Origin of the sequence: Pseudoalteromonas aurantia (assembly GCF_005886875.1) — a bacterium.
GTDB classification, from domain to species: domain Bacteria; phylum Pseudomonadota; class Gammaproteobacteria; order Enterobacterales; family Alteromonadaceae; genus Pseudoalteromonas; species Pseudoalteromonas aurantia_A.
On sequence record NZ_PNBY01000053.1, the window covers coordinates 1 to 57,671 of the forward strand.

Below are 57,671 nucleotides of genomic sequence, written 5' to 3' on the forward strand. Positions count from 1 at the left end.
AAGTCCAGTATCACCCACCACATATCGTTAAATTTCTTATTATATTCATGTACATTCTTAATTTCGCAATAAATCTCCTATCTTGAAACCAAACTATTTCAAAACGCTTGTTAAGCGACTAAACTATTCACAGCATATTTTATTATAAGTTATTCATTTGCATGAGTGTTAAGCCCTTTATCAACACCAAGATTTTAATTGTCGAAGAGCAGCCTTTGGCACTGAGCCATATGAAGCGCTCTTTGGAGCAATTAGACTTTAGGAATTTGAAATTTGCTGAACATGCACAAGCTGCGATTGAGCATTGTCGTATTGAAAAATTTGATTTAGTGATTTGCTCTTTTGATCTTACTAAGCGACAAGACGGTTACCAGCTTTATGAAGAACTAAAAAGTAAACGCCTCGTACGAAATGCGACCTCTTTTATTTTTGTCTCTGCAGAAACCGGTGGAGAGCTCGTTCATAGCGTGATTGAGCTACAGCCCGACGACTTTTTAGTTAAACCTTTTACCATTAAAGAGTTAAAAGGCCGGATTGAGCGCGTATTAAAGCGCAAGCGCTCATTAAAAAAAATATATACTTTTATTGATGATGGTAACGACTCCAAAGCTGTTAAGTTAATTGACATTGAATTAGATAAACGTGGTCATGCGTATAGCCCAATACTACTTAAACTAAAAGGCGAAGCTTTATTGCGGCTCAACCGTGTCAAAGATGCCAAAAATTTTTATAAGTCGGCGCTCAATTTACAAAAGTTCACTTGGGCAAAAATAGGCCTTATTGAAGCATTAATTGCTAACAACGAAGATGCCCTTGCACAACGCATGCTTAAAACTATGCTGGAGCGCTCTGAGACCCGTTTAATCGCCCTAGACCTACTAGGAAAACTGGAAATAAAGCTAAGCCAATTTGAAACAGCTCAGGGCTTTTTAAGCGAAGCATCCAAAATTGCACCACGTAATATTGACCGTCAAAAATCACTCAGTCGTATCGCGCTCATAAACCATGATTATGAACGAAGTTACCATGCGCAAAAAGACATTGCCCAATATGCCAAACATTCCATTCATGACAGTCCAGAGGTGTATTTAAACGCCGTAAGAGCCGGAATTGATTTTGCTTTGAGTACCGACAAAACCGAGCAAGTAAACCGTATAACGCGTCAGACTCAGCAGTATTTAGGGGAATTAAAAAAACAATTTCCAAATGCCGATAATCAAGCTCAAATTGATGTGCTCAATGCGCGAATACATTATTTAAAAGATGAAAGCAGAAATGCACGAAAGCTCATTGAGCAATTAGAAGATGAACCTTCAATACGGTCCTTAGATGCCTCACTAGACAAAGCAAAAGCGTACCATGAACTCGGCTTTCACCACAAAGCACAAGAGCTGTTTACGCAGATAGTCGCCCACTGCGAACGCCACGATAATGTGAGCGACCCAATTACAATGCACTATATTCAGCAGCAACAAAGTGAGCGTCGTGATATTACTATGGGACCTAAAGAATTGAATAACCATGCGGTTAATCAATTTAATCGAGGTCACTTAGATATGGCCCTTGAAGCATTCTCTCAGGCATTTAGGATCATGCCTAAAAATGCAAGCATTGGACTCAACTTGTTACAATGCTTGCTCGATAATACGGGTAAACATGGTCAGACATTCAATTCCACATTAGCGAAAAAATGTGTGTCTGCGCTTAATCAAAGCACGACTTTAGAACCCGAGCAAATAACCCGCCTCGATAAGCTCATGGCACAGCTCAATGAAATGGGGCTGTCCGTTGATTAACCCTATACCTTCACCATTGATAAGGCATTCACACAATAGCGTAAACCACTTGGTTTAGGCCCATCAGGAAACACATGGCCCAAATGGGCATCACATACATTACATACAATTTCAACACGTTGCATTGCATGAGAATTGTCGCCTATATAAGCAATGGCATTTTCTGCAGCTGGCTGTGTAAATGATGGCCAACCCGACCCACTGTCAAACTTTTCATATGCATTAAATAATAAGTTATCACAACACACACACGCATATTTACCAGATTCAAACAATGTGCAACTGCCACTGCTAAACGGCCGTTCAGTGCCTTTGTTGCGCGTAATATTATACACATCATCATCCAGCAGCATTTGCCACTGCTCAGGTGTTTTTTCAACCCGCTTATCGGGAGCTAGATTACCATCGTTAGTCAATCTTAATATATCGCGCCATTTTAGCATATTATTCACCTTTCATTGTTAGAGTGAAAACCAAATTACTGTATTACGTTTATGGCACCCTGTTTGGCTCAATTATGCAAAAGGACAATGCAAGAACTCTGTTCACAAACGCACATCATCATTACCTTATTTTTGTGTCTGAATTATATTAATTATATCCAAGCATTTTTGCATAAAAATCAAGCTTTTTTAGCGCTTTTTTCTGGTTCAGGCCAATCATTAAAAAAATGCTTTAGATAACGACTGCGTACTAAATATAAAATCACCCAAAGCAGCATCACCATCTGCACAGCAAGATATAACGAAAACTGATAGTAACTTTGTGATGCCTGTATAATAAGCCAACTAAGATCCGCCAGTGCAGCCACCAATAAAGGCCAACGCATATAACGCCAGTATTTTGCTAAATACCGTGAACTAGAAGGTCTGCGTAATGAAAAAATAATGGTGGGCACTAACGCGATAGCACCAATGCCTAAAGCAACAAAAAAATGGAGTTTGGTTTGAAAAAATAAAGACATAAAATCTAAATCAGGCCGACGAGCAATGGCAGAAAAGGCCCAAAGAAAATAAGCTCTAAGTAATACTATCAAAGTGAGATTAAACCCTATTGGGGTGCGATACACGCCGTACTTATCCCAATACTCAGGGCCATACTGTTTCATTATACAACTCCACTTATCGGCAAAAAGTTGACTCTCCTTCTTGCCGATAATACTTAACAGTCTTAAATATTATTCATGCTCTGCTAATAACTCAATCAGTGCATTTTCATCTAATATATCGATGCCTAAGTCCTGTGCTTTCGTCAATTTAGAACCGGCTTTCTCTCCCGCGACCAGAGCATGGGTATTTTTAGATACACTGCCCGCTACTTTGGCCCCCAGCGCCTGTAAACGCGCTTTCGCATCATTTCGATTTAGCTGTGTGAGAGTACCTGTTAATACATAAGTTAAGCCATCTAATGGCTGACTTTGTGTCGACTTTTCAGCAATCTCAGGCCAATTCACACCAACGTCAAGGAGTGCACTCACCACTGTTTGATTATGTGGTTCATTGAAAAAGGCATGTAAATGCTGAGCAACAATCACCCCCACATCATTGACCTCTTGAAGACTATCAATAGAGGCGGTTGATACATTTTCAAGGGTTAAATAATGATTCGCCAGATTTTGCGCTGTCGCTTCACCCACTTCTCGAATACCCAATGCATATAAAAACTTCGCCAACGACGTTGTTTTTGCATCTTCTAATGCGGCGACCAAGTTTTTTGCTGACTTAGGTCCCATGCGCTCAAGCGATTCAAAATGACCTTGTTTTAAAATAAATAAATCTGCAGGTGTATGTACAAGTTCTCTATCAACCAATTGTTCGACAATTTTGTCTCCCAACCCATCAATATCAAGCGCTTTACGTGATGAGAAATGTTTAATGGCTTGTTTACGCTGCGCTTGGCATACCAAACCGCCCGTGCAACGAGTTATCGCCTCCCCTTCTACCCGCTCAACGTGCGAGTCACACACAGGGCAAGTGTCTGGAAACGTAATATCACGCACCGTATCAGGGCGACGTTCTAATACCACTTGCGTTACTTGCGGGATCACATCCCCCGCACGGCGCACAATTACCGTGTCCCCAACTTTAACTCCTAACCGCTCTATTTCATCTCTGTTATGCAAGGTCGCATTAGATACCGTCACCCCTCCAACAAATACAGGGTCAAGCCTTGCCACAGGCGTTATTGCACCAGTACGCCCTACTTGAAATTCAACATCGAGTAACTGAGTAATTTCTTCTTGTGCCGGAAATTTAAAAGCAATTGCCCACCTTGGCGCTCGCGCAACAAAACCCAACTGCTGCTGATACGCTTTATTATTTACCTTGATCACCACGCCATCAATTTCATAGGCCAACTCTGAGCGTCGCTGCATAATATCTTGATAATAGGCCAGGGCATTATCCGCGCCTGACACGAGCTTAGTTTCAGGGCACATCGGTAAGCCCCATTCTTTTAACTGCTCTAATTGTCCAAAGTGTGTATCAGGCAATTCAGCCCCTGTGACCACCCCCATGGAATATGCATACATCATTAATGGCCGTTTTGCGGTGATCTTTGAGTCCAGCTGTCTAAGGCTACCTGCTGCAGCATTACGCGGATTAGCAAAGGTTTTTTCATCTTTTGCAGCAGCTGTTTCATTTAAACGGGCAAACCCGGCGTTATTCATAAATACTTCGCCGCGTACTTCCACTTCTTTTGGTATATTGTCACCGCGCAGGCGAAGCGGTATGTTACGAATTGTCTTAACATTCTCCGTAATATTCTCCCCCACTTGTCCATCGCCACGAGTGGCAGCTTGAACAAGCACTCCATCACGGTACAAAATAGAAACCGCTAACCCATCTAATTTGGGCTCACAGCAAAAGTCTAGTTCTTGATTTTCGAGCAACCGCTCTTTGATACGACGGTTAAACGCCGTAAATTCAGCTTCATCAAAAGCATTATCCAATGACAACATAGGGACCTGATGATTCACTTGATCGAACTTACCTAAGGCCTCCCCGCCGACTTTTTGCGAAGGTGAATCAGCCGTTAAATATTCAGGGTTTTCCTGCTCTAGCGACATTAATTCTCGCATGATACGGTCATATTCAGCATCAGGTATCGACGGGTTATCCATGACGTAATATTGATAATTATGCTCTTCTAATTGCTGCTTTAATGACTGGATTTGATTATTGATAGACTCTGACATCTTAACCTCTAAAAAACAAAAACCACGAGTAGGCACGGCTACTCGTGGTTTACAAAAATGGCTCTGACGCCCAACATTTTACTTAAACTGCATACTCACGTACTTTCTCAACGTAGGCACGCACTGCATTGACCGACAAAGGCTCACGACTACTGTCTAACACTGTCGCACCAAATTCATCAGCCAGTTTTTTTGCTGCACCGTGCAACATGTTAAATGCAGCGAGACTGTCACCTTCACACGGTAGGGTCATAAATAGGCTAACCCCTGCGGTACCAAATTGTTCCATATTATCAATGTCAAATGTGCCTGGATTGAACATATTAACTAAACGAAATAATACAGGCCCATTACCTGACGGCTCCACATGACGGTTAAAAAAGCCCTCATCTGAGTATTTAAAGCCTAAACTTAATACTGCTGGCAAGAGCCTTGAACCTGCCATTGTTAACCCTTCTGGCATCGCAATGTGTAATATAATGAAATCAGATGGTTCTGAGTGGGCCTGTGTGCTTGATTCTGCGCCAGAGTCTACCTGCGTATTTTGCTGTGTTTGCACTGTGGCAGTGTCAGCATCTTTCGTCGCAATAGGCTCATCATCTAAGGCAGCGAAGTTCAACTCACCAATGTCTGGTTCATCGTTACTTTGTATTGACGAAGGCTGCTCAACTTGAGGCTCCGCCTCTTGTTCTCGTTGTTGCTCATCAGGTTGATCCTTTTTACGCACCGACCATAAACCATGGATCAGTAATCCACCAATTACTAATGCGCTGATCACGATTAACGCCCATCTCAATTCTGTGGCCATTGCTCACCTTTTTTTATTCTCATGCTTGTGCCATTTGCACTGCTTGTTCTATGTCAACGGCAACCATTCTCGAAACACCAGGTTCCGCCATAGTTACCCCCGTCAGCTTACCAGCCATTTCCATTGCAATTTTGTTATGGCTAATATAAATAAATTGTACCGTTTGAGACATTTCCTCAACTAAACGACAAAAACGTCCGACGTTTGCATCATCTAACGGTGCATCAACCTCATCTAGCATACAAAACGGTGCCGGATTCAGTCTAAATATCGAAAACACCAATGATAATGCGGTCAGCGCTTTTTCTCCACCACTTAACAGATGAATTGTTGAGTTTTTCTTTCCTGGTGGTCTTGCCATGATGCTTACACCACTTTCTAGCAAGTCATCACTGGTTAACTCTAAGTATGCACTACCTCCTCCAAAAACTTTAGGAAATAACTCTTTTAAATCATCATTTATTTGATCAAATGTCGCCTTAAAGCGAATTTTGGTCTCTTTATCTATTTTTCTGATCGCATTCTCTAATGTTTTTAATGCTGAGGTTAAATCATCAAGTTGGCTATCTAGGTAACGCTTCCTTTTGCTCGCTTCATCAAATTCGCTGATTGCCGCTAAATTTACTGCGCCCAAAGCCTGTAATGCGTCCAAAGCTGTATTTAACTGTAATTGTAGCGCGTTAACATTACTATTTTCAGGCAATGTCGCCAAGACGTCATGCACATTTTGCTCTAAACTCTCTAGCGGCTCTAACGCAGCTTGTGCTTTAATCGCCAAACCTTGCTCATCTAATTGATGTTTTTGTAGCAGCTCTCGTAAACGTGCAACCTCACTGGTCGCCCCTTTTAACGCAATTTGCTTTTCTTGTAGCTGTACTTTCGCGTGTTGTAATTGCTGTTGCAAGTCATCTAATATCTTTTGTTGCTTAGACTGACTTGATAGCAATTGCGTGATACTGTCATCGATGTCTTTCATCGGTGTGGTTAATCGTTGCAGCGCCTCATTCACTCTTTGAGACTGCTCAAAAGCGAGAGTATAACCTTTTTCACTGTGTACTACTTTTGATTGAATTAATTGCCAAGCACTTTTAGCTTGCTGCTCTGCGAGCGTCGCTGAATGCAGCTTTTTTAGTCCTAATTCTTTATTAATGAGGGCTTGCTTTTGTTCACTTTTTTTCAGCTCAAATTGCTCTTTTAACTGTAAACATTGAGATTGATGCTGCGACAGCCTTGTTTTGGAATCGGTATAAGCTTGCTCTGCATTATTTAAGTCTATTTGATCATTCGCCAAATGCCCGTTTAATATTTGCAGCTTGTTCTGCAAAGACTCATAACTTTCACGCCACTGGCTACTTTGTTGCTTTAGTATTTCATGGCGAGATTGCAATGCCGCAACCTGCTGAGACAACTGATGTACTTGCTCTTTATTGTCTGCTTGGGCTGACTGGCGGTCCGCTAATTGCGTTTTGAGTGTTAAGACATCTTGCTCTATTAAAGCTAATTTAGCGACGACGTTAGGTAACCTTTCCTCAAGCGTTCTCAACCGTGCATGTTGGCTTAATATGCTGTCTTGCTCGTCATTTTTTATTGTTGCACGCCAATTATCCCCATGTAACCCGCCAGATAAATCAATACCAAAAATCCACTGTTCATGAGTATTAAATGAACCGTTACTTTCTATCAGTTGCACTCTGTTTAACAATGATGGGTAAATATCACTTTCAATGAATTGTGCTACTGAGCCTACTTTAGCTTGTTGCGCAAATGGCCAGACCGCATTATCAGCTGGGCTGTCTGTGACGTTTAACGTACTCAACCCTAACAGAGCACGCTCCACCAGCATCTCAAAACCCGCTGTCACTCTTAAAGTGCTCAGCAAGTTCCGGTGTTCGTCTGTATTTGTTACCGCTAAGACGGTCGCCAATGCATCTATATTAGCGATTAAATGCGTATGCACCTGTTGCTGCTCTTTGAGTGCTTGCTGTGCTCCGTTGTGCTGCTGAGTAAGGGTGTTAATCTGTGAAGTAAGCACGTGTCCAACAGCATGTAATTGAGCAACTTTCTGTGTTTTGTCAACAAGCGCTTGCTGGTCTTGCTTGCTTTTCTCTCGAGGGTCATCAGCAACCAAAGCATTCACTTGATCGGTCAGTTCTTGTTGCTTTTCTTGGTTGTGCTTGTGAGATTGCTGAGCCTGAAGATAGTGCTGTTCTTTTTTAGTATATTCAGCTTGGTATTGTTCAAGTAACCCAATAGACGTCTGCAATTTTATTTCATCAGCTTGGTTTTTTGACAACAACTCATCATGTATGTGTTGATATTCATCTAGCTGCAATTGCGTAATTAACTGACTTTCAATACTCTCTTGTAATTGTTCATGAGATTCAGTTGCTTCAACCTTGAGTGCGGTCAATTGTACCTGAGCGTCAGCTGTGTCTGCTTTATAGATAATCGCCTGCTTTTGCAGCTCGCTATGCTTATCCACTAAATGTATTTTCTGCTGCTCAGCCTTGGTCAAATTAGTATGAATTTGATGAATACTGAGTTGTTGTTCTGCGATCCCGTCATTTAGATGTGTTACTTGCCCTTCCAGTGCAGCAAGCACGTCATGATGACCGCTATGCGCAGTATTTAAAAATGTAATCTCAGATTGTACTTTTGTGATGTGCTGTAATCTTTGTTGCTGCTTTTGATGAAAACTCTGCCACTTTAAAACCGCTAATTGACCTTTGTAAGTCCGTTCTTGTTGCTTCAATGCACGATAATATTGTGCGTCTTTTGCCTGTATCGCTAAACGATCTAGCTGCAATTGTAGCTCTTTGCGTACATCAAGTAATCGTTCTAAGTTCTCTCGAGTATTTTTAATCCTTGTTTGCGTCTCTCTTCGGCGCTCTTTATATTTAGATACGCCCGCAGCCTCTTCAAGAAAAACACGCAACTCTTGGGGTTTACTCTCTATCAGCCGCGAGATCATGCCCTGCTCAATAATTGCGTAACTGCGAGGTCCCAGACCTGTGCCTAAAAAGATATCGGTAATATCTCGCTTTCGGCACTTGCTGCCATTAAGAAAATACAAGGATTGGCCATCGCGCGTCACCAGTCTTTTAATTGATACCGTGTTACGATCGGCTAATGTACCTGGTAAACGGCCTTGGGCATTGTCAAACATCAACTCTACAGATGCCTGTGATATCGGCTTACGGTGTGTTGATCCATTAAAAATGACATCGGTCATCGCATCACCGCGTAAGTTTTTCGCCGAACTTTCACCGAGCACCCACCGCACGGCATCAATGACATTCGATTTGCCACAGCCATTAGGGCCAACAACACACGTCATCTCATCAAGAAAGGGGATTTTTGTTGGCTCAACAAAAGACTTAAAACCCGCAAGTTTAATACTACTTAAGCGCATATGCTAATTAGCTACTCATCAAAATAAAGGGCTATAAATCAAACATAGTTACTTCTGGCGTTTCATATTATCTAAAATAATACCTGTCGCCATAGCCACATTAAGAGACTCTGCAACACCAAACGCTGGAATGGTGATCGGAGTATTTATGTACTTACCGACAGGCTCACGTATACCATGCGATTCGCTTCCCATAACGAGTACACCACGCGCAGAAAAAGCTGTGTTATGTACATTTTCACCATTTAAATATGCGCCATAAATATCACCTGAGTAAGACGCTAAAAACTCAGGAAGGTCACAACGTACAACATCAATACGTACAAAAGAACCCATCGTAGCGCTGATCACTTTGGGGTTTAGGTGGTCAGCACAATCGTCACTGACAATGACCTGATTTAGTCCATACCAATCAGCCAACCGAATAATCGTACCAAGGTTACCTGGATCAGACACGCCATCGAGTGCTAATACGATCCCTGATGTATCAACTTGTGCATTTTCAGGAAATGGGACAATTGCAATCGCAGCGTTATTACTCACTAAAGTGCTGACTTTTGATAAACTGTCACTGTCAGTTTCTGTACAGGTCACGCCAGCTAACTTTACTGAATGCGCAGATAAAAACTCCGTAGTCGCAAAAAGGTGTACTACTTTCAATCCAGCATCAAGAAGCTCCAAGATGTTTTTCTCACCCTGAACTAAATACTGCTGATATTGTTTTCTATATTTTTTTTGTGCTAAAGCACGTAAGAGTTTCGATTGATTTTTAGAGAGCATAGCTACCTCAATGTCCTGAGGGAGAGATTATACCTGAGCAGAGAAATAATGCGAGAAACACCTAGCTTAGTGTTTATTAAAATTAAGCAATCTTTTTGTATGTATCAAACTACCGATACAATAATAACAGCGCCACAAAGGCGCTGTTATTATTTCGAAGTTCTAATTAACGAAAGTTAACCGTCACTTCTTCAGAGCAAACATCAGCAGATACACAGACTTTGTACACATATTGTTCTTGCGTCGCACGACGAATAAAGTCTCTATATAAGCCAGTATTAGCCGTAGTCGATACCTTTTCACCATCACGATACACGTCTACTGTCTCACTCGCTGCACCTTGATACGCCAGCTCTATTCGGGCGAAGCCAAGTCGAGTTTTATTAGCACGCTTTAACTTCAATTCCACAGCCGTCTCAGCAACAGAAACTTCCATAACTTTAGAATCTGTTAAACCCTCAGCATCCGTCACTGTTAACATAACCTGATAAGTACCGGCTGCCGCATACGCATGCATTGGACTTTGCTCCGTCGATGTATTGCCGTCACCAAAGTCCCACGCCCAAGATGCAATATCATTGTTCGCATCACGACTACCATCAGTAAAGTTTACCTGCAACAAATCAGACGTATAAGAAAAGTTTGCTTCTGGTGCTGCAGGAGCAACTTCACCAATGCCAGTTAATGTTACAGCCCACTGATTGACAGTCCCTGTATCTTCAGCATATGTATCAACAACTTTTAACGTCCAATCACCTTGTGCAACTTCACCGTTAAAGGCATTTGATGCAAATGATTTATTAATATCATCAGAACTACCACCAGCTTTGTTGTGCAGTGTTGCAGTAGTACCAGATGGAGAAGTTAATGTAACGACTAAATCGCCAATATAAGTGTGTGTAATATCAATAAACGTTTCTGAACCAAAAACGGTAATTTCGTCTGGTATACTGATAACAGAAGTTACACCAGCCGGATCATTATCAGGGATGTCAACTTTTTCATTATTGCTATATTCAAACTCAGTTAACCCTTGTGGATTAACATAGAGTGACACTTGGCTCTGCTTGGCCAAATCACCACTCGTCGCATCAATTGTGAATGAGTAACTGCCCCACGGCGTATCTGCTTGCGTTGGCGCACTGAGTGTAAATGAGCCACCAGGTTGGACAGTACTTGCTGATAACACCGCTCCATCTAAATCACTGGTTACTGCTAAACTAATATCGCCTGTCCAGCCAGCAATAGCTGAGACTTCAAAGGTGTATGTTACTGTGTCGCCTGCAACAATTTCCTGAGATGCAGGTGTTGCAGATAATCTGAAACCAGGCGTTGGATCCGCTTGCTCTAGCGCTGTCGCAACATTTAAACGTTTACCAGATACCGTTTTCCCAGCTAATGCCGCATTATCGTCACCTGAATTCATAAGCAATGCTTTAAGCTCGGCGGTTGTTAAGTCTGGGTTCACTGATAAAGCAAGTGCCGCCGCACCCGCAACATGCGGCGTTGCCATAGATGTACCTGAGAAGCTATCATAGCCACCACCAGGAACAGTCGATACAATCGCCGAGCCCGGCGCGCCTAAATCAACACTGTTTAAACCCCATTGCGAGAAGCTCGACATAGCATCTGTATGCGTCGTACTTGCTACTGATAAGACTGACTCATGCTCATAGCTTGATGGATAGTGTGGGTTAGAATCATTATCAACTGCACTATTACCAGCCGCTGCGACAAATAAAATTCCCGCTTCTTCAGATGCCGTTAATGCATCAGATAGCGCTTGGCTAAAACCACCACCGCCCCAGCTGTTGTTTGATACTCGAACATCAACACCCGCATTTTTAAGCCCGACTAAATAGTCAATACACTTAATGGCATTAGCAGAAGAGCCACTCCCGTTTGAGTCTAAAAATTTACAGCCAACGATAGACACTTGTTGGTTTACTCCAACCACGCCTACTCCGTCATTACCCACGGCACCAATAGTCCCTGCAACATGAGAACCATGGCCTTGGTCATCCATTGGATCACCTGCATCGGTAATGGCATTTATGCCATGTACGTCATCAATAAAGCCGTTATTGTCATTATCAATACCATCTCCTGCAATTTCATTTGGGTTAACCCACATATTAGCAGCCAGATCTGGGTGCGTATGGTCAACACCGGTGTCAATAACACCCACAATCACATCTCGGCTACCAATCGAAATATCCCATGCCTCTACCGCATCAATATCTGCGTCAGCCGTACCACCCGTTTGACCTGTGTTATGAAGGCCCCACAGTTCGGAAAACTTAGGATCGTCTGGCATCGCTTGGATTGATAATTGATAGTTAGGCTCAACATATTGAACAGCTGCATGAGAGGCAAGCGCCTTTATCGCCGCTTTAGGGTTGGTTTTATCAAGTTTAAATTGAGCTAAGCGACCTTTGAGTACATTTTTATAGCCATCATCAACTTCATCTTTATTTACATCAGTGATTTTTGCATTCACTAATTGGCGTGCAGCTAACCTTTGCGCTTTACTTGCACTTTCTTTAAATACGACGATAACAGAATCGTCAGCCGCGCTCATTCGCTCTGTATTAGTATTCATATTGATCGCAGCCTGTGAAAGGCAAGGTAATAACGCAAGCGTCAAGGCAGATAGTTTTAATTTCATTGTTAGATCCAATATTTTCTCATAACGTTGAATACGACAGGGTCTCGTCTTTGACGTTATTAATTAATTTAAAGTGTTAAATCACACTCGTTTTTAGATCTCTCAATATCAACAAAGCCCTATGTTCCATGTGACTTTTTTGAACGTAGCCTTATATATCAAGCTACAGCAAACAAGACACATTACTAGGTCAGCATTCCTAGTAAAAACATAAGGTATTTAATATAAGCAACGCTATTAGATAACAATAAAAAGATTGAAGCTGCAAGCGTAAAACTGAAAAACAGTAAAAACAGATTAGTCTTATTTATAAATACATAATTTTAACAAAATAGTATGAAGTTAAGCAGTTTTCCCCCACTCTAAAACCCAACCTTTTTTACTGAAAAAGTATAAAAGTCCATAAGAAACAGATAAAACCCTGATTTTAATCAATAAATAAATCAAAAAAATTACCTATATATTATCCATTACGGCTTTATTACAGTGAGCTCAAGTCATTAAAACAGACGCACGAAAAATAAAATGGTTACAATGAGATACAAAAACATAACAAAAAAGAATCAAGCTCTATCACAGAGCTGTTTTACTTCATTGCTATGTACCATACTATCTTGTGTATCGTTAAAAATTAGTGCCAGCGACTATGACTTAAAAGAATCTCCTTTATCAGTCAGCATAAATCCGTCTTTTTTATCTAAAGCACAACACATCCACACCAATGCTTTAGTAAATCAAATCGGTACATTTAATAAAGCAACAATATTTCAATCTAACGACGAATTGAACTCAATTAACGTACAACAGCTTGGTACAGGTAACCTTGCCGACATTACACAATTGGGCTCAAACAATCGCATCAACCTTTTGCAACAAGGCAGTTATAACTCAGCTGTGATAATTCAAGAAGGTCATGCCAACATCGTCAACTTAACGCAATTAGGGCAACAGTCATTCATTATTCATCAGCAGGGTAATGAGATGGTCGTAGATGTCAGCGTTACAAAATAATTCACTATAGAACAGGATATTACTATGCTAAAAAAATCTCTAATTACATGTGCCGTTGCATTGGCGCTAGGTTATGGCAACGTAGCTGTAGCAAATGACTCAAAAGACACGAGCCATTCAATTACGTCTGACTTTATGGCAAATGCACAACAAAACAAAGTGGAGATCTCACAAAAATCGATTAACCCAGCCAATGGTAACAACGCAACGGTAGAGCAAACAGGTAATATTAATGGGGCTCAGTTGGCCGTTGAAGGTGATGACAACCAATTAAGCTCTGTACAAGCCGGTGATAACAACTTACAAACAACCAGCGTGAATGGTAACAGTAACCATATTGCTAATAATCAAAATGGTAGCGATGCTAAAACTCAAATTGAAATCGCTGGTAACGCTAACATGCTTGCTATCACGCAAGAAGGTGCTGCGGGTTTAGGTAATATTGGCAGTCAAGTGATAACCACTATTAATGGTGATGACAACCTTATTAGCATAGAACAAGGTGACGGTGGACACTGGGCATTTATCAGAGACTTACAAGGCAATGAAAATGAAATAAACGTTCTCCAAAATGGCGAGTGGGGTGAAGTTCACCTAAATAGCATCGTAGGCGATGACAACGAAATTGATGTTGAGCAAGATGGCTTTTGGAATATAGCGACGATTGAATCGCTACAGGGCGAAGAAAATGAAATTGACTTCGAACAAGTCGGTGACAGAAACCGCCTTACTATTGAAGCATTATCAGGTGATGATAACGATATCAAAGTTGAGCAAATTGGTAATAGTAATAACATCGCCCTCACCAGTGTGTCGGGCTTAGATCACAGTATTTCTGTAGAACAACGAGGCAATGACAACAAACTAATTAGCAGTGACATCACTGGTAATGAAAATGATATTAGAGCAAGCCAAGTAGGTAACGAAAACATCGTAGAGTTAGCCGCAGGCATAAATGGTAATGAAAATAACGTATTTTTAGAGCAAGACGGCAGTACAAATACGCTTTCCAGCGGGCTTTTTGCAGGAAATGATAACAAAGTATCCGCCGAGCAGACTGGCTTTGCCAATCAACTACAATTCGATATTCAAGGCAATAACAATGAATTGAATGTTACGCAAAGTGGTAACGAAAACACAGCATATTTAGGAGTTGTTGGAGATAACAATACCTTCTCTGCAATTCAAGAAGAGCAAGGTAACAATACACATATCGCTAACTTTAATGGTTCAGACAATAATTTCCAAACTATTCAAGTTGCAGGCACTGGTAATCACGCAACAATTCAAACGTCTTATCCTGATACGTCTTTAGAAACATCGTCTAATAACATTCAACTTTCTCAAACTGGCAGTGACAATGACACGAGTATTACCTTAAGCAGCGTTGTTCCTAGCAATGATAATTCGATTTTGACAAGTCAAGTTGGTAACCTGAATGCATTAGACCTCATGCTTGAAGGTACCGGCAATAGCGTAGACATTGCACAAATTGGTGACATGAACGTTGTGGCTGGTATTGATAATGGCGCTTTCTTGTTAGCCGGTAATGATTTGAGTCTAACAATCAGCCAAACAGGTACTGGTAACTTAGTTGAAGGCGGTATGTCACAACTTAATGGTGATGTATCAGTTACTCAAGTGGGTGATTTCAATACTACAACCATTACACAAAAGTAACTTTAATATGAATGAGCAGTGTGAAAACTTCACACTGCTTTTCTAATAACAAAAGTGGTCATTATGAATGCGGTACTGAAACATTTCTTTTTCATAATATGTATTATCACCAGCCCATTGCATGCCAAGGAGGAAATTGGTGGTTTTTTGCTTGATCAAAGCATCAGCCGATCCGGCTATGAATTTTACACCCAATTAAGTATGCTATGGCAAGACATTCCCAATACGTCCGGTGCAAATGTGGTAATTAAAGAAACTTTAATTCCGCGGGCTGGCACCGTATTAACGATAGAACTCAATAATACCATTGTTTACAAAACATTCATGGGTAGACGACTCAAGCCCATTGATGAACAAGTCGAGCAAGCAGCCATAACACTCGTCAATCTTATTGCCTCAAATAACTTTAGTGAATTTAGCCAAGATATGGCTATCAGTGGTCTTTAACATGAAAAAAATAATAATATTAACGACTCTTTTTTACCCGTCTTTATTGCTGGCCAGCGAGCTTGTTTATACACCCATTAACCCAAGCTTTGGTGGTAGCCCGCTCAACGCAAGCATGCTGCTCAACAAAGCTCAATCACAAAACAAACACAAAGCTCATACGGTAGAAAAGACCTATGCAGAGCGGCTTCAAGAGTCTCTAGAACGTTCATACATAAATAAAATCGTGCGTGAACTTACCGATTTAGCATTTGGTGAAGATCCTACTGATAATGTATTTGGACAAGACTCAACGTTTATCAGTGGCGATTATGAAATTAAAATGATCACCAGCAATTCAGACAGTATTACTGTGCAAATTACCAACCTCATAAATGGTGAAATCACTACCATAGAAGTACCAAGGTTTACACCATGAAAAAGCGGACAATAAAAACAACATTAATTACTTTATTACTAGGAACAACCGTAGGCTGCTCAAGCTTAACTCAGGTCCTTCCCCCTGATATTAAGATTGCTCAAACATTAGAACAAACAGAGACATTTTCAGAATTACAAACATTACCAGCGCCAATGGGCAGTATACCCGTCTCAGTGTATTCATTTAGAGACCAAACGGGGCAATACAAACCCATTGCCAATGTCAGTTCATTTTCAACCGCAGTTACTCAAGGGGCGTCTGCGATCCTAGTACAAGCTTTAAACGAAACAGACTGGTTTATTCCTGTGGAGCGAGAAGGATTACAAAATATCCTTACAGAGCGCAAGATAATTCGAGCTGCACAAGATACAAACAATGGAAAAGCGGATAAACTCCCCCCTCTTAAAACCGCAAAAATTCTTATCGAAGGCGGTATAATCAGCTACGACTCTAATACAAAAACAGGTGGACTTGGCGCGGAGTATTTTGGAATAAGTACCTCAGAGCTATACCGAGAAGATGTTATATCTATTTACATGCGTGCAGTAGATGTCAGAACTGGCGTAGTACTAACATCCGTTGCAACGACAAAAACAGTACTCAGCCATGAAGTGAGGGCCGGGTTTTTCCGCTTTGTCAGTTATAAGCGACTCGCAGAAGCTGAGGCCGGTTATACTAATAATGAGCCTATGCATATTTGTGTCAAACAAGCGATAGAAAAAGCATTGGTGAACTTAATCAAAAGCGGTATCAAAAAAAGGATTTGGTCTCCCAAGGTGACTACCTAGCAAGTCTGAATTAAAAGGTAATGGAGACATTAAGACATATAAAGTCAGACAATGACTAAGAAACACCTCACAGCACAGTCGCTTTATATAATTCGAGACAAAAGCAGTTTCGTAATTGTCTAAAAAAAACTGTGCTGAAATACAGTACTTACATCAATGCCTCTTAATTAGTATGATAGCGAGTTAATGCATCAGGGAAAAACTGCCTAGCCCAATTCAATAGTTCGATGCGATTGCGTGACTTAGTTTTTTTAAAGGCACTATAAAGGTGGGTTTTTACTGTATGATCACTGATGTGTAATTTGTTGGCTATTTCTTTATTTTGAGCCCCTTCAGCAATTAACTTAATAATCGTTTTTTCGCGTTTTGTTAAATTGTACGTTGATTCGTCAATTTCAGCTTGCGGCACAGTACTTTTAGTCTGTATATGCTCACTCAATAATTCTGAGAAAGTGCTGCTAATAATGCTGCGACGAAACCATAGTTCACCGTCGAATATTGCTCTGATACTTTTTAACTGTACATCCGGCTTATCAGTTTCATATATAATACCTTTAATTCCAGCTAACAATGCACTTCTCTCTGATACAGCCCCATCTCTGACATTCATTAAAACGATAGGCCTCTTTTTAGCAAGTGTACTAATATTCTGCGGTATATACTCTGTCCACTTCACTGTTGCCATATCAATAAAAGTAACTTGCTCTGTCGCATCACATCCTACTTGTTCTGCTATTAATTCAAAGTTTTCCAAAAACACATTTTCAACATCTAACATCAGTAAAATACTACGTAAATAATAAAGGTTACTCTGTTCTTTGATTGTTTGCTGTGCTGTGATAATTGTTGCCATTCGCGCAGCTTTTCCCATGTGATTACCTTTTCTTTTTCCACAAATTCACAATGAACTTATTTCTGGTCCGACAAGATTAAAAATACACAAAAAAAACACATATGTAAATATTATGTTTTATTACAAAATAATTTATATAAAGCAATAATTAACCATTACTATAAATTAAAAGCATTCAATTTAAAGTGTTATAAAAATAGAACCCTTAAAAAAGCAAATAAAAATTTCACATTTCTTTACATTCCCTATGAAGAATCATAAATTCAGGTTAAAATACGAGCATTGCACCGCCATTTGTCTATACATCTATGTATAGATATCAATGACTTTTATTGAACTTATAGAGCCTTTCGCTAAAGTTATACTCATTTAGGTCGATACCTTTTTGCATTCTATAATAATTAGTAAAAGGCTTTCGTTGAATGGATATTGAATTAATCGTCGTTACGCTTAATCTTATCGTATTAGTTTTCGCATATGGAGTACTAAACCCTACGTTTTCTGGGCGCAACCTCATTAAAGTGTTAACGCAAGATCTCATCGCTTTAAGCGTTTCGCTCATGGTGGTGGGCTTTTATCTCGCCAATAAACAACTTAGCTTTACTTTACTTATGGTTGACGTGGATTGGTTCTGGTTTACCTTGCTTACTTTTCTAGCTTTAAAAACCCCCTTATTTTTATGGTATGCCAAACGGTGGAATATAGAACTCCCTATTCATCTTAAATCATGAAAAAGGCGCCTTTCGACGCCTTGTTTTTTCTTTAATTTACATTACTTTTGAAAATCAAACTATGTGGCACATTAAAGTCCCCCACTGTCCGAAATAAGTTATATCTCACTGTGATGCCACAGTGAGTCAATAATCTCGCTAAATGTCCCAGCCAATTTTGCTTGGCTTACGGGGCATGCCACCTGCTTAGCTAAACAGATCAAGTCAAAATACCCACGTAGCTTATTACTTGGCTTATCCATAACGAACAAAAATTCATGCCCAGCACTTTGCATAGTTTGTAGAATATCGCCAACATATGAGTGTTCGATCATATGTCGCGGCACTGTATGTAATTGCGCAAGTGGGACCATCACGTGTGAAACCATAAGATCATCACGTTTTAGCCCTAATTTTGCGGCAACTTTTAATACATAACTACTAGAGAGCCTCGCTTTTGAAATGATCCCCTGAAAGACATTACGCTCATTAGCAACCAAGCATGTTCGCATATAGGTTTTATTAAGTATGAGTAATGCATCGTTTAACCCCGTATCACCATCAATGATAACTGGGTGTATCAAATCAAGATTATACATTGCATCACATGCAGGGCTTTCTAACGTTAAGTTTGGCGCATTTTGATGACATAGCGCAGTGATAGGATATTCAGATAGTTTTTCAGTATGTACTGATGTATAAGTAGACATAGTCTCACCTGTTAATAAATTAAGCTTTCGACAAAAAATTGAGTGCGTTTAAAACTTAAATAACAGGTGGAGCTCGAATTATTGCATGGCTGTGGGTGCACTGGATAAATACATCACGATTATCATCGCTAATATCACACTTTGCTTTCAGGCTGACTTTTGACGGCTCTGTCGCCAGGAGATCTTGAGGGTCAAATTCTTGAGGATTAGTATCGTCATACGTAATAGTTTGCTGCTGATACTGGGTTTCAGTAGAGGCGTAACTAGGCTGCGTATTTGTTATCAACAATAACAAAACACTAAGCCAAGATATCATTAGCCACCTATAAAACTGCACGCTTACAACACTCCAAATTCAGACGTATTACCTTAAAAGTTCTTAATCTAGTGTATGGGCACCATAGAAATTAAACAAGACTACATTTATTAAAAATACCAGAGTCAAACAGACTCATGTAACTCACCATAACCACAAAATTAAAAATAAAAACTTTTATATCAATGTTATATATTATTTTTAAATATAAATAGCCATGGAATATTGCAATAGTTTGTTACGTAATAAGGCTTACTTAGTCACATTAGTAAGATATACTACCTCTATAAATAGACCAAACAACATTCATTGAGGTGTCGAGTGCAGTTAGCCCAAGGTATGGAATACTTTTTTTCTGGCTTTTCATTAATCACGCGAAAAGGCTTAAAGCGCTTCGTCTTTATTCCACTGGTTATTAATATTTTACTCTTTGGTAGCTCATTATTTTTCTTATACGATTGGCTCGTACAAGGTTTTGACTACCTAAACACACTTTTACCAGGCTGGTTAAGTTGGCTCGAATGGTTACTGTGGCCAATTGCTGTATTAGTCATCTTATTTAGTTACTCCATGGTATTTACCGTGATCACAAATTTTATTGCAGCCCCATTTAATGGCTTACTCAGCGAAAAGGTAGAGTTATATTTGACGGGCCAATCAATAAACGATGATAGCCTCAGCGATACGTTAAAAGATGTACCTCGCATGTTCGCCCGAGAATGGACAAAGCTTTGTTACTATATTCCTAGGGCACTTGGCTTTTTCATCTTGCTATGGGTATTGCCCATTTTTGGTCAAATTTTATGGATCTTATTCACCTGCTGGATGTATAACGTACAGTATAATGATTACCCTTTTGATAACCACAAAATCCACTTTAAACAGATGAAAGCTGACTTGAAATCGAAACAGGGTTTATCTTATGGCTTTGGCTTTGCTGTATTTATATTAACGTCAATTCCATTTATTAACTTAATTGTTATGCCTGTGGCTGTATGTGGCGCGACCAAGTTGTGGGTCGAAAATTACAGAATAAACTACCGCACGTAAATAGGCCATTCTCAATCAAATCAAGTTGTCACGTGTTTGTCACGTTAAGCCTATAATTTATGTAGATAAACTATAGGCTTAATCTTAAAAGTGAATAGCAATAATGAACACTAAATGCTTTTTGATCCTCGGTACACTCCTTATAAATGGTTGTGCAAGCGACTCTGACCTCATAAAAGATCTCCCTGCAACCCCATACAATAAACACAGCGACTTGACCACAGAGCCAGTCCCGTTACTAAACACAGTGCAGGTTGGTACTCGACCTCAGTTTTTGGTTAACCAGCTTGATGAGGGCGCATTAAAAAACAAGCTTGCGGCATGCCAAAATGGGCCTTTTTATAAAACCGACTTTTCAATTGGCCACCGCGGTGCCCCTATGCAATACCCAGAGCACACTAAAGAGTCATATGTGGCTGCGGCCAAAATGGGTGCTGGTATCCTTGAATGTGATGTTACTTTCACCAAAGATAAAGCCCTTGTTTGCCGCCACTCACAATGTGATTTGCATACCACGACAAATATTTTAAGTATTCCTGAGCTTGCCAATAAGTGTAGCGAGCCCTTTACACCCGCAGATCCTGCACAACAAGTCGCCGCTTCGGCAAAATGTTGTACTTCAGATATTACATTGGCTGAATTTAAACAGCTTAGCGGAAAAATGGACAGTGCCAATCCACAAGCTACAAATGTCATTGATTATCAAAATGGTACCGCCAATTGGCGTACGGACCTTTATGCGTCGCAGGGAACATTATTAACACATAAAGAAAGCATTGCCTTATTTGAATCATTAAATGTAAAAATGACCCCAGAGCTTAAATCTGCTAGCGTACAAATGCCATTCGACGGGATGTCTCAAGCAATGTATGCACAGAAAATGCTGGATGAATATGAAGAAATGGGTATCGCACCAGCTAAGGTTTTCCCTCAATCATTTAACTTAGCCGATGTCAGGTATTGGCTAGACAATGCGCCTTTATTTGCAACGCAAGCAGTCTACCTTGATGGTCGTTATAATATGCCAGGATTCAACCCTCTCAATGAAAAAACTTGGCAACCAAGCATGGCACAGTTAGTCGACGACGGTGTCAAAATCATCGCTCCACCACTGTGGGTACTTGTCACGTTAGATGCTCAAAACCAAATTGTGCCATCACAGTACGCTATCGCGGCAAAACAAGCAGGATTAAAAATTATCACCTGGACTTTAGAACGTTCAGCACCATTGGCCAGTGGTGGCGGTTGGTATTATCACTCTATCACCGATGCAATAAATAGCGATGATGATGCACTGGTTTTACTCGATGTTCTGGCTCAACAAGTTGGCGTGATGGGTGTGTTCAGCGATTGGCCGGCAACGACAACTTATTACGCAAGTTGTATGGAAATGCAAAGAGTTAATTAATCATATAACGCACGCATAAAAAAAGGGCCTATAGCCCTTTTTTTATGCGTTATTTTTTACCTAGCTTTTTGACTTGTATATGGACAGTCACTTCTTCTCTATCATGGTATAAATGCTTAGCTTGCAGACGGTAATCAACGTCATATTCAGCCAACTCTTCATGAATTAAAGTCAAACACTCATACACTGTATCAAAACGCTTTTTCATCGGGAGTTTGAGGTTAAATATAAGCTCTTTGGCATAACCATTAACAATCCAATCCAACATCAGATTTGCAACTTTCAATGGCTTTTCTATCATATCGCAGACTAACCAAGTTACATTCTTCTTTTCAGGTAAGTACTTAAAACCATCAACCGTATGGTGTTTAACTTGGCCAGACTCCATTAATGCTTCATTCATAGGCCCATTATCAATCGCTGTCACAAACATACCACGACGCACTAATTGGTATGTCCAACCACCAGGGCACGCACCCAAATCAACGGCTTTCATACCCGGTTCAATACGCCCTGCTACGTCAGTTTTTCCAATGAATACATTAAATGCCTCGTCTAATTTCAACGTTGAACGACTTGGTGCATCACTGGGCATACGTAAACGCGGGATCCCCATAAAAAATGGCGAATTGTTAGTACTGAAAGAATACCCCACATACGCGGTATCATTCGCTAAAAATAATACGTGTAGCACTGGCTTGGTGGGTTTATGCTCTCGCGTTAACTTATTCTGTTTTTCTAAACTTTTAGACAGAGGCGTTGAGAATTTTTTACAGAACTTAGAAAGCTCTTTTCCCTCATTGGTATCGGGAGTTTCCACTCTTAAATCGCCACAAAGCGGAAAATCACCAACAACAGCTTTGATTTCACTCACACGATCTTCAACGGACATATTATTCAGCAACACCCCAGTAAACCACTGTCTAGCAAATACTAAGCTTTTGAAATCTATTTTCTTTACCAATAACTCTGCCTGTTGTGGATCAAAACATTCAAAGATCACAAAGCCGGTATTGGGTTTCGCTTTTACATAGCCAGCAACAGCTTGCAAAGCAGCATGATGGTTAATTTCTGCAGCGGCATCACTTTCAAACCCACTACGACAATAAATAACGACACTCGACATCTGCGCTCTCTTTAAAATGAATGCTTAGCAATTTTATATAATAAAACAGACCAACCTGCTATCAGACAAACTCCACCAATCGGAGTGATTGGCCCTAGCCATTTCAAACCGGTTAGCGCTAGTAAGTACAAACTACCGCTAAATAATACTATGCCTACAATAAATAACCAACCAGCGGCAGACACATTTATGCCCCAGCGCATCATCACCGCGACGACAATCAACGCCAAACCATGACTCATTTGATATTCTGACGCGGTTTTAAATATACCAATGGCATACTCACTCACATGACGCTTTAATCCATGTGCAGCAAACGCTCCGAGCACCACTGACAACATGCAAAATGCGCTACCCAATAACAAATATAATTTAACCATTCACCACCTCTAATATAAAATCCGCAGCCAGCTGTGCGGCCAGCTGTGCGGCCAGCTGTGCGGCCAGCTGTCTATGTCCAGCTTCTGTGAAACCACTTTTCTTACGGGGTTTTAGTGAATGATCACCATCAACTAACCAACCCAGTTTAATTGACGCATCAAGAGACAAAGACTGCACTTCATGTTTATTACCAAATGTGTCTCGCTCTCCTTGTAATATCAAAAACGGGCAGCTTATTTTATCAAAGTGTTCAGTTCTTAATTTATCGGGTTTACCTGGCGGATGAAAAGGGTAGCCCATCGCTATTACCCCTGACACTGGCTGCTCTGTCTGGGTCACCAACATCGAGGCCATCCTGCCCCCCATTGATTTTCCACCGATAAATAATGGCAACTCTGATTCAACACTCGTGAGGACATATTCATAATAAGCAAGTAATTTAGGCGCCCTATCAGGCGGCCTGCGTTTTTCTAGCTGCTTAGCTAACTGCATATATTCAAAATCAAATAGACCAACTTGAATATTCAGTTCACAGAGCAAGTTAGCCATTCCCTGCATAAAGTCAGAGTCTGAGCCAGCTCCCGCACCATGGGCAAACACAAACTGTGCGATGGGCTGCTTTGGTTTAAACCATGTGATCATGCAAGCTGCTCCTGCTCAACCATACTTAACATCCAATCTTTAAATGACACAATTTTCCCAAGCTCCGATTGCGACTCACGTAATACCAAGTAATACGCATTTTTACTTTCTAAACTGTGGCTAAAAGGAATAATTAACCGTCCAGCATCTATATCAGGTTTAGCCAGCACACTATTGCCCAGCGCAACCCCCTGACCATGTACGGCGGCTTGTAACACCATGGATGAGTGACTAAATATCGGGCCTTGGTTCACTTGAACATTGCGTACTCCCGCAGTTTTGGTCCACGCCTTCCATGCCCTACGTGTCATATCATGTAATAAAGTATGGTGTTCTAAATCACTTGGTTGATCCAACGGTCTTGGGCCACTCAGTAACAGCGGGCTACACAAAGGCACCAAGTACTCTGTATGTAATTTATGTGTTTGCACGCCACTCCAGTGACCTCGGCCATAGTAAATCGCGACATCGACATCATCGGTTAAAGAATTCTCATCGTGATCTTGTGCTTTTATACGCACATCAATTTCAGGATGTAACTCATTAAATTTGCTCAATCTAGGGACTAGCCACTGGATCGCAAAGCTTGGGGTTAAACTAACGGTAATAGAGCCCTTTGCACCTCGTGCTAATAGCTTCTCGGTAGAATCTATCAGTTGTGAGAAAATTTCTTTGATGTCTAAAAAGTAGCCTTGGCCTTCTTCAGTCAGTAGTAATGACCGGTTTTTACGTAAAAATAGTTTCAGACCTAAATGTTCTTCCAATATTTTTATTTGATGGCTGACAGCAGCTTGTGTAACAAATAACTCTTCAGCTGCCTTTGTAAAGCTCAAATGTCGAGCTGCGGCTTCAAAAGCTTTCAGTGCATTTAGCGGGGGGAGTCGTCTCGACATGACTTAGATGCCTTTATTAAATGGCAGCCTTTATAGCTGCCATAGTATTATTATAAATCAGCAGCGCTAGTATCTAGGGCAGAGAAACTTTTGACGAGTTCATCCACTGCCTTCATTTGCTGTAAATAGCCTTCTAATTTAGCTAGCGGAAGTGCACATGGGCCGTCACACTTCGCTTCATTTGGGTTTGGATGGGCCTCAATAAACAATCCAGCAAGTCCCAATGCCATACCACTTCTTGCCAATTCAGCGGCTTGAGCTCTACGACCATCTGCAGAGTCTTCACGTCCACCTGGGCGCTGTAGTGCATGGGTTGCATCAAAAATAACGGGCGCCATCTGCTTCATGTCATCCATTCCCAGCATATCAACCACTAAGTTGTTATAGCCAAAGCTACTTCCACGCTCACATAAAATAACTTTGTTATTACCTGCTTCATTTAGCTTTTTGAGGATATGACGCATTTCATGCGGTGCTAAAAACTGCGGTTTTTTTACATTAATGACCGCATTCGTTTTAGCCATCGCGACAACTAAATCCGTTTGGCGCGCTAAAAACGCCGGTAATTGGATCACATCAACCACTTCCGCAACTGGAGCAGCTTGATGAGGTTCATGAACATCCGTGATCAAAGGGACATTAAACGTACGCTTAATCTCTTCAAATATTTTTAGCCCTTCCTCCATACCAGGTCCACGGTATGAGTTAATTGAAGAGCGGTTCGCTTTATCAAACGACGCCTTAAATACATAAGGTATGTTCAATTTAGTCGTCACTTCAGCATAATGCTCTGCAATTTTCATTGCTAAATCACGTGACTCAAGCACGTTCATACCACCAAATAGTACAAAAGGTTTGTCATTTGCCACTTCGACGTTGGCAACGTTGATTAATTGCGTATTCATATTTATTCCAATTTAATTGCCAATTATGCGTAGTAATTGCCCGCATAACCAAGCCATATAGGTACCAAGTGCGTAACCTAGTACCGCCAGTAAAACACCAACTGGCGCGAGTGCAGGGTGGAAAGCCGAAGCAACAACCGGTGCTGACGCGGCACCTCCGATGTTTGCTTTACTGCCCACCGCGACATAAAAAATAGGTGCTTTAATAATTTTGGCCACCAAGAATAGCAGCCCAATATGTACCGCCATCCACATAACGCCAATCACAACATATTTTGGGGCTTCAACAATTTTGGTAATATCCATATGCAAGCCTATGGTTGCAACCAAAATATATAAAAAACTTGAGCCAATTTTAGATGCCCCAACTGCTTCATATTGACGTACTTTCGTAAGTGATAACGCTAAGCCAATGGTCGTCACGAGTACAATTATCCAAAATAACTTGCTGTGTAATGAAAACTTTTTAAGTCCAGGGTAATGCTCAACAAAAAATGGTACCAATAAATCAGCGGCAAAATGGGCAAGGCCTGTGGCGCCAAATGCAAAGGCAATCAGGAGCATCAAATCTTTTAGCTCTGGCTTACGAGCATGTTCTTGTTCAAATTTTTGAACCTTATCAATGAGTCGGTCAATTGAGGTAGTATCTGCACCTGAGTGTGCATCAATTTCTTTATGACGACCAGCAATGTAAAGCAGAGCAGCCATCCATAGATTAGCCACCACAATGTCAACAGTGACCATAATGGTAAATATTTCCCCACCAGCACCATAGATCTCTTTCATGGCAACCATATTAGCTCCGCCACCGATCCAGCTCCCCGCAAGGGCAGCCATGCCTCGCCAAACGGCCTCTGGGCCTGCACCACCTAATAGCTCAGGCATAGTTACCGACGTGACTAAAAGCGCGATCGGTCCCCCAATTACAACGCCTACGGTCCCCGTCAAGAACATAATGACCGCTTTCCCTCCTAGCTCTGAGATCGCTTTAAGATCGATGCTCAGTGTCAGTAAGACCAAACAAGCCGGTAATAGGAAATATTTAGCAACACTGTAGACGTCATTATTATTGCCATCGACAATGCCAAAGGTATTTAATAATGAAGGTAAGAAGTAACACATCAGTAAAGCAGGTACATACTTGTAAAACTTTGCCCAAAAGCCTTGTTTTAAATTTGAGGTATAAAACACAAATCCTAATATAGCTGCGATCAACCCCAAAATTACGGCGTTATTTGTTACTAAAGCACTTCCTTCTTGCATTGCACCCTCACTGATTTTTTATTATTTAATGCAAAACATGGTTATGGTCTGCAAGTTCAGATATTTGATGTTCTATAATATCGATAGTGGGATCATCTGGGCACTCATCGACAAAGTATTGTAAGTCTACTTTGGCCATTGTAGGGCAATTGATTTGATTCAATAAATAGCCTCGGTCACGACGCTCATATGGATCATCCCCTAACATATTCATTAATAATTCAACGCAACTCAGTGCATGACCAAATTTGTCGGCTGCAATAAACGCCCATTTCTGCTGCGCTAAATACAGCTTAAACGCTTCATCACCCGTTACTATTTCCATGGGTTCTTCTTGTTTTTCTGGCTCATTCTCAGGTATCACATACCATGTTTGCTGACCGCCACAGGGCTCAACAATGTAACCTTCGTCTTCACTGAAGCCAATATGTACCATTACATCACCCTGCTCCATAGCAAGGTTCGCAGCGAACCCCGCCCGCTCGAGTAAATGGCATAATAAAATCGCCAATGACGTTGGTGAGCCACTACGCATACTTAATACATAACATACACTATTAAGTAAATGCTCAGGCTCATTCTGCTCGCTACCACTGAATAGCCATTGCGTATAAAACGCATCCAGTATCTCACTCACGCGCAGATGTAAATCAGCCGTTTTATGACTGATCTGATCAACCAGTAGCTCTAACTCGGCCAATTGACAATAACTCTGCTCCAATTGTGCTTGAGCATCCCAATGCTGTTCTGCACTAATACAGCGTAACAATGTATGTTGCGGTACATAGTCTTGTGTACTTTCTTGTTGTTCAAACCAAGTATCAGTCATAACTACCGAGTGTTCTCATTCTGTTTTTTCAAATCGAAAGGCTAGTTTACCAGTTTTTACAAAAGACCCAAGCACGGAAATAACTTCAAATGCAGTGAGGCTTATTTATTTAAAAGTGGCATTGTGATTATTGAAATAACATGGGTCGTGCACAAACGGCGAAAAACCGTTGAGCACACATGTTTTAAAGCAAAAAACTTGATTTTGAGCCAGCTAAATAGCCGATCGCCAGTAACGACACTATAGCAAGAGATAAAGCGCCTATTTGTGTTGATTTAGTTTGCGCCTTAGCACTCACAACACCCGCGACAATATACATAGCAACCAAAATTATTTTCTCCAACAACCAAGGTTGCTGCATTGGGTTTAAACTAGCAACAACCGCTAACGCAATTGCTGAAACAATTAATAATGTATCAATACTATGGCTGGCAATAAACACCCCTTTATTACCGGCTAATTTACCCGTTCTTAAACGAGACCCCGAACGAACTAAAAACAATAAAATGCTCAGAACAGCAAACATAACGTGAGTATGTTTTAACGCAATATATTCCATAATTTCTCATATTTTTGACGGTACTTTAATCTGGAAAACGCACTAATATCGCTTCAAGATCTTCAACGATGTTATTAAACACATCGACTAATTTCGGGTCAAAATGCAACCCTTTTTGATTACTAATTTCAGTAACAACCCGTTCTACATCCCAAGCCTCCTTGTAACAGCGCTTATGTCGTAACGCATCATATACATCAGCAAGTGCAACAATACGGCCAAAAACATGAATGTCTTCGCCTTTTTTACCTACTGGGTAACCAGTTCCATCCCATTTTTCATGGTGATCTCTTGCAATAATTGCCCCCGTATTGACGATTTCACGCCTAGAGTCTTTTAGTATTTGAAACCCTTTATCGGTATGTGATTGCATCACCTTCCATTCATCATCAGCCAATTTAGCCGGCTTATTTAAAATGGCATCGGGTATGCCAACTTTGCCTACATCGTGCAATGGAGATGCCATTCTAACCAGTTCAGCGTCTCTGTTGCTTAATCCATACCCCTCAGCAAGCGCATGGCATATATAAGCAACCCGTTTAACATGATTGCCCGTTTCAGTCGAGCGTTGCTCTAATGCTTCACTCAGCCGATACACTAACTCTTGCTGGGTATCTTCAATTTCTGCTTGAAGTTGCACATTTTCATAGGCCAACTGCACATTTTGAGTAAATATTTTTATTAAGTGCTTTTGTGTATCGGTTAAAAACTCAGGGATCCCCGAGATAAATAACATCGAGCTATGGTTATATTCACTAGAACAATATGCGAATAAGTAATTATCTTTATAAATGATGCCTTTTTCTTTTAGCGCTTGGTTACATGCATCAAGTTGCTCTGGTTTGAGCACTTCAGAAATGGGTTTACCCTCAGATTCTTCAAACTCACCACGGCCTGTAAACACAATGAGTTGATCTTGCTTCTGATATGGTTCATTGCTGGCAACTAAAGACGTGGCATAAATCGCTTCATCCACAGTGCCTAACAGAGAAGTTAATTGTTGCATCACCCCTTTTATAAAATGCTCTATTGAATGGGTTGCGAATATATCACGTGAAGCACAAATAATTTTTTCAAGGCCCTGACGTGATTGCTCTATCGCCAAAATATCGCGATATGAACGAAGACTCGACATTACCACAGTAAATAACTTCTGTGCAGTCAGTTCTGTTTTTGATTTATAATCGTTAATATCATAATTAACAATTACTTGCCTTTCTGGTGCTTGCCCTGGCTGGCCGGTTCGTAAAATAATTCGAATATGATTATTTTTGGCTGTTTCACGAATGAACTGTGCTACTTGCAGGCCTGCGTCATCGGTTTCCATTACAACATCAAGTAGCACAATGGCCGCATCAGGATGATCAATAATAACTTTGCGTGCCTCTTCCCCAGAATAAGCACTTAAAAATTCCAATCGTTTTTTTTGAAACTCAAAATCACTGAGAGCCAGCTTTGTTACGGCATGCACCTCAGGTTCATCATCAACAATAATGACTTTCCAAGTGCCACTGGCTTCTTGTTCGGCCACTTCGGTTGGCTCATCTGAAAACAAAAAATCATCCATTGTTCGGATCCTTTAAACGTACTATTGTTATTCGTTGAAGGGGATTACTCAGGCCACATTGCTAAAGTAACGCGATCACAGCCTGACATATCTTGTATAGTAAGTATATTGGTATACGCCATTTGTGCAAAATACTGCTGCAATTTAATGGCTTGCTGATACCCATGCTCTATCAATAAATAACCGCCAGGTTTTAAATGCGCGCGCCCTTTATCAATAATATGTTTAATATCAGACATGCCTTCATCTGATGCGACCAAAGCACTTAACGGCTCAAAGCGCACATCACCTTGTAATAAGTGTTCATCATCTTCTTCAATATACGGGGGGTTGCTAACTATCAGATCAAAACACTGTCCAGCAACGGATTGATACCAATCACTTTGCTTAACGGTTACATTGTTAATAGCCAACTTTTCTTGGTTTCTTTGTGCAAGTGCCACTGCGTCAACTGAAAAGTCTAATGCTGTTACTTGCCAGTTAGGCATTTCAGATGCCAACGCCAACGCAATTGCCCCAGTACCTGTGCCCAAATCAAGCACACTGGCAGTCTCTTCTAGCTCAATGCTTAATGCATACTCAACCAAAGTCTCTGTGTCAGGTCTTGGGATCAAAGTGCAGTTGTTTACCTCAAGCGATAAACTCCAAAACTCTCTTTCTTTGATGATATGCGCAATTGGCTCACCATTGACGCGTCGAGAAACACACGTTATAAACTGCGTATACTGTTCATCTAGCAAGTGTGCATCGGGCCAAGCAAATAAATAACTGCGTGGTTTACTTAAGATATGAAGGAGTAAAACCTCAGCATCAAGCTTCGCCGAATCAGAGGTAGCAGAAAATTCAGAAGAGGCCCAAGCAATGGCTTGGGCAACAGTAAAAGAGCTCACTGTTAATCATCACCCATCGCAGCAAGTAAATCTGCTTGGTGTTCTAATAAAAGAGGATCGACAATCGCGCCTAACTCACCCGCTACAATTTCATTCAAGCGATATAATGTCAGGTTAATACGGTGATCAGTAATACGACCCTGTGGGTAATTATACGTACGAATGCGTTCAGAACGGTCTCCACTTCCCACTAAATTCCGGCGTTCGGATGCTTCTGCCGCTTGACGCTTCTCATCTTCAGCTTGTTGCAAGCGCGCACCGAGTACTGACATTGCCTTTGCCCGGTTCTTATGCTGAGAACGTTCATCTTGACATTCAACCACCACCCCCGTCGGAAGGTGAGTAATTCGAATTGCTGAGTCTGTTTTGTTAACGTGCTGACCACCTGCTCCTGAGGCACGGAAAGTATCAACTTTGAGATCCGCACTATTTATTTGAATCGCTTCAGCTTCTGGTACTTCAGCCATCACAGCAACGGTACATGCAGAAGTATGTACGCGGCCTTGAGACTCGGTTTCTGGTACTCGTTGTACGCGGTGTGCTCCAGACTCAAATTTCAATTTACCGTAAACACCGTCACCACTTATATTAGCAATGACTTCACGATAGCCTCCATGCTCCCCTTCATTTACGCTAATAATTTCTATCTTCCATTTCTGTGTTTCTGCGTATCGGCTATACATGCGGAATAAATCGCCGGCAAAAATTGCAGCTTCATCACCACCCGTACCTGCACGGACTTCTAAAAACACATTATTATTGTCTTTAGGATCTTTTGGTAGCATAAGTACTTGAAGATCATCTTCCAACTGCACAATCGACGCTTTTGCTTCTTTATATTCTTCTTGCGCCATTTCACGCATATCAGGATCAGAGTCCTTCAACATCTCTTCCGCTGTTGCAACATCGTCTTGCGCCTGTTGGTATGATGCAAACGTCTTCACAACGTCTTCTAGCTCAGAATATTCTTTTGATAATGCTCTAAAACGATTTTGATCACTAATAATACTTGGATCACTCAGCATCGCTTGAACTTCTTCATAACGTTCTGCCAAGGTCTCTAACTTACGATATACAGACTCTTTCATTAATTTACTATTCCTGCTCAATTCCTAGTGTGTGTTTCAGCTGTGCCAATTGCTCTATATCGCCCTGCTTAGCCGCCTCTTGAATGGCTCGCGTTGGCGCATGCGTTAAACGGTTAGTAAGCTTATTGGCCAACTCAAGCAAGACTTTTTCTGAAGACTTACCCGATTGTAACTGATTGAGTGCTTTTTCAACCAGCTCGTTTTTAACATCTTGTGCATTTTTTCTATATTCACGGATCACATCCACCGACTGCAATGACCGCTGCCACTGAATAAATTCGCGAGTCTTTTCTTCTATAATATTTTGGGCTTGACGCGCAGCTTGCTCTCGACTGGCCATGTTTTCACTGACAATCGTCTGTAAGTCATCTACCGAATACAAATAGGCCGCATCTAATTCACCAACTTGGCTTTCAATGTCTCTAGGGACTGCAATATCAATCAATAACATGGGTTTATGCCGACGCTTCTTGAGCGCTTGCTCCACCACCCCTTTACCAATTATGGGTAGTGTACTGGCGGTAGAACTGATCACAATATCCGACTTATGCAACTCATTGGGCAGTTGTGCAAGTGAGATAACTTCCCCCTCTATGTCTTCTGCAAGCCCTTGCGCACGCTCAATCGTTCTGTTAGCAACCGTGATAGATTTGGGGTGATGCTGATATAAATGTTTAGCAACCAGTTCTATGGTTTCACCTGCACCGATAAGCAGCACCCGTGTTTTGTCTAGTTGACCATAAATATGCTTCGCCAAATTCACTGCGGCATACGCAACCGAAACAGCGCTCGCGCCAATTTCAGTTTCCGTTCTCACCTGCTTTGCAACAGAAAAAGTTTTTTGAAACAGTCGCTCAAATGTGGGCCTAATGCCATTGTGATGCTTAGCGCTATTGTATGCTTGCTTTATTTGCCCCAATATTTGTGGCTCACCCAATACCAATGAATCGAGTCCACATGCCACTCTCATTAAATGATTTATGGCATCATTATTATGGTGAATATAAATATTATCACTCAGCTGAGCTTCATCTATTTTATGAAACGATGCTAACCAACTGAGAAGCGCTTGGGAATTCTCACTCTCAAGGCTACAATAGACCTCGGTACGGTTGCAGGTAGAGACAATAACTGACTCTTTAAACAGCTCACTTTGCGCAAGTTGCGTTAACGCATCTGACAGTTGTTCTGGTGAAAACGCGACTTTTTCGCGTAATTCTACCGATGCGGTTTTGTGATTTATACCAAGTGCGATGATGGTCATAGATGCCAGTATTGCCCGAGCCCAGCTTTAAAGTGGGCGATTTTACCAAAAATCAATCGAATATGGAAAGTAAGGAACTTCATTTGACACAATTTCATTTGATTTTGCTCATGTTTTATTTATTTATTAGTGGATGTGCGCAAAAAATATCACCCGTTAGCTCTGAAAACCCGCAATGGAAAACCCAGTTACAGGGACAAACTGCGTGGCATGCACGGGGTAAATTGGCATTTATTAGCCCTCAAGAGCGTCAATCTGCCAACTTTAATTGGCAATTAAGCAATAATAAACAACATCTCATTTTGACCAGTTTCATCGGCACTCGGTTACTTGAATTAACTGAGCACCAAAATCATAGCGAGCTTATTTATGATGGAACAACCTATAAAGATGATAATAGTAGTGCTTTAATCAAACGTCTAAGTGGGTTTACCTTACCAATGGGTCAAGCGCCTAACTGGCTAACAGCAACCGTAAAAAATGATTCAAATGAATATGACGCCCAACATCGTCTAACGGCAACAAAATGGGTTGACCCTCAAGGCCAAGTTTGGCGTGCAAAGTATCAAAAATATAAATTATATGACCAAATGTGGCTCCCCACACGAATGGTCCTGACACAAAAAGACTTAACCGTAAAACTTCAGCTCAATGAATGGCAATTTTAAAATGACTTCCGTTTCTATTACAGCACCAGCTAAACTTAACCTTTTTCTACATATTAATAATAAACGCGACGATGGGTATCACGAATTAGAAACCCTGTTTACCTTTTTAGATTTTGGTGACGAGCTAACTTTTACACTAACCAATGAAAAAACTATCAGTCTTTGTGATGGCAATTATGGGATCCCCCAACACGACAATTTAATATATAAAGCCGCTTTAGCATTACAATCTTATAAAAAAGTACCTTTAGGCGTTAATATAAAATTAATTAAAAAGCTACCAATGGGCGGCGGAGTTGGAGGCGGTTCATCAGATGCAGCCACCACATTATTAACCCTCAACACACTGTGGAACTGTCAACTTACTATTGCTGAATTGGCAAATATAGGGGTAAAACTCGGGGCGGACGTTCCTGTATTTATCCATGGTAAAACCGCGGTAGCACAAGGGATTGGTGAAAAATTAACACCGATAAAACTCCCTAAAAAGTGGTACTGTGTGGTGTTTCCAAATGTCCATATTAGTACTGCTGAAATATTTACTCACCCTGATTTACCACGCAATACCCCCAAACTATCCGAAGGCTGGAAATTAGCAGAAACGCAGAACGATTGTGAAGCTTTAGTCAAAAAGCTCAACAGCGAGGTTGAAAAGACCCTACTGTGGTTGCTAAAATACGGCCCATCCAGAATGACGGGAACAGGGGCGTGTTGCTTTGTTGAACTTGATTCGCAAATAGCCGCACAGCGTGTGCTCAATTCATTACCGTCATGCTGGCAAGGGTTTGTAGCCCCAAACTCCGCGATTTCTCCTGCACATACACAGTTAGAAGCGCGGTTAAAGTAGAAGTAAAATTGTTTAAGTTAGCCTGTTTTGACTCTGTCATTGCATGTTAGTCCAAAAATTCAGTGCCTGAGGAACCCTACCGTGCCTGACATGAAGCTCTTCGCTGGTAACGCAACACCTGAGTTAGCTCAAAAAGTTGCAAAACGTTTATTCATTGAATTAGGTGATGCTGTAGTTGGTCGTTTTAGTGACGGCGAGATCAGTGTTCAAATCAATGAAAACGTACGCGGATCGGATGTTTTCATTATCCAGTCAACTTGTGCCCCTACTAACGATAACCTTATGGAACTTATCGTTATGGTCGATGCTTTGCGTCGCGCCTCTGCAGGTCGTATTACAGCTGTGATCCCTTACTTTGGTTATGCCCGTCAAGACCGTCGTGTACGTTCTGCCCGTGTACCAATTACTGCTAAGGTTGTTGCTGACTTCCTATCTAGCGTTGGTGTAGACCGTGTGTTAACGGTTGACCTTCACGCAGAACAAATCCAAGGATTCTTCGACGTACCTGTCGACAATGTATTCGGTAGCCCAGTTTTACTTGATGACATGAAAGAACGTGAGTTCGATGATGTTGTTGTGGTGTCTCCTGATATCGGTGGTGTTGTTCGTGCTCGTGCAATCGCTAAGTTATTAGACGACACAGACCTTGCAATCATTGATAAACGCCGTCCACAAGCAAACGTATCACAAGTAATGCATATTATTGGTGATGTAGCTGGTCGTGACTGTATTATTGTTGATGATATGATTGATACTGGCGGTACATTATGTAAAGCAGCTGAAGCACTAAAAGAACACGGTGCTAAGCGTGTCTTTGCGTATGCAACTCACCCCGTTCTTTCAGGCTCTGCAGCAGAGAATTTACGTAACTCCGTCATTGACGAAGTGATTGTAACTGACTCTATTCCTCTTTCAGATGAACTGCGTAGCCTAGATAATATTAAAGTACTCACCCTTGCAGATATGTTAGCCGAAACGATTCGCCGTATCAGTAATGAAGAGTCTATCTCAGCAATGTTCCAACATTAATAAATAATGTGACATCGTATATCAGAGAATAAAAAGCACCCTAAGGGTGCTTTTTTTGTATCTATAGTTTTATTTGCGCTATGGCAATGGTATAGTAGCGCGCCTTTTTTAGGTAGTTGAGGTACTTGGTCGCGAGTATCTTAAAAACATTAATCAAATTATTTTTGGAGACATCATGTCTAACGAATCATATACATTGAATGCCGAAGTACGTGTTGACCTAGGTACGGGTGCGAGCCGCCGTCTACGTCATGCAGACAAAGTTCCAGCTATCCTTTACGGTGCAGATAAAGAAGCGCTAGCGCTTACTCTTGAGCACAACAAAGTGATCAAAGCACAAGAAGATGAAGGTTTCTACAGCCACATCCTTACGCTAAACATCGCTGGTGAGTCTGTTGAAGCAATTCTTAAAGACATTCAACGTCACCCATTTAAGCCTAAAGTAATGCACATGGATTTCCAACGTGTAGATGCTTCTCACAAAATCCACACAAAAGTACCTGTACACTTCCTAAACGAAGATGCAGCAACTAAAGGTGGAAACACTGTAGCGCACCAAGTGACTGAAATCGAAATCACATGTCTTCCAGCTGCACTACCTGAGTTCATCGAAATCGACGTAGCTGCTCTAGCAGTAGGTGTTACTCTTCACCTTTCAGACGTAACTCTTCCAGCTGGTGTTACTTCAGTTGAGCTAGCTAAGGGCGAAGGTCACGACCAAGCGGTTGTTACTCTAAACGCTCCTAAAGGCGCTGCTTCTGAAGAAGCTGAAGAAGCTGCTGAATAATTCAAAGGTGTCAGCACCTTGAATAATATTCAAATGCTAGTGGGCCTGGCTAATCCAGGCCCCGAATATCAAAATACACGTCACAATGCTGGTGCATGGTTCATCGAAGAACTGGCCAGACGCTATAATTGCCAACTCAAACCTGATGCCAAACACCACGGCTTAACAGGCAAAGTACTCATAAAAAATCAAGAATTTAAGCTACTAATCCCCACTACTTTTATGAATTTAAGTGGTAAATCTGTCAGCAGCTTAGCGAATTTTTATAAAATTCCTGTTGAGAATATACTCGTTGCACATGATGAAATGGATTTAGACCCAGGCGTTGCCAAATTAAAGAAAGGCGGCGGACATGGCGGGCATAATGGACTCAAAGACATTATCGCCAAAATGGCTAACAATAAAGACTTTATGCGACTTCGTGTTGGTATCGGTCACCCTGGACACAGAGATAAAGTGACAGGCTGGGTGTTAGGAAAAGCACCTCAAGCGGATCAAGAAGTTATAGATGCAGCCGTTGATGAAGCTGTACGTTGTATGGAAATATTAGCGAAAGATGGTGTGCTAAAAGCACAAAACAGACTACATTCATTTAAGCCGTAAATAACGACACGTTATTGCGGTTTTTTGAGTAACATAAAGGTTCAAAACTATGGGTTTTAAATGTGGCATTGTCGGTTTACCTAATGTAGGTAAATCAACCTTATTTAATGCATTAACCAAAGCCGGCATTGAAGCCGCTAACTTTCCATTTTGTACAATCGAGCCAAACACTGGTGTAGTACCAGTGCCTGACGCTCGTTTAGACCAACTTGCTGAAATTGTTAATCCACAGCGTATTATCCCAACTTCAATGGAGTTTGTAGATATTGCAGGGTTGGTTAAAGGCGCATCAAAAGGTGAAGGCTTAGGTAACCAATTCTTAGCTAATATTCGTGAAACAGATGCAATAGGGCATGTTGTCCGTTGTTTTGAAGATGAAAATATCGTTCACGTATCAGGTACCATTGACCCAGCTGACGATATTGATGTGATCAATACTGAGTTAGTACTTGCTGATATGGATGCAGCTGATCGCGCAGTACAGCGCAATGCAAAAAAAGCCAAAGGTGGTGATAAAGACGCAAAATATCAAAATGATGTTTTGGTCAAAATAAAAGCGCACCTCGATGAAGGTTTAACGTTACGCTCATTAGAGCTTACCAAAGAAGAAAAAGATGCAATAAAAAGCATTAACTTCCTAACGATTAAACCAACCATGTATATTGCCAATGTGACTGAAGATGGTTTTGAAAATAACCCATTCTTAGATAAAGTTCGTGAAATAGCAGCAGCAGAAGACGCAGTCGTTATTCCGGTATGTGCGGCAATTGAGTCTGAGCTTTCTGAACTAGAAGAAGATGACAAACGCGAATTTATGGAAGATCTTGGTCTAGAAGAGCCAGGACTTAACCTTGTGATCCGCGGTGGTTATGAACTTCTTAAGTTGCAAACTTACTTTACTGCTGGTGTAAAAGAAGTCCGTGCTTGGACCGTTCCTGTTGGGGCAACAGCACCACAAGCCGCGGGTAAAATTCATACTGACTTTGAGCGAGGCTTTATTCGTGCTCAAACCATTGCATTTGATGACTACATTGAGTTTCGCGGTGAAAGTGGTTCTAAAGATGCAGGAAAAATGCGCCAAGAAGGTAAAGATTACATCGTTAAAGATGGTGATGTCTTAAACTTCTTGTTCAATGTCTAACTAAACATCGAACCTTACTATAAAGGGCCAACTGTGGCCCTTTTTGCTTTTTAAGTAGCGATACCGCAACACCACACAGCTAAAATATCATCTGTATTAACACGACAACGGCTTCTTCATCGCATCACGTTTTCAATATGCATTGTTTTTAACAAAGCTAATTGCTTATTTAGACCGTTATAGAGACCCAAAACATGATACATGGCAAAGCGCATAACGAAATTTGTCATAGAGTCTTATAAAAGACAGGCAACCCTCACATAAATTTAATCACCACTTTATGCTAGTCGGGGGTTTTCAGTACATTATTTTACCAATACACCAATATTGATGACTTTCCTTGTAAGCAGCCAACACAAAATTTTTCTGACAAATATAGATACACACACACTTTTTGTATAAAATCTCTTCTGTCACTTGTGTTTATTGGGCGAATTCGTTTATTTAATCTGCAAACAAGCCACTGGCAGTGATTTTTTGCAAAAAAGGTGTTGACGAGTTTAGGCCATATCAGCATAATACGCCCCGCACCAGCAACGGTGAGATACAAAAAAGATATGGCTATGTAGCTCAGCTGGTTAGAGCACATCACTCATAATGATGGGGTCCCCTGTTCAAATCAGGGCATAGCCACCACTCTTTTTACTACCAAGATCTCATTATAAATTGCTGACGCTATATGCGGGGGTGGCGGAATTGGTAGACGCGCTGGATTTAGGTTCCAGTATCTTAGGGTGTGAGAGTTCAAGTCTCTCCCTCCGCACCAACTTCTCGATAAGAAGTAAACTTATCAAATAAGTAATTGTTGGAATATCGCCAAGCGGTAAGGCAGCAGGTTTTGATCCTGCCATTCCCAGGTTCAAATCCTGGTATTCCAGCCAATGGCTATGTAGCTCAGCTGGTTAGAGCACATCACTCATAATGATGGGGTCCCCTGTTCAAATCAGGGCATAGCCACCATTTACTTACCTTCTGTGCGGGGGTGGCGGAATTGGTAGACGCGCTGGATTTAGGTTCCAGTATCTTAGGGTGTGAGAGTTCAAGTCTCTCCCTCCGCACCATCTTAATTAGATGTAAAACTAAAAACTAATTGTTGGAATATCGCCAAGCGGTAAGGACAGAATCAGAGGTTTTAATTTCCTCTATTCTTCTCCAGATTGTGTTCACTGGTTCAACGTTTGAATTGAAAGTAATTATTGTTGGAATATCGCCAAGCGGTAAGGCAGCAGGTTTTGATCCTGCCATTCCCAGGTTCAAATCCTGGTATTCCAGCCACTTTCTCTACCAATGAAAGTGTATATAATTAAAGCTTGTAGCTAAACTACAAACCCTGCGGGGGTGGCGGAATTGGTAGACGCGCTGGATTTAGGTTCCAGTATCTTAGGGTGTGAGAGTTCAAGTCTCTCCCTCCGCACCATCTTTTAGATGTAAAACCAGAAAGTAATTATTGTTGGAATATCGCTAAGCGGTAAGGATTGAAACAGAGGTTTTGATACTTCTTCTCGTCTCCAGACTCAAATCACTGGTTCAACGATTGAATTGAAAGTAATTATTGTTGGAATATCGCCAAGCGGTAAGGCAGCAGGTTTTGATCCTGCCATTCCCAGGTTCAAATCCTGGTATTCCAGCCACTTTCTCTACCAATGAAAGTGTATATATAATTAAAGCTTGTAGCTAAACTACAAACCCTGCGGGGGTGGCGGAATTGGTAGACGCGCTGGATTTAGGTTCCAGTATCTTAGGGTGTGAGAGTTCAAGTCTCTCCCTCCGCACCATCTTTTAGATGTAAAATCAGAAAGTAATTATTGTTGGAATATCGCTAAGCGGTAAGGACTGAAACAGAGGTTTTGATACTTCTTATGGTCCCCAGACTCAAATCACTGGTTCAACGATTGAATTGAAAGTAATTATTGTTGGAATATCGCCAAGCGGTAAGGCAGCAGGTTTTGATCCTGCCATTCCCAGGTTCAAATCCTGGTATTCCAGCCACTTTCTTATCACTGATGAAGTGTATTACAATCCTATAGCTGGTAGCTTAACTACTCACCTGCGGGGGTGGCGGAATTGGTAGACGCGCTGGATTTAGGTTCCAGTATCTTAGGGTGTGAGAGTTCAAGTCTCTCCCTCCGCACCATTTATACTCCTACAAGTTAAACTCTTCTAGATACTTTCAATATTGTTCATTTTAATAAAATTCAGCCATTTTTATCTTTATTCACTTTTTCTGCATTATTCACTTACCCTACGTAATTCACTTAACTGATAGCCTTATTCTTTAGCCAATAAAAAACGGACCAAAGCCCGTTATTGATCCGACATGCTTATACTAAAGTGACGTTAAAAAACACCACCCATCGCATGCTTTAAGACTTGCGCCTTCAAAGGCCCAGCATTATTTGCCAGCTTTAAAGCACTATTACGTAAAAACTTTAAAGGTGCTACCTCATTAGAAAAGCCAAAGTAACACGCATCCATCATGCTCATCATGGCTAAATTATCTTTACGTCGCGCTTTTTCATACGCTTTTAATAAGCTAAATGCACCTAAATCAAGTTGATTCTCTAAGCAATGTGCTAGCGCAGCCACATCTTTAAATCCTAAGTTAACTCCCTGCCCTGCCAATGGGTTAATTGTGTGCGCCGCATCACCAATTAGCACTACTCGCCCTTTACTGTAACTGTTAGCATGTTGACGAGTCAGCGGAAACACCGCTTTTTCACAGATACTAAAGTCACCTGGTAACTCAAAAAAATACGCTTCAATTTGCGCTTTAAGTTGAGCGTTGCTCATTTTTGCCAACAAGGCGAGTGTGTCACTGTCTTGATACCAAATTAAATTTGCATAAGGCGCTTGCATAGGTAAAAACGCAATGGGACCTGATGGCTTAAATTGTTGCCACGTTTTTATTTGTTGTTCGGCATCTAACTTTATTAATATCCCCATACAACTTTGTTGATACTGCCAGCCCGTAGTACCAATATTGGCCAATTGACGCACCTGAGAACGCCCACCATCGGCCGCAATTAATAAATCCGCGATATAGCTTTTATCACCATAATGTAAAACCACATCCTCTACGCCGTGTTCTATCTCTGTTGGCTGGCTAGTTACCTGCTCTACACGAATATGCCATTTTTCAAATTGGCGCCATAAACTGGCTTGCACTAAGCTATTTTCAATTAAGTGACCTAAGTGGCTCTCTCCCATATCAGCACAATCGAATAGCAATCGATTTGAGAGGTGCTCATATGCTTCAAGTTGTTGGTAAGGCGCAATTCTGCGCTCGCGTAACAGTGGCATTGCGCCAAGTTCATCTAGTAAAGCTTCTGAGAAACGATTGATGGCTGAGATACGAATATCGACGTTCTCACTGTCAAGCACACTATCAGGCGTTATAGGCTGATGTTCTAAAAGCGTCACATCTGCCCCTTGCATTGCTAATTTCACCGCAGCTGCAGCGCCAACCATGCCACCACCAACAATCACAACCTTGTTTTTCATGCCTTTTGCCTTAATCAAATGAATGCCATTAAATTGTATCGCACCTTATGCGGTTTTGTCCGTTTGTAATGCAGGAAATACGCTTATGTTTGCTCCCAGCTTCTAAAGTTAAAAACTATACTTGGCTAGTTACGCTAGGTCATATAAAATACGCGTCCTTTAAGCTTTGTGGTTACGAAACACTGATCGCTTTGCAAACGTCAAATTGCGCGCTATGTGCTGAAGTCCGAATTGAATACGAGGCAATATTTCAATGAGTAAAAAATTGCATATTAAAACCTGGGGTTGTCAGATGAACGAATATGACTCCCAGAAAATGGCAGATCTGCTAGATGCCACTCATGGCTATCAATATACCGAAGAAGCAGAGCAAGCGGATGTCATCTTACTCAATACCTGTTCAATTCGTGAAAAGGCACAAGAGAAAGTATTTCATCAGCTTGGACGCTGGAAGTTATTAAAAGACGATAACCCTGATTTGGTTATTGGTGTTGGTGGCTGTGTTGCCTCACAAGAAGGCGACACCATTCGCAAGCGTGCACCCTTTGTTGATATCGTATTCGGTCCGCAAACATTGCATCGTTTACCTGAAATGATCAAACAAGTACAAAACAAGCAAGGCTCTGTGGTTGACATTTCTTTCCCTGAAATCGAAAAATTTGACCGCTTACCAGAACCTAAAGCGGAAGGCCCTTCTGCATTTGTTTCGATTATGGAAGGCTGCTCTAAATATTGTACATTCTGTGTTGTGCCATATACACGTGGTGAAGAAGTGAGTCGTCCATTAGATGACGTCTTACTCGAAGTGGCTCAATTAGCTGAGCAGAACGTGCGTGAAGTAAACCTACTAGGACAAAACGTAAATGCTTATCGTGGTGAAACACACGATGGTGAAATCTGTTACTTCTCAGATCTTCTGCGTTATGTGGCAGCCATTGATGGTATTGACCGTATTCGCTATACCACATCTCACCCTGTTGAGTTTACGCCTGACATTATCGACGCATACGAAGACGTACCAGAGCTCGTTGATCACTTACACTTACCCGTACAAAGTGGTTCAGACCGTGTATTGAACTTAATGAAACGTGGTCACACTGCACTTGAGTACAAATCAACAATTCGTAAACTACGTAAAGTACGCCCTAACTTGAGTATGTCGTCAGATTTCATCATCGGCTTCCCAGGTGAATCTACCGCAGACTTTGAAGCAACAATGAACCTAATCAACAGCATTGGCTTTGATATGAGTTTCAGCTTTATTTACTCAGCACGCCCGGGAACGCCTGCGGCCGACTTGCCTGACGATGTGACTGAGCAAGAGAAAAAAGAGCGTCTTTACATTTTACAAAACCGTATCAACCAAATGTCACAAGACATTAGCCGTAAAATGTTTGATACTGAGCAGCGTATTTTAGTTGAAGGCCCTTCAAAGAAAAACCCGATGGAATTACGTGGTCGTACTGAAAACAACCGTGTAGTTAACTTCGAAGGCCCTCATTCTGTGATCGGTCAGTTTGTTGATGTACGTATTACAGAAGCACTGCCTAACTCATTACGTGGCGATTTAATTCGTACCGAAGCAGAAATGAACTTGCGTAAACAGGTGGCACCGTCATCTATTTTAAATCGTGCACCGGCTGAGCCAGAAGCCGATGAGCTAGGTGTAGCGACTTTTACGCCATAACGCTAACTTAAATTACGCCAGCATATGCTGGCGTAATTATTACAGGAATCAATTTTGAGTAGTCCAACAAAAAATATTGAGTTTTATCTAGAGCCATCAGACAACGCACGCCTCTCTTCTTTGTGTGGTCCTTTCGACGAGAATATAAAACAAATCGAACGTCGTATCGGTGTCGAAGTGACTCACCGTGACAATTGGTTCAAAGTCACAGGCCAAGCTGTCCAAGTTAAAGCCGCAATGGATATTTTAAAGACCCTTTATGTTGATACCGCACCGGTACGAGGCGAAATCAAAGAAATTGAACCCGATAATGTTCATTTGGCAATTACTGAGTCAAAGTGTTTAGAGCAAGATACTGCAAACGTATGGGATAAAGAAGTTTACATAAAAACTCGCCGTGGTGTTATTAAGCCTCGCAACCAAAATCAGAGCCAATACGTTGCAAACATTCTGATGCATGACATCTGTTTTGGTGTAGGCCCAGCAGGTACTGGTAAAACCTACTTAGCGGTGGCCGCAGCCGTTGATGCCCTAGAACGCCAAGAAATTCGTCGCATTTTGTTAACTCGCCCAGCGGTTGAAGCTGGTGAAAAACTTGGTTTTTTGCCCGGTGACTTAACCCAAAAAATAGACCCATACCTTCGCCCGCTTTACGATGCGCTTTTTGAGATGCTAGGTTTTGAAAAAGTAGAGCGACTCATAGAAAAAAATGTCATTGAAGTGGCGCCTTTAGCCTATATGCGTGGTCGAACCCTAAATGATGCGTTTATTATTTTAGATGAAAGTCAAAATACCACCGCAGAGCAAATGAAAATGTTCTTAACGCGTATTGGCTTTAATTCAAAAGCCGTCATCACCGGTGATATTACTCAAATTGACTTACCTCGTGGTGCACGTTCAGGCTTACGCCATGCTATCGACGTGCTGGGTGATGTTGACGAAATATCGTTTAACTTTTTCAAATCCCACGATGTTGTTAGGCACCCTGTAGTGGCCCGTATTGTCGAAGCCTATGAGAAAAAAGAAGAAGCTGAGCGTAAAGAAAAAGCCGCAAAAGAATTAGCGCGTCATAACGCAGCAAAGTCGGACTAAGAGTTATTATGAGCATTGAATTAGATTTACAAATTGCCTGTGAGTTCGAGAATTTACCCTCTCACGAGCAATTTGAACTTTGGGCGAGTAAGGCACTACTGCCTTATCATGAAAACCCAGAGTTAACCATTTTAATCGCCGACGAAACACAAAGCCAAGAGCTCAATAGCCAATATCGCGGAAAAGATAAATCGACCAATGTATTATCGTTTCCTTTTGAGGCACCTCCTGGTATAGACTTACCACTTGTTGGTGATTTAATCATTTGTCCTCAAGTGGTTAAACGTGAATCAATTGAACAAGAAAAGTCATTTCACGAACATTTTGCGCATATGGTGATCCACGGGTGCTTGCATTTATTAGGGTTTGACCATATAAATGAACAAGACGCGATAGAAATGGAAAGCCTTGAAAAAGAATTTCTAGCCGAGATAGGGATTTCAGACCCCTATCGCGATGATATTTAAACTACGGAGTAAGACATAGTAATGAGCGACGATAACTCGCATAGTAGCCAGGGTTCTTCTAGTAAAACCTGGTTGGGACGCATCACTCAGATGCTGCAAGGGGAACCCCAAAACAAAGAAGAGTTGGTAGAAGTTATAGCTGATGCTCAGGAGCGTGATTTAATCGATCCTGAAACAAAAGATATGATGGAAGGTGTATTAGGCGTGTCTGAACTTAAAGTTCGTGACATCATGATCCCGCGCTCACAAATGATCACTCTCGATGTTGATGAGTCATTAGAGCAGCAACTACCCAGCATGGTTGAATCTTCACACTCTCGCTTTCCTGTGATATGTGAAGATAAAGACCACGTTGAAGGTATTTTACTTGCCAAAGACTTATTGCCACTTATCTTAAATAAAGATGACGCATTACCTGTTATACGTGAGTATTTGCGCCCTGCAATTGTGGTCCCTGAAAGTAAGCGTGTTGACACGTTACTCAACGAGTTTCGTCAAAAGCGCTACCATATGGCCATCGTCATTGATGAATATGGTGGAGTCTCAGGTTTAGTAACCATCGAAGATATTCTTGAAATCATTGTTGGTGAAATTGAAGACGAGCATGACGACGATGAAGAGCAGCAAGATATTCGCCAGCTTTCAAAGCATGTTTATACTGTACAGGCACTCACGCCGCTTGATGAGTTCAATGAATTCTTTAAAACCGGTTACGACACTCACGAAGCCGACACAATTGGTGGCATCATTTTGCACGCTTTTGGTCATATGCCCAGCCGCGGTGAAACCATTGACATTGAGGGGCTACAGTTCAAAGTAACTAACTCCGATAACCGTCGCATCATTCAACTTCAGGTCAGCGTACCCAAGACCGAGCATGTTGAGCAAGAAACTGAATAAATTTATTACCCTTTGTAAAGATCTACGCGCATGGCTTGCATTATTTGCAGGCCTGTCGCTTACTTTCGCTTATGCCCCCTTTAACCTTTGGCCATTGGTGTTCATTGCCATTGCTCTTGCGTGTTACTGCACCGATGTAAAAAGCACAAAGCAAGTCGCTATATATGGTTTTATTTTTAGCTTTGGCTGGTTTGCTGCAGGTATAAGTTGGGTACACGTATCCATTGCACAATTTGGTGGATTACCGCTACCCGCTTCATTATTACTGATGGCCTTTTTGTGTGGCTATTTAGCCTTGTACCCCACTCTCGCATTTATATGTGCCCATAAATTCAGCCAAACTCCTTGGCAACGCGTATTTCTCCTGATCAGTGGCTTTGCTATTTTTGAGTTTTTACGGGGTAAGTTGCTTACGGGATTCCCTTGGCTCAGTTTTGGCTATACGTTAACAGACAGTCCCTTTAGTATATTGGCGCCAATTATGGGTGAAGTGGGCTTAACACTGTTGTGTGTTATGCTAGGAGCATGTTTATACCTGCTTATTACAGCTCGACAATACGTGTTATCGATTGGCGCTACCACAGCTATCGCGTTGTTATTTTTGTTTAATCATTTTATTCAATCACCCACTTACAATAATAAAGTGATTTCTACCCTACTGGTACAAGGCAATATTCAACAAAGTTTGCGCTGGGAACCTGAGCAGTTTTGGCCAACCATGTCTAAATATCGCGATATGACCCGCCGTCATTGGCAAGATGTTGACTTAGTCGTGTGGCCAGAAGCCGCTATCCCTGAAATTGAAGACATCGCCTATCCCTTTTTAGAAGGGCTAGACAAAGCCGCGGCTTTTAATAATACCGCGGTGATCACGGGGATCCCAGATTATCAATTTAATTCTAAAACCGTTTACAATTCGCTCATTGTGCTCGGTAAACAGCAAGCTCACGACACCGAAGGCCATTATCAGTATTTACACCGAAACCGTTATCAAAAACACCAGTTATTACCTATTGGAGAGTTTGTGCCGTTTGAAGATATACTCAGGCCCATCGCACCACTGTTTAACTTAGCAATGTCGTCGTTCAATCGTGGTGAACGTGTACAAACTAACTTAGTTGCTAACGGATTGCATATTTTACCAGCGATTTGTTATGAGATTACGTTTAGTGAATTAGTAAGAGATAACTTTACCGATGAGTCTGATTTGCTATTCACCGTCAGTAATGATGCTTGGTTTGGTGACTCTCATGGCCCACACCAGCATATGCAAATTGCACGAATGCGCGCTCTTGAGCTGCAACGCCCCTTAATCCGTGTTACAAACAATGGTATTACGGGCGTCTTTGACCCCATATCAAAACAGCAAACTGCCCTGTCACAATTTACTGCTGATACCCTGAAAGTTGACGTAAAATTAATTCAAGGCACGACACTATTTAGCCAATATGGACAAAAACCAGTTTGGCTTTTCGTCAGTATACTGCTGCTATATATCATAGTAGTGAGAATAAAAGCCTCCCTAATGACGAAAGTTGCAAGGAATTTTTTATAGTCATCATTGTCCTTTAGTCTCGCTGTAATACAGCGCCTATCAACCTGGACTCTACCGTGAATTATACCTGCCATCTTTATTGGTCAGCCTTTATATAGAAAGACGCACTGGCATGACAGAAGGTTAATATTACAGCCTAACTTCCTTACATCACACTCATCATTACCTTCATTTATATAGCTGATGATCTATTTAATAGGCATTTTAATAAACAGTGACCTAACATAAATAAATGTGAAAACTCAATAGGTCTTCACATTTATAAGCTTGCCCTCTCGATTAAATTAACCTGCAGATCCTAATACCATCTTCGTCGAATATAAAAACAACTTATGAGTAAAGTCAGTAAAACCATCAATGCACCGCCTGATTTACTCGCCTCTTTAACAGGCTTGACAATCGCTTTGACGGGCACTGGCTTATCCTTCACTTCGACGCTAATTTCTTTGAAGTCGTAGGCGTTATGATTATCTACGACGAACAAACCGATAACGTAAGTCCCTGCTACAGGAAATTCATATTGAAAAGTCGCTTCCCTATAATCTGCTTGATATATTCCATCAATATACCACTCTAGATGTGTAATTTGGCCATCCGTATCACTGCTCTTACTAGAGTCAAAATCACATATTAACCCATCACAACTATATTCAAGCACTGCAACCGGCTCTATGATCCCTTGTAATGTTAAGGTCTTTTCTGTGCTAGCAACAAAGCCAAACTCATCCTCAACTTGTAGTACAATTTTGTACTCCCCTGTTTCATAGTAGTTGAAAGACACCGATTTACCAAAAAGCGGGGCCCGATCATTAATCAGCCATCTATAGGTTAACTCTCCGTCATCTGTACTTTTATCACCAGAAACAATACATTCTAAATCTGCACATTCGAAAGAAAAATCAGCTGTCGGGAGTACATTTTGATTTTCGATATTATTGTCAATCACTAAGCTAGCACCTTTAACCGTCCCCCAATTGCCATCTTGATCCTGTGCTTTCATATACAAGCTATAACGGCCTTCAGACCAATTTTCTGTATTTAACACATAGCTGATCAGCTCATTATTCGAGTCAAACTCACCGTCAGCAGCCGATAATTGTATCTCCTTGGTCACCTCTGCCGTATCCACATGACTGATAGTCAATAAGACTTGTTTAATCGATTGTGAAGCTTCCAAAGTTTCGTCCGCAAGCTGCCTAAACAACGCATCAGATACATTGGCTTTTAAATTAATGTTCGTGCCCGATGGGACAGGCTTTTGACCTGAACCTTCCAACCGTATACCAACCACCTCTGGCCCTTTAGTAATGGTATAAGGTGATATCGCTGCTTTAGCTGCATACATTAACGCACGTAAGTTATTCGGTAGCACCTCCTGCTCATAAGTTTGGCAAGACTCAAAAAATTGCGTGCCTATCTCGAAGATAATTGAAGCAATACCAAGCTCGCCATAGCCAAGCCCTGTGCTAACACCATCAGCAGGGTACAGGTTAGAACTTTGGAAAGCACGGTATCCATTTATCGCCGCAAAACGCCTCCCCAAGCGCTGTAAACCAGCTGCATTAGGCGCAGGATCAACCGTTGTGCTCCACGGCCACATCACCATTCCACCAGCACTATGAATATCAATGAATAAACCCGGCGTACTGGTCGGTGCTGCATCATTGACATTGGGTCCTCTGCTATCTGGGAAGATACTTTTGACGTATGCTTCTATTGCTTGAATTTCAGGCTCAGAGCCTTTTTCATGGCCTCGAAAGGTACTCATACACTCATCACCACTTGAGCCGTTTTCTATCGAAAACCAATTAAAAGTGTAGTTTCTGTTTAAATCTACACCCATACGATTTGGCTCGTCACTGCAATAATTGTTATTGGTATTTTTGCGCCACCATAGCCCTTCTTCGGCCTTTTTTCGACCATCGGGGTTGGCAACCAACAGTAAATGAATTTCAGTATTGTCAAGGATCCAATCTACCTCAGGATCAACCCCCTGATTTGTTATCAAGTACTTTGCAAATGCAAGATTTAACGCAACAGGCGCATATTCTCTGGCATGTAACCCACTTTGTAAGAATAGTTTTGGCTTATTTGAATTTTTTTGATCAGCCCCTATTACCAGTACATTTAAGTCATACCCGGATTCTTTTTGCGTTTTTTTCCAAGACTCCCCTATTTTTTTCCATTGGACTAACTCAGGATGGGCGATTGCCAGAGACTTGGCCTCCGCATACGTACCTTCCACAGTGTTATAACATTCAAACTCAGGTATAGTGAGTTCAACATTACTATCACTCGATTTATTTACTAATTTGGTCAGTGAGTTACGCTTAATTCGGCTGTCAAATACATGGTCATTATTTACACCAATATAGACGACATGATCCGTATTTTTCAGTTGGAGATACTCTTTTTCTGAAAGGTTTAATATCAACATATCCCCTTGTATTTCTAAGAGTGAATCATGATATTGATGCGCCAATTTATAGGCATCCAGTACTGTTGAAACCTTCACGCTATAATTGACAAAATTACTCTTGTGGGCAAAAGATACGTTCGGTATGGAAGAGATCAGAAGTGAAATTATTACAAAAACGACTCTCATCGATTATTCCTTTTTGTTATTGTTTAAGCGCTAAACTACTATCAAAAAAGCAGATTGTAAAACTACGTCAAGACCCTATTATTAAATTATTGCGCAGTAAAACACTTTATTAACAACCATATAAATCATAAATAGGTGTCAAGCTATTTGCTCACTAGCAAAAAACTCGACTCTATTTAAACCGCTTTTTTAAAACAGAAACTCAACAAAAAAATCATACTAAGGTATTTTTCTTTCTATCGTGAAGGTTGGTATATTCAACAATAAAAATAACACTAAAGAATTATTTGTAGGCACCTATTTATTAGAATCCATATACTCAAGCTGAACATATGAATAATGTTGACTCAAACGCTTCAACATAATGACGATTTTAAAGGAAGATCTAAGGCTCAAATAAAGTAAAAATAACTTAAATGGAAGGAGCAGTATTCAAGAGTCAAGGTGATTAGATACGTGAAGAAAAACGAGGTTTAATTCATATGCCTTAAAACTTCACTGAGAGTATGAAGCGCTCAACTTCATACTCTCAGTCTGTAAAGATTAAATTAAGTTGGGCTAAGCTGCTTTAACCGAGTCACTGCAAACATCATAATGACAAAAATAACAAAAGTACCCATCGCAAAGTGCCATATCGTCAGAGTATCACTTTTTCTCTGGGTTTTATCACTGGGTGCAAAGAGGATAAAATTGTCAATATCATCTTTCGATATCGACTTATCAAAAAATAGATAATCATAGAAGAAATGTCTTATCTCTTTGTGATAATCAACAATCTGCTGCTGATATTCAGCGTGATCTCGACTACTTGTGTTAGCAAGTTGATTCAATTGTAACTGAAAAAACAACGCAGGTGAGAGTAAGCTTAAATTCTGTAATTGCTGGTAACGTGCTTGGTGATTCTCTACAAAACTCAACCACAGATCGTGCACCGCTAAGTCACTCATATGCTGTTGAGCATAATACCACTTCCATTCAAATGCATCGCCCAACGGAGCCGTGTCTTGCCAATGTGGTTCATGCTGTAAGAACTCATCCAAAATGGCCTGCTTGTTTTGGTCTTGATCCCACCCATTATTAAGCACCATACGCTGCTCTAAGCTCATTTTTAATGGCGCTTCGCTGTGAAACTGACTCGATAAGTACAAATGCACAGCACCAGGGATCAACATTGCAAATAACACCCAGCTACTCAAGTATGCCAAGCTATTCACCACACTGCTTTTCCCAAAGCTCATGATCAACCCAGCGGCTGAAAACCAGAACAACATGTATACACTGGTTGCTAGCAGTACTACCCAAAAAGCCGCATCAAAGGGTAAAGATAACAGCAACGCGGCACTTACGAGCAAGCTCAATACCAGTAACCAAATAACAGCAAACCGTAATGCAATTTGCTTACATACTTGACTAAATGCGCTCTTTGGTAATGCATTAAGAAGTCGCCAACGACCCGCATGTTGTTCATCCGAAATTAAAGTTACGGTCATGATCCCAATCACCAAAGGTAATAGATAGACCAGTACAAAACCTAAATCGAGCCCCCCCGTTCGTTGCTGAGAAGGGTTCACTGTCTCTCGATTAAATATTTGACTTTGTAGTGCAGTAGCACGAATTTTTGTTGCCACCATCGAAGATTGACTTTCTCCAACGAACAAAGCTGCCCAAGGACTTAACTGCCATTTCGTTGGCGCGCTGGCATAATAAGCCAATGAGCCTGCTTCCGGTAAAGATTCACGCTGAGTGACATGTTCACGCTCTTTTTGAAACACAATTTTCGATTTGTATTGATCAATACGAATGTTTTTATAGCCTTGCGCGCCTTGGTATATGGCAAACACCCCAGATATCACAAAAAGGATCAGCACCAACTTATTGATCTTGCCTGAGAAGAGTCTCATACATTCAAGTTTAAACAGTAGCATAAATCCTCCGCTGCATAACTTTGCTATTTAACGTGATAAACATAAGCACCACCACGCACAGCGGCAGTAACCATAACCAAGAAAAGGGGTTAAGCGACCAATTTAAATTAGGTGCTTGATAATGAAAGGGCTTAAATTCTTGCCAATAAGATTTATGTACCTTTTGGTCTCTGTCATTATGAAGGTGGATCTCATGCGTATGGAGCTTATTTAATTTTTGAATTCTTGCATAACGGTGCGCTTCAGCCTGTTGCTCAAAATCTAAAAAGTGCTTTGCATCAGTTCGGGTTAATGCCATCGAAAAATCGCGTACAAACAAATAAGGATTTAACCAATAGAATTGACGAATAAACTGCTGCTGAGCAGAGAACTGTGCGAGCTGCTTATTATAATGCTTATTGTGGATCTGCGCATTTAACTTTTCGCCCTCTTGCATCACCAACCCTTTATAATTGATAGGTAGCTCCTCAATAGAATCGACCCCGTATTTTTTCAACGTGTCAGCTCTAAATTGATTAAAGTATGGATCATCTGGATTATGACTATTACCCACCTTGCGGTTGTCTAGTTTTACCGTCAATTCAAAGTCATTTCGTTTTTGATGCGGATATTGATTATGAGCAAATTCAGCCAGCATACGCGGCATTAATATGGTCAATATAAACCATATAGACGTCAATAATACCAACGCTTGTTTTGGTTCTTTGACATAACTTGAAATGAGCAGTGTTAGGCCTATCCAAAATAAGCAATAGAGCAAATACACACCAAATAAAAGGAGTAGCCTAATAACCCCTTCAGAGGAAAATGCAGCGCCTGCATTCGTCGCCAACACCAATGAAAATATAAATACCGGTAAAATAAACAACACAGATAAAAACAAGTAACTGAGACTTTTACCTACGATGAGCGTTCTAAAAGACACCCCCATCGACATTAATTGTCGTAACGTGCCGCTCTTTTGCTCGCCACTAATACTGGCAAATCCTAAACCAATGATCAGTAGTGGCCAAATCGTTAACAATATATTGGCACTGCTTAGCTCTGAAAAGCGTAGCAATGTTCCGCCGTCTTGATCGTTGGCGAAATTGGCACTGTTTTGTTTATGTGCCTCTAAAAAAATACTGTCTCCTACCCATGCGTTAACGCCTAAATCAAAAAAGCTCAGTGCACTAGGTGGACGAAATGCAAAATGCCCAAAATGCGCCACGCGATGTGGGTGCCTATCAGGCTGGGCTTGCCACTGTTGCTCTACTAAAGTTTGCGCTGCGGTTTGGGTTTTCACACTGTGTTGAAATTGTTGCCAACCCGTATACAAAGCAACAGCCAATAGCAATTGGATCATGATGAAGAGTAGCCATAAGCTGGGGCTTTTGCGCTTACTGGCCAGCTCATGTCGAAATATCTTCATTACTTTTTTATTAATCATGTAGATGTACTTCCTGTATGAATACTTTCACAATCATGTAAGGTACTAATTAAACTCGATTAGCTCGCCTTTCGGACGACGCTTGTCCCTGAAATCAACTCATGATATTTATTTTCTAATGTGTTGATCGAAAGCTGCTTATTATCTAGCAATGTCAGAAGTTGCCCTTTATCCATAATGCCTATTTTATTGGCTAAGGTGTGCGCACAATAAAAGTCATGCGTTACCATCAAAATCGCGGCTCCCTTATTAGCCAGTTGCTCAATAATTTTTATAAACTCACGTGTCGCACTCGGATCAAGGCCTGAAGTCGGTTCATCTAGTAGCAACACTTTTGCTTGACGAATAATGGCAAAAGCAATCCCCACTTTTTGTCGCATGCCTTTCGAGTAACTTTTCAAAGAGTGTTTACGGGCACTTTGCTCCAACCCAGTTTCATCTAATGCAGCATTGATTTGCTCATCTGAAACTTGTAGACCCGATAAGCTGGCAAGATACTTTAAATTATCTATGGCATTAAACTCTTGATAAAGGTTAACTTGTTCTGGCAAGTAGACCAGTTTGTCTTTGCTGCTGTTATTACTATGAACGTCTGCGCCATCGATTAAGGCTTGACCACTGTCAGGGTGCAAAAAATTAAGGAATAAATTGAGCGTGGTGCTTTTACCGGCACCATTTGCGCCCAATAGACACATAATTTCACCCGGTGCCACCGTAAAATTCAGGTTATCGAGCACTTGTTTATCGGAAAATGATTTACTTAAATTTATGGCTTCTAACACAAAAACACTCCTTTAACGAAAAATCCGCTTGCAGCTAGGGTCATGTACGTTTGAAATTTAGTACATACACCTCTCGCTGAAGCGGGATCTTGGGAAAATGACCAACAATGTTTAGTTATAACATAACAACCGTTGTTTAAATAGAAACAATTTAAATTACATAGTAGGTACTAAAAAGCTAGCCGTGCCTGTGAAAGCACCGCCCTCAACGTGAATTTGCGCATTCTTATAATACACCAACCCCTCTGAAAGCTGTTTTTTACAATGCTTTGGAAAAAAGCCCTCAAACCGAACTGCTTCAGTGGTATTTATTGAGCGCTTAAATTTAATATCTAAATCACGTAAGTACACTTCCCCTGCTTTTTTCGTCATTTGGTTATCCCAGCAACCGTAAATAATGCCAAGCTGAGAAATCCAAATCATGGCGCTTTGTGCACTAAAGTGAAATTGACCATCACCTGGCATTTGAAAGTGTTCAACATCAATACGGCCATCGATATATCCAGGCTCTAGTGAGACAGAGCTAAATGACATTCTTTCTTCACGCCAGCCATTTTCTAAATAGTCTGACATATACGCACGCTGCTGATCTGAAGTAAGTTGAATCATAATGTGTTCCTTAACTTAATGAGTAGATGGGTTTGTTAACTGACTGTCTTCTTGCTCGACATGTTTGTGCATTAGCAGCGTATGTAATACTGCGGTTACTAGGCCAGTAGCCATTAAGCAATACCATGCTAATTGTTCGCTAATATCAGCAAGGTCAAATGCAAAACCAACGATACTGCTGCCCGCAATAAGCCCAATGCCAGCAAATAGGTAGAAAAACCCATAATGAGTGGCCACAGACTTGTTGTTTGCCAGATCAGATATCTGGCTCATAATAAAGGGAAAACTCACCATAGTACCGACAGTAAAAACGACTGCAAGTACACTCAATGGGACGTAATAAAGTAAGCCCGTTTGAAATGGCCAATTGGGTATTAAAGTAGCGAAAGATAAGCCCATTAATGCAATACCAATACTGATCCAGTGCTGTGGCGTTAACCAACGCTCACAGATTCTGGTCACTGGAAATTGTAAAAAAATAGAGATAATCGCACATAAGGTAAGTACCCACGCAACATCCTGTTGCGCACCCGCTTGATTAACAATATGAATTGGGATCGCAAACGAGATTTGATTGATGAGCATAAAATATCCCATCATAATGGCTGAAAACTTTAAAAACGCTCGGTTGCCAAGTACACCCGACACCATCGTTTTAATATTACTCTTTTCACCCGTACTAGAGACTGGCTTTGCGCTCTTTACTTTCGACGCGCTAGGTAATAAAACACAAAAAACAATGGTAAAAAGTAAAAATGGCAGCGCGGCTGCGGCGCATAAAATGTCGAACCCAACATTCAGAAGTAATAAGCCACACACAGGCCCTAAGAGCTCACCACCGTTTCGTGCAACCCCCACCAGCGAAAACATTTGTGCTCTGCTTAACATCTCTTGTTTAGCAAAATACGCTTGAGCTGCAGGGGTAAATAATGCACCAGCAAAGCCCGTTAAAAACGCCGCAAGAAATAGCATAGGGATAACATCTGCAAATAAAAATAAGCAAAAGCCAATCGCACGCAATAAGCAACCAATGACAATCAGTGGCTTCGCACCATATAAATCAGCGAGTAGCCCTCCGACTAAAAACAGACCTTGCTGACAAAATGAGCGAACGCCCAAAACAATACCAACCAAGGTGGCACTGAGCAGTAAATCTTGCTTTAAATAACCAGCCAGAAATGGGATCAGCATGTAAAAACCCAGATTAAAGATAAACGCCGCAGATAACATCCAACGGTATTGGCTACTGAGTTTTAAATAAGATGAAAAAATAGACATTGAGGTCACTCAGGCTTTTGAGCTATCAAAATAGAATGAAAATTATCTGCGTAAGTTTGTACTTTCAATTTTAGCTGAAATGGCAACAGAGCTTGTTCATTGGTACTTGGATAAAGCAATGTACGCAAATTATACGCAGTGCGAATGACTAAATGCGCACCAGGGCGCATGTTTTCAAATAAGTGCTGAATAATTTTGCCTTTGATTTTTTCATCACCCACCAAAGCAGCAAGCCATATTACATCATACTGGTCTAGCTGTTCTTGCACACATACGTCGTTGTGAATAAATGCCATTTGATTATCTGGCTGTAACGCGTCACACACAGATTTGCCTAATAACAAATCAGGTTGATTAATATCAAGGTTATCTACGGCTAACCCCGCATTAAACAAAGCCAAAGATGTCAGTGGTAAAGCGCCCGATCCAACCATAAGCACCCGATTCACAGCATCACTCGATAGTGAGTTAATCGCACTTATCTCAAGGGTTGTAGCTCGCTCATAATGCTGATAATACGGGTATTCTTGTGTTAATAGCGCGAGTGCATCTTCGCTTTCTACCAGTCGTTCTGCCCAGTGCCTTTCATACAAACTCGACGCCTGGCTAAACAGCTGCTGGATCCCAGGTTTAATGTCTTGAATTTGCGGTTGCGCCAACACATGTTCTGCAAATTCGCTGCCGTGTTCATTCGACAGTAAATCTAAAAATCCATGAAATTTAACCATGCTGTCTGGCGTGATTGAAAGTGCAGACATCGCTTTAATATTTTTGTACCCATCGGCTATCAAGTCCGCATGGGTAGTTACAGAGTGAGGTATGTTCATAAGTTAGTTGTTACTGCATTGTCCCTATTTTTATGTTATAACATAACCCATGAGTTACCTGTGTGTAAATTGGTTTTTATGATTATTTTCATTAATCTTAGTACCTTAAACCAGGTTGGTAACAATAAGTTTACTTTTAACATAAATTAGTAATAGAGACTTAGGCATGACAATTACAAAAAACACGTCATTTTTTATTCGCCACAAACGCGTTTGTATCCTGCTGTTGGTGTTGCTTAGCGGCGTTATCGCTTGTGTTGGGCTATTTACAATGGCAAGTGACACCGTACAACTTAATCCTGAAGTAGATACTCGGCCAAAAGTCTCTGCGCGTACAATTAGCCCTATTGATTATCAAACAACGCTTCGCCTATCTGGTGTGTTTAAGCCCGCAGAGCAGACTGATATTGCCTTCGAACTGTCAGGTAAAGTGGCGTCTTTGCATCCAAACTTTGTCGTAGGAGGCATTGTTAAACAA

51 protein-coding genes and 11 tRNA genes (1 of these 62 running past the window's edge) are annotated in these 57,671 nt (G+C 41.1%); 32 read left to right on the forward strand and 30 right to left on the reverse strand.

What is annotated here, in order from left to right; genetic code table 11:
• Positions 1-161: 161 nt before the first annotated feature.
• Positions 162-1,796 (forward strand): tetratricopeptide repeat-containing response regulator, encoded by a 1,635-nt coding sequence (locus CWC18_RS11655; RefSeq protein ID WP_138591951.1) that lies wholly within the window; start codon positions 162-164, stop codon positions 1,794-1,796.
• 2 nt (positions 1,797-1,798) lie between these two features.
• Here CWC18_RS11655 and msrB read toward each other — a convergent pair whose 3' ends face one another.
• The 7 genes from msrB to CWC18_RS11690 all read right to left on the reverse strand — a co-directional run bounded on the left by msrB (position 1,799) and on the right by CWC18_RS11690 (position 12,660).
• Positions 1,799-2,239, reverse strand: a complete 441-nt coding sequence (gene msrB, locus CWC18_RS11660) for a peptide-methionine (R)-S-oxide reductase MsrB (protein WP_138591950.1) — start codon at positions 2,237-2,239, stop codon at positions 1,799-1,801.
• Positions 2,240-2,418: 179 nt separating this feature from the next.
• Complete coding sequence (locus CWC18_RS11665; RefSeq protein WP_138675304.1) at positions 2,419-2,904, reverse strand: DUF2919 domain-containing protein; 486 nt, start codon at positions 2,902-2,904, stop codon at positions 2,419-2,421.
• Between the two features lie 69 nt (positions 2,905-2,973).
• Positions 2,974-4,992, reverse strand: a complete 2,019-nt coding sequence (ligA, locus tag CWC18_RS11670; protein ID WP_138675305.1) for an NAD-dependent DNA ligase LigA — start codon at positions 4,990-4,992, stop codon at positions 2,974-2,976.
• Positions 4,993-5,074: 82 nt separating this feature from the next.
• Positions 5,075-5,800 carry a cell division protein ZipA gene (gene zipA, locus CWC18_RS11675; protein ID WP_138591947.1) on the reverse strand — a complete coding sequence of 242 codons (726 nt, stop codon included), beginning with the start codon at positions 5,798-5,800 and terminating at the stop codon, positions 5,075-5,077.
• A gap of 19 nt (positions 5,801-5,819) precedes the next feature.
• The gene (locus CWC18_RS11680; protein ID WP_138591946.1) at positions 5,820-9,212 is read right to left on the reverse strand and encodes a chromosome segregation SMC family protein; all 3,393 of its coding nucleotides are present in this window, start codon (positions 9,210-9,212) and stop codon (positions 5,820-5,822) included.
• 48 nt (positions 9,213-9,260) lie between these two features.
• Positions 9,261-9,992: a TrmH family RNA methyltransferase gene (locus CWC18_RS11685; protein ID WP_138675306.1), complete on the reverse strand. Its 732-nt coding sequence runs from the start codon at positions 9,990-9,992 to the stop codon at positions 9,261-9,263.
• Between the two features lie 166 nt (positions 9,993-10,158).
• Positions 10,159-12,660, reverse strand: coding sequence for a S8 family serine peptidase (locus CWC18_RS11690; RefSeq protein WP_138591944.1), 2,502 nt, complete (start codon positions 12,658-12,660; stop codon positions 10,159-10,161).
• 534 nt (positions 12,661-13,194) lie between these two features.
• On the opposite strand from CWC18_RS11690, the gene CWC18_RS11695 reads away from it, so the two are divergent.
• From CWC18_RS11695 to CWC18_RS11715, 5 genes are all read left to right on the forward strand, one after another.
• Positions 13,195-13,671 (forward strand): hypothetical protein, encoded by a 477-nt coding sequence (locus tag CWC18_RS11695; RefSeq protein ID WP_171041094.1) that lies wholly within the window; start codon positions 13,195-13,197, stop codon positions 13,669-13,671.
• Positions 13,672-13,695: 24 nt separating this feature from the next.
• The gene (locus tag CWC18_RS11700; RefSeq protein WP_138591942.1) at positions 13,696-15,351 is read left to right on the forward strand and encodes a curlin repeat-containing protein; all 1,656 of its coding nucleotides are present in this window, start codon (positions 13,696-13,698) and stop codon (positions 15,349-15,351) included.
• A 63-nt stretch (positions 15,352-15,414) separates the two neighbouring features.
• A complete protein-coding gene (locus tag CWC18_RS11705; protein WP_138591941.1) occupies positions 15,415-15,798 on the forward strand; it encodes a CsgE family curli-type amyloid fiber assembly protein in 384 nt (127 codons plus the stop codon).
• 1 nt (position 15,799) lies between these two features.
• Positions 15,800-16,216: a curli assembly protein CsgF gene (locus CWC18_RS11710; protein WP_138591940.1), complete on the forward strand. Its 417-nt coding sequence runs from the start codon at positions 15,800-15,802 to the stop codon at positions 16,214-16,216.
• A complete protein-coding gene (locus tag CWC18_RS11715; RefSeq protein ID WP_138675308.1) occupies positions 16,213-17,007 on the forward strand; it encodes a CsgG/HfaB family protein in 795 nt (264 codons plus the stop codon). The genes CWC18_RS11710 and CWC18_RS11715 overlap by 4 nt, the downstream gene beginning before the upstream one ends.
• A gap of 163 nt (positions 17,008-17,170) precedes the next feature.
• Here CWC18_RS11715 and CWC18_RS11720 read toward each other — a convergent pair whose 3' ends face one another.
• Positions 17,171-17,878, reverse strand: coding sequence for a helix-turn-helix transcriptional regulator (locus CWC18_RS11720; protein WP_138591938.1), 708 nt, complete (start codon positions 17,876-17,878; stop codon positions 17,171-17,173).
• 404 nt (positions 17,879-18,282) lie between these two features.
• Here CWC18_RS11720 and CWC18_RS11725 point away from each other — a divergent pair, with 404 nt between their 5' ends.
• Entirely contained in the window at positions 18,283-18,591 is a 309-nt protein-coding gene (locus CWC18_RS11725) for a hypothetical protein (protein WP_138591937.1), read from the forward strand.
• 98 nt (positions 18,592-18,689) lie between these two features.
• Here CWC18_RS11725 and CWC18_RS11730 read toward each other — a convergent pair whose 3' ends face one another.
• The gene (locus CWC18_RS11730; RefSeq protein ID WP_138591936.1) at positions 18,690-19,280 is read right to left on the reverse strand and encodes a hypothetical protein; all 591 of its coding nucleotides are present in this window, start codon (positions 19,278-19,280) and stop codon (positions 18,690-18,692) included.
• Between the two features lie 55 nt (positions 19,281-19,335).
• On the reverse strand, positions 19,336-19,596 hold the full coding sequence (locus CWC18_RS11735) for a hypothetical protein (protein ID WP_138591935.1): 261 nt from the start codon (positions 19,594-19,596) through the stop codon (positions 19,336-19,338).
• Positions 19,597-19,917: 321 nt separating this feature from the next.
• Between CWC18_RS11735 and cysZ the strand changes: the two genes are divergently transcribed.
• Both cysZ and CWC18_RS11745 read left to right on the forward strand, forming a co-directional pair.
• Positions 19,918-20,646: a sulfate transporter CysZ gene (gene cysZ, locus CWC18_RS11740; protein ID WP_138591934.1), complete on the forward strand. Its 729-nt coding sequence runs from the start codon at positions 19,918-19,920 to the stop codon at positions 20,644-20,646.
• Between the two features lie 103 nt (positions 20,647-20,749).
• Positions 20,750-22,054 carry a glycerophosphodiester phosphodiesterase family protein gene (locus CWC18_RS11745; RefSeq protein ID WP_138591933.1) on the forward strand — a complete coding sequence of 435 codons (1,305 nt, stop codon included), beginning with the start codon at positions 20,750-20,752 and terminating at the stop codon, positions 22,052-22,054.
• A 49-nt stretch (positions 22,055-22,103) separates the two neighbouring features.
• Here the strand turns inward: CWC18_RS11745 and rlmM are convergent, their stop codons facing one another.
• From rlmM to hemA, 12 genes are all read right to left on the reverse strand, one after another.
• The gene (rlmM, locus tag CWC18_RS11750; protein WP_138591932.1) at positions 22,104-23,180 is read right to left on the reverse strand and encodes a 23S rRNA (cytidine(2498)-2'-O)-methyltransferase RlmM; all 1,077 of its coding nucleotides are present in this window, start codon (positions 23,178-23,180) and stop codon (positions 22,104-22,106) included.
• Between the two features lie 11 nt (positions 23,181-23,191).
• Positions 23,192-23,560 (reverse strand): DUF423 domain-containing protein, encoded by a 369-nt coding sequence (locus tag CWC18_RS11755; RefSeq protein WP_138591931.1) that lies wholly within the window; start codon positions 23,558-23,560, stop codon positions 23,192-23,194.
• The gene (locus tag CWC18_RS11760) at positions 23,553-24,203 is read right to left on the reverse strand and encodes an alpha/beta family hydrolase (RefSeq protein WP_138675309.1); all 651 of its coding nucleotides are present in this window, start codon (positions 24,201-24,203) and stop codon (positions 23,553-23,555) included. Before CWC18_RS11760 ends, CWC18_RS11755 begins: the two co-directional genes overlap by 8 nt.
• Positions 24,200-25,096, reverse strand: a complete 897-nt coding sequence (locus tag CWC18_RS11765) for a transcriptional regulator GcvA (RefSeq protein ID WP_119859657.1) — start codon at positions 25,094-25,096, stop codon at positions 24,200-24,202. The genes CWC18_RS11760 and CWC18_RS11765 overlap by 4 nt, the downstream gene beginning before the upstream one ends.
• 50 nt (positions 25,097-25,146) lie before the next feature.
• A complete protein-coding gene (gene kdsA, locus CWC18_RS11770) occupies positions 25,147-26,001 on the reverse strand; it encodes a 3-deoxy-8-phosphooctulonate synthase (RefSeq protein ID WP_138591929.1) in 855 nt (284 codons plus the stop codon).
• Between the two features lie 12 nt (positions 26,002-26,013).
• Positions 26,014-27,264, reverse strand: a complete 1,251-nt coding sequence (locus CWC18_RS11775; RefSeq protein WP_138591928.1) for a DUF819 domain-containing protein — start codon at positions 27,262-27,264, stop codon at positions 26,014-26,016.
• 25 nt (positions 27,265-27,289) lie between these two features.
• Complete coding sequence (locus CWC18_RS11780) at positions 27,290-28,093, reverse strand: tetratricopeptide repeat protein (RefSeq protein WP_138591927.1); 804 nt, start codon at positions 28,091-28,093, stop codon at positions 27,290-27,292.
• A gap of 184 nt (positions 28,094-28,277) precedes the next feature.
• Positions 28,278-28,652 carry a SirB2 family protein gene (locus CWC18_RS11785; RefSeq protein WP_138591926.1) on the reverse strand — a complete coding sequence of 125 codons (375 nt, stop codon included), beginning with the start codon at positions 28,650-28,652 and terminating at the stop codon, positions 28,278-28,280.
• A 25-nt stretch (positions 28,653-28,677) separates the two neighbouring features.
• Positions 28,678-30,219, reverse strand: a complete 1,542-nt coding sequence (locus CWC18_RS11790) for a response regulator (protein ID WP_138591925.1) — start codon at positions 30,217-30,219, stop codon at positions 28,678-28,680.
• Positions 30,220-30,263: 44 nt separating this feature from the next.
• A complete protein-coding gene (prmC, locus tag CWC18_RS11795) occupies positions 30,264-31,109 on the reverse strand; it encodes a peptide chain release factor N(5)-glutamine methyltransferase (RefSeq protein WP_138591924.1) in 846 nt (281 codons plus the stop codon).
• A 2-nt stretch (positions 31,110-31,111) separates the two neighbouring features.
• Positions 31,112-32,197, reverse strand: a complete 1,086-nt coding sequence (prfA, locus tag CWC18_RS11800) for a peptide chain release factor 1 (protein ID WP_138591923.1) — start codon at positions 32,195-32,197, stop codon at positions 31,112-31,114.
• A gap of 7 nt (positions 32,198-32,204) precedes the next feature.
• Entirely contained in the window at positions 32,205-33,461 is a 1,257-nt protein-coding gene (gene hemA, locus CWC18_RS11805; protein ID WP_138591922.1) for a glutamyl-tRNA reductase, read from the reverse strand.
• 83 nt (positions 33,462-33,544) lie between these two features.
• On the opposite strand from hemA, the gene lolB reads away from it, so the two are divergent.
• The 17 genes from lolB (at position 33,545) to CWC18_RS11890 (ending at position 40,670) form a co-directional block, all read left to right on the forward strand.
• Positions 33,545-34,129, forward strand: coding sequence for a lipoprotein insertase outer membrane protein LolB (gene lolB, locus CWC18_RS11810; RefSeq protein ID WP_171041095.1), 585 nt, complete (start codon positions 33,545-33,547; stop codon positions 34,127-34,129).
• A gap of 1 nt (position 34,130) precedes the next feature.
• Positions 34,131-34,976, forward strand: coding sequence for a 4-(cytidine 5'-diphospho)-2-C-methyl-D-erythritol kinase (ispE, locus tag CWC18_RS11815; RefSeq protein WP_138675310.1), 846 nt, complete (start codon positions 34,131-34,133; stop codon positions 34,974-34,976).
• A gap of 81 nt (positions 34,977-35,057) precedes the next feature.
• Positions 35,058-36,005 (forward strand): ribose-phosphate pyrophosphokinase, encoded by a 948-nt coding sequence (locus tag CWC18_RS11820; RefSeq protein WP_010361700.1) that lies wholly within the window; start codon positions 35,058-35,060, stop codon positions 36,003-36,005.
• A 175-nt stretch (positions 36,006-36,180) separates the two neighbouring features.
• Positions 36,181-36,792, forward strand: a complete 612-nt coding sequence (locus CWC18_RS11825; protein ID WP_138675311.1) for a 50S ribosomal protein L25/general stress protein Ctc — start codon at positions 36,181-36,183, stop codon at positions 36,790-36,792.
• Between the two features lie 18 nt (positions 36,793-36,810).
• Positions 36,811-37,395 carry an aminoacyl-tRNA hydrolase gene (gene pth, locus CWC18_RS11830; RefSeq protein ID WP_138591918.1) on the forward strand — a complete coding sequence of 195 codons (585 nt, stop codon included), beginning with the start codon at positions 36,811-36,813 and terminating at the stop codon, positions 37,393-37,395.
• Between the two features lie 49 nt (positions 37,396-37,444).
• A complete protein-coding gene (gene ychF, locus CWC18_RS11835; RefSeq protein ID WP_138675312.1) occupies positions 37,445-38,536 on the forward strand; it encodes a redox-regulated ATPase YchF in 1,092 nt (363 codons plus the stop codon).
• A 559-nt stretch (positions 38,537-39,095) separates the two neighbouring features.
• A tRNA-Met gene (locus tag CWC18_RS11840) sits at positions 39,096-39,172 on the forward strand.
• Between the two features lie 45 nt (positions 39,173-39,217).
• Positions 39,218-39,302: transfer RNA gene (locus CWC18_RS11845), tRNA-Leu, on the forward strand.
• Positions 39,303-39,342: 40 nt separating this feature from the next.
• A tRNA-Gln gene (locus CWC18_RS11850) sits at positions 39,343-39,417 on the forward strand.
• Between the two features lie 2 nt (positions 39,418-39,419).
• Positions 39,420-39,496: transfer RNA gene (locus CWC18_RS11855), tRNA-Met, on the forward strand.
• Between the two features lie 16 nt (positions 39,497-39,512).
• Positions 39,513-39,597 (forward strand) — tRNA-Leu (locus tag CWC18_RS11860).
• Positions 39,598-39,736: 139 nt separating this feature from the next.
• Positions 39,737-39,811: transfer RNA gene (locus CWC18_RS11865), tRNA-Gln, on the forward strand.
• Positions 39,812-39,868: 57 nt separating this feature from the next.
• Positions 39,869-39,953, forward strand: a tRNA-Leu gene (locus CWC18_RS11870).
• Positions 39,954-40,092: 139 nt separating this feature from the next.
• Positions 40,093-40,167: transfer RNA gene (locus CWC18_RS11875), tRNA-Gln, on the forward strand.
• A 59-nt stretch (positions 40,168-40,226) separates the two neighbouring features.
• Positions 40,227-40,311, forward strand: a tRNA-Leu gene (locus tag CWC18_RS11880).
• 139 nt (positions 40,312-40,450) lie between these two features.
• Positions 40,451-40,525, forward strand: a tRNA-Gln gene (locus CWC18_RS11885).
• Positions 40,526-40,585: 60 nt separating this feature from the next.
• A tRNA-Leu gene (locus CWC18_RS11890) sits at positions 40,586-40,670 on the forward strand.
• A gap of 203 nt (positions 40,671-40,873) precedes the next feature.
• Here the strand turns inward: CWC18_RS11890 and CWC18_RS11895 are convergent.
• Entirely contained in the window at positions 40,874-42,037 is a 1,164-nt protein-coding gene (locus CWC18_RS11895; protein ID WP_138591916.1) for an FAD-dependent oxidoreductase, read from the reverse strand.
• Positions 42,038-42,290: 253 nt separating this feature from the next.
• On the opposite strand from CWC18_RS11895, the gene miaB reads away from it, so the two are divergent.
• The 5 genes from miaB to lnt are packed head-to-tail and all read left to right on the forward strand — an operon-like array spanning position 42,291 to position 47,738.
• Positions 42,291-43,724, forward strand: a complete 1,434-nt coding sequence (gene miaB / locus CWC18_RS11900; RefSeq protein WP_138591915.1) for a tRNA (N6-isopentenyl adenosine(37)-C2)-methylthiotransferase MiaB — start codon at positions 42,291-42,293, stop codon at positions 43,722-43,724.
• 54 nt (positions 43,725-43,778) lie between these two features.
• Positions 43,779-44,816 carry a PhoH family protein gene (locus CWC18_RS11905; RefSeq protein WP_138675313.1) on the forward strand — a complete coding sequence of 346 codons (1,038 nt, stop codon included), beginning with the start codon at positions 43,779-43,781 and terminating at the stop codon, positions 44,814-44,816.
• Between the two features lie 8 nt (positions 44,817-44,824).
• Entirely contained in the window at positions 44,825-45,283 is a 459-nt protein-coding gene (ybeY, locus tag CWC18_RS11910) for an rRNA maturation RNase YbeY (protein ID WP_119859674.1), read from the forward strand.
• A gap of 21 nt (positions 45,284-45,304) precedes the next feature.
• Positions 45,305-46,183, forward strand: coding sequence for a CNNM family magnesium/cobalt transport protein CorC (corC, locus tag CWC18_RS11915; protein ID WP_119859675.1), 879 nt, complete (start codon positions 45,305-45,307; stop codon positions 46,181-46,183).
• The gene (lnt, locus tag CWC18_RS11920; protein ID WP_138675314.1) at positions 46,161-47,738 is read left to right on the forward strand and encodes an apolipoprotein N-acyltransferase; all 1,578 of its coding nucleotides are present in this window, start codon (positions 46,161-46,163) and stop codon (positions 47,736-47,738) included. The genes corC and lnt overlap by 23 nt, the downstream gene beginning before the upstream one ends.
• A gap of 298 nt (positions 47,739-48,036) precedes the next feature.
• On the opposite strand, the gene CWC18_RS11925 is transcribed toward lnt, so the two are convergent.
• The 7 genes from CWC18_RS11925 to CWC18_RS11955 form a co-directional block, all read right to left on the reverse strand.
• A complete protein-coding gene (locus CWC18_RS11925) occupies positions 48,037-50,343 on the reverse strand; it encodes a M14 family zinc carboxypeptidase (protein ID WP_138675315.1) in 2,307 nt (768 codons plus the stop codon).
• A 548-nt stretch (positions 50,344-50,891) separates the two neighbouring features.
• Positions 50,892-52,268 (reverse strand): DUF3526 domain-containing protein, encoded by a 1,377-nt coding sequence (locus CWC18_RS11930; protein ID WP_138675316.1) that lies wholly within the window; start codon positions 52,266-52,268, stop codon positions 50,892-50,894.
• A complete protein-coding gene (locus CWC18_RS11935) occupies positions 52,255-53,697 on the reverse strand; it encodes an ABC transporter permease (RefSeq protein WP_138675317.1) in 1,443 nt (480 codons plus the stop codon). The genes CWC18_RS11930 and CWC18_RS11935 overlap by 14 nt, the downstream gene beginning before the upstream one ends.
• A 59-nt stretch (positions 53,698-53,756) precedes the next feature.
• Positions 53,757-54,479 carry an ABC transporter ATP-binding protein gene (locus tag CWC18_RS11940; protein ID WP_138675318.1) on the reverse strand — a complete coding sequence of 241 codons (723 nt, stop codon included), beginning with the start codon at positions 54,477-54,479 and terminating at the stop codon, positions 53,757-53,759.
• Positions 54,480-54,635: 156 nt separating this feature from the next.
• Positions 54,636-55,088, reverse strand: coding sequence for a hypothetical protein (locus tag CWC18_RS11945; protein WP_138592979.1), 453 nt, complete (start codon positions 55,086-55,088; stop codon positions 54,636-54,638).
• 15 nt (positions 55,089-55,103) lie between these two features.
• Positions 55,104-56,366 carry an MDR family MFS transporter gene (locus CWC18_RS11950; protein WP_138675319.1) on the reverse strand — a complete coding sequence of 421 codons (1,263 nt, stop codon included), beginning with the start codon at positions 56,364-56,366 and terminating at the stop codon, positions 55,104-55,106.
• Positions 56,367-56,371: 5 nt separating this feature from the next.
• Positions 56,372-57,193, reverse strand: coding sequence for a nicotianamine synthase family protein (locus CWC18_RS11955; RefSeq protein WP_138592981.1), 822 nt, complete (start codon positions 57,191-57,193; stop codon positions 56,372-56,374).
• A 166-nt stretch (positions 57,194-57,359) separates the two neighbouring features.
• Between CWC18_RS11955 and CWC18_RS11960 the strand changes: the two genes are divergently transcribed.
• Positions 57,360-57,671 carry the start of an efflux RND transporter periplasmic adaptor subunit gene (locus CWC18_RS11960; RefSeq protein WP_138592982.1) on the forward strand. It continues 858 nt past the right edge of the window, so 312 of the gene's 1,170 nt are visible here — the first part of the coding sequence; the start codon lies at positions 57,360-57,362; the stop codon falls past the right edge of the window.

Excerpts from the sequence above, each read along its gene's own strand:
- CWC18_RS11655 (WP_138591951.1), top strand. The coding sequence starts at position 162 with ATGAGTGTTAAGCCCTTTATCAACACCAAGATTTTAATTGTCGAAGAG.
- msrB (WP_138591950.1), bottom strand. The coding sequence starts at position 2,239 with ATGCTAAAATGGCGCGATATATTAAGATTGACTAACGATGGTAATCTA.
- CWC18_RS11665 (WP_138675304.1), bottom strand. The coding sequence starts at position 2,904 with ATGAAACAGTATGGCCCTGAGTATTGGGATAAGTACGGCGTGTATCGC.
- ligA (WP_138675305.1), bottom strand. The coding sequence starts at position 4,992 with ATGTCAGAGTCTATCAATAATCAAATCCAGTCATTAAAGCAGCAATTA.
- zipA (WP_138591947.1), bottom strand. The coding sequence starts at position 5,800 with ATGGCCACAGAATTGAGATGGGCGTTAATCGTGATCAGCGCATTAGTA.
- CWC18_RS11680 (WP_138591946.1), bottom strand. The coding sequence starts at position 9,212 with ATGCGCTTAAGTAGTATTAAACTTGCGGGTTTTAAGTCTTTTGTTGAG.
- CWC18_RS11685 (WP_138675306.1), bottom strand. The coding sequence starts at position 9,992 with ATGCTCTCTAAAAATCAATCGAAACTCTTACGTGCTTTAGCACAAAAA.
- CWC18_RS11690 (WP_138591944.1), bottom strand. The coding sequence starts at position 12,660 with ATGAAATTAAAACTATCTGCCTTGACGCTTGCGTTATTACCTTGCCTT.
- CWC18_RS11695 (WP_171041094.1), top strand. The coding sequence starts at position 13,195 with ATGAGATACAAAAACATAACAAAAAAGAATCAAGCTCTATCACAGAGC.
- CWC18_RS11700 (WP_138591942.1), top strand. The coding sequence starts at position 13,696 with ATGCTAAAAAAATCTCTAATTACATGTGCCGTTGCATTGGCGCTAGGT.
- CWC18_RS11705 (WP_138591941.1), top strand. The coding sequence starts at position 15,415 with ATGAATGCGGTACTGAAACATTTCTTTTTCATAATATGTATTATCACC.
- CWC18_RS11710 (WP_138591940.1), top strand. The coding sequence starts at position 15,800 with ATGAAAAAAATAATAATATTAACGACTCTTTTTTACCCGTCTTTATTG.
- CWC18_RS11715 (WP_138675308.1), top strand. The coding sequence starts at position 16,213 with ATGAAAAAGCGGACAATAAAAACAACATTAATTACTTTATTACTAGGA.
- CWC18_RS11720 (WP_138591938.1), bottom strand. The coding sequence starts at position 17,878 with ATGGGAAAAGCTGCGCGAATGGCAACAATTATCACAGCACAGCAAACA.
- CWC18_RS11725 (WP_138591937.1), top strand. The coding sequence starts at position 18,283 with ATGGATATTGAATTAATCGTCGTTACGCTTAATCTTATCGTATTAGTT.
- CWC18_RS11730 (WP_138591936.1), bottom strand. The coding sequence starts at position 19,280 with ATGTCTACTTATACATCAGTACATACTGAAAAACTATCTGAATATCCT.
- CWC18_RS11735 (WP_138591935.1), bottom strand. The coding sequence starts at position 19,596 with ATGATATCTTGGCTTAGTGTTTTGTTATTGTTGATAACAAATACGCAG.
- CWC18_RS11745 (WP_138591933.1), top strand. The coding sequence starts at position 20,750 with ATGAACACTAAATGCTTTTTGATCCTCGGTACACTCCTTATAAATGGT.
- rlmM (WP_138591932.1), bottom strand. The coding sequence starts at position 23,180 with ATGTCGAGTGTCGTTATTTATTGTCGTAGTGGGTTTGAAAGTGATGCC.
- CWC18_RS11755 (WP_138591931.1), bottom strand. The coding sequence starts at position 23,560 with ATGGTTAAATTATATTTGTTATTGGGTAGCGCATTTTGCATGTTGTCA.
- CWC18_RS11760 (WP_138675309.1), bottom strand. The coding sequence starts at position 24,203 with ATGATCACATGGTTTAAACCAAAGCAGCCCATCGCACAGTTTGTGTTT.
- CWC18_RS11765 (WP_119859657.1), bottom strand. The coding sequence starts at position 25,096 with ATGTCGAGACGACTCCCCCCGCTAAATGCACTGAAAGCTTTTGAAGCC.
- kdsA (WP_138591929.1), bottom strand. The coding sequence starts at position 26,001 with ATGAATACGCAATTAATCAACGTTGCCAACGTCGAAGTGGCAAATGAC.
- CWC18_RS11775 (WP_138591928.1), bottom strand. The coding sequence starts at position 27,264 with ATGCAAGAAGGAAGTGCTTTAGTAACAAATAACGCCGTAATTTTGGGG.
- CWC18_RS11780 (WP_138591927.1), bottom strand. The coding sequence starts at position 28,093 with ATGACTGATACTTGGTTTGAACAACAAGAAAGTACACAAGACTATGTA.
- CWC18_RS11785 (WP_138591926.1), bottom strand. The coding sequence starts at position 28,652 with ATGGAATATATTGCGTTAAAACATACTCACGTTATGTTTGCTGTTCTG.
- CWC18_RS11790 (WP_138591925.1), bottom strand. The coding sequence starts at position 30,219 with ATGGATGATTTTTTGTTTTCAGATGAGCCAACCGAAGTGGCCGAACAA.
- prfA (WP_138591923.1), bottom strand. The coding sequence starts at position 32,197 with ATGAAAGAGTCTGTATATCGTAAGTTAGAGACCTTGGCAGAACGTTAT.
- hemA (WP_138591922.1), bottom strand. The coding sequence starts at position 33,461 with ATGACCATCATCGCACTTGGTATAAATCACAAAACCGCATCGGTAGAA.
- ispE (WP_138675310.1), top strand. The coding sequence starts at position 34,131 with ATGACTTCCGTTTCTATTACAGCACCAGCTAAACTTAACCTTTTTCTA.
- CWC18_RS11825 (WP_138675311.1), top strand. The coding sequence starts at position 36,181 with ATGTCTAACGAATCATATACATTGAATGCCGAAGTACGTGTTGACCTA.
- ychF (WP_138675312.1), top strand. The coding sequence starts at position 37,445 with ATGGGTTTTAAATGTGGCATTGTCGGTTTACCTAATGTAGGTAAATCA.
- CWC18_RS11895 (WP_138591916.1), bottom strand. The coding sequence starts at position 42,037 with ATGAAAAACAAGGTTGTGATTGTTGGTGGTGGCATGGTTGGCGCTGCA.
- miaB (WP_138591915.1), top strand. The coding sequence starts at position 42,291 with ATGAGTAAAAAATTGCATATTAAAACCTGGGGTTGTCAGATGAACGAA.
- ybeY (WP_119859674.1), top strand. The coding sequence starts at position 44,825 with ATGAGCATTGAATTAGATTTACAAATTGCCTGTGAGTTCGAGAATTTA.
- corC (WP_119859675.1), top strand. The coding sequence starts at position 45,305 with ATGAGCGACGATAACTCGCATAGTAGCCAGGGTTCTTCTAGTAAAACC.
- lnt (WP_138675314.1), top strand. The coding sequence starts at position 46,161 with ATGTTGAGCAAGAAACTGAATAAATTTATTACCCTTTGTAAAGATCTA.
- CWC18_RS11925 (WP_138675315.1), bottom strand. The coding sequence starts at position 50,343 with ATGAGAGTCGTTTTTGTAATAATTTCACTTCTGATCTCTTCCATACCG.
- CWC18_RS11930 (WP_138675316.1), bottom strand. The coding sequence starts at position 52,268 with ATGCTACTGTTTAAACTTGAATGTATGAGACTCTTCTCAGGCAAGATC.
- CWC18_RS11935 (WP_138675317.1), bottom strand. The coding sequence starts at position 53,697 with ATGATTAATAAAAAAGTAATGAAGATATTTCGACATGAGCTGGCCAGT.
- CWC18_RS11945 (WP_138592979.1), bottom strand. The coding sequence starts at position 55,088 with ATGATTCAACTTACTTCAGATCAGCAGCGTGCGTATATGTCAGACTAT.
- CWC18_RS11950 (WP_138675319.1), bottom strand. The coding sequence starts at position 56,366 with ATGTCTATTTTTTCATCTTATTTAAAACTCAGTAGCCAATACCGTTGG.
- CWC18_RS11955 (WP_138592981.1), bottom strand. The coding sequence starts at position 57,193 with ATGAACATACCTCACTCTGTAACTACCCATGCGGACTTGATAGCCGAT.